At 55.2% G+C, this 57671-nt stretch carries 51 protein-coding genes (1 of these 51 running past the window's edge); 30 read left to right on the top strand and 21 right to left on the bottom strand.

From position 1 onward, the window contains the following. Positions 1-68: the 3' end of a DUF952 domain-containing protein gene (locus TH25_RS19280; protein WP_114089927.1), read on the top strand. The gene continues 271 nt to the left of window position 1, outside the view; the window shows 68 of its 339 coding nt (coding positions 272-339); its start codon lies beyond the left edge, outside the window; it ends in the stop codon at positions 66-68. Between the two features lie 20 nt (positions 69-88). On the opposite strand, the gene TH25_RS19275 is transcribed toward TH25_RS19280, so the two are convergent. Together TH25_RS19275 and TH25_RS19270 are read right to left on the bottom strand one after the other, a co-directional pair. Then, complete coding sequence (locus TH25_RS19275; RefSeq protein ID WP_114089926.1) at positions 89-322, bottom strand: DUF1413 domain-containing protein; 234 nt, start codon at positions 320-322, stop codon at positions 89-91. 130 nt (positions 323-452) lie between these two features. After that, positions 453-1565, bottom strand: coding sequence for an NADH:flavin oxidoreductase (locus TH25_RS19270; RefSeq protein ID WP_114089925.1), 1113 nt, complete (start codon positions 1563-1565; stop codon positions 453-455). 258 nt (positions 1566-1823) lie between these two features. Here TH25_RS19270 and TH25_RS19265 point away from each other — a divergent pair, with 258 nt between their 5' ends. Further along, complete coding sequence (locus TH25_RS19265) at positions 1824-3017, top strand: quinone-dependent dihydroorotate dehydrogenase (protein ID WP_114089924.1); 1194 nt, start codon at positions 1824-1826, stop codon at positions 3015-3017. A gap of 42 nt (positions 3018-3059) precedes the next feature. After that, positions 3060-3941, top strand: a complete 882-nt coding sequence (locus TH25_RS19260) for a TIGR01459 family HAD-type hydrolase (protein WP_114089923.1) — start codon at positions 3060-3062, stop codon at positions 3939-3941. An 82-nt stretch (positions 3942-4023) separates the two neighbouring features. Here the strand turns inward: TH25_RS19260 and TH25_RS19255 are convergent, their stop codons facing one another. From TH25_RS19255 to TH25_RS19210, 10 genes are all read right to left on the bottom strand, one after another. Then, complete coding sequence (locus TH25_RS19255) at positions 4024-4881, bottom strand: D-amino-acid transaminase (RefSeq protein ID WP_220151460.1); 858 nt, start codon at positions 4879-4881, stop codon at positions 4024-4026. A 275-nt stretch (positions 4882-5156) separates the two neighbouring features. Continuing rightward, a complete protein-coding gene (locus TH25_RS19250) occupies positions 5157-5924 on the bottom strand; it encodes a substrate-binding periplasmic protein (RefSeq protein ID WP_114089921.1) in 768 nt (255 codons plus the stop codon). Between the two features lie 201 nt (positions 5925-6125). Continuing rightward, a complete protein-coding gene (locus TH25_RS19245) occupies positions 6126-7238 on the bottom strand; it encodes an ABC transporter ATP-binding protein (protein WP_114089920.1) in 1113 nt (370 codons plus the stop codon). An 11-nt stretch (positions 7239-7249) separates the two neighbouring features. Next, complete coding sequence (locus TH25_RS19240) at positions 7250-8101, bottom strand: carbohydrate ABC transporter permease (RefSeq protein WP_114089919.1); 852 nt, start codon at positions 8099-8101, stop codon at positions 7250-7252. Positions 8102-8119: 18 nt separating this feature from the next. Next, entirely contained in the window at positions 8120-9052 is a 933-nt protein-coding gene (locus TH25_RS19235) for a carbohydrate ABC transporter permease (protein ID WP_114089951.1), read from the bottom strand. A gap of 5 nt (positions 9053-9057) precedes the next feature. Beyond that, positions 9058-10326: an ABC transporter substrate-binding protein gene (locus tag TH25_RS19230; protein WP_114089918.1), complete on the bottom strand. Its 1269-nt coding sequence runs from the start codon at positions 10324-10326 to the stop codon at positions 9058-9060. A gap of 32 nt (positions 10327-10358) precedes the next feature. Further along, positions 10359-11531 (bottom strand): PLP-dependent transferase, encoded by a 1173-nt coding sequence (locus TH25_RS19225; RefSeq protein ID WP_114089917.1) that lies wholly within the window; start codon positions 11529-11531, stop codon positions 10359-10361. After that, on the bottom strand, positions 11518-12237 hold the full coding sequence (locus tag TH25_RS19220; RefSeq protein ID WP_114089916.1) for a FadR/GntR family transcriptional regulator: 720 nt from the start codon (positions 12235-12237) through the stop codon (positions 11518-11520). Before TH25_RS19220 ends, TH25_RS19225 begins: the two co-directional genes overlap by 14 nt. A gap of 454 nt (positions 12238-12691) precedes the next feature. Then, positions 12692-13897: a hypothetical protein gene (locus tag TH25_RS19215; RefSeq protein ID WP_114089915.1), complete on the bottom strand. Its 1206-nt coding sequence runs from the start codon at positions 13895-13897 to the stop codon at positions 12692-12694. Positions 13898-14382: 485 nt separating this feature from the next. Then, the gene (locus tag TH25_RS19210; RefSeq protein ID WP_114089914.1) at positions 14383-15027 is read right to left on the bottom strand and encodes a TetR/AcrR family transcriptional regulator; all 645 of its coding nucleotides are present in this window, start codon (positions 15025-15027) and stop codon (positions 14383-14385) included. Between the two features lie 134 nt (positions 15028-15161). Between TH25_RS19210 and TH25_RS19205 the strand changes: the two genes are divergently transcribed. The 7 genes from TH25_RS19205 (at position 15162) to TH25_RS19175 (ending at position 27517) form a co-directional block, all read left to right on the top strand. Beyond that, the gene (locus TH25_RS19205) at positions 15162-16349 is read left to right on the top strand and encodes an efflux RND transporter periplasmic adaptor subunit (RefSeq protein ID WP_258549229.1); all 1188 of its coding nucleotides are present in this window, start codon (positions 15162-15164) and stop codon (positions 16347-16349) included. Positions 16350-16361: 12 nt separating this feature from the next. After that, positions 16362-19508, top strand: coding sequence for an efflux RND transporter permease subunit (locus TH25_RS19200; RefSeq protein WP_114089912.1), 3147 nt, complete (start codon positions 16362-16364; stop codon positions 19506-19508). A gap of 514 nt (positions 19509-20022) precedes the next feature. Further along, entirely contained in the window at positions 20023-21753 is a 1731-nt protein-coding gene (locus tag TH25_RS19195) for a thiamine pyrophosphate-dependent enzyme (RefSeq protein ID WP_114089950.1), read from the top strand. A 129-nt stretch (positions 21754-21882) separates the two neighbouring features. Beyond that, positions 21883-23562: an FMN-binding glutamate synthase family protein gene (locus TH25_RS19190; RefSeq protein WP_114089911.1), complete on the top strand. Its 1680-nt coding sequence runs from the start codon at positions 21883-21885 to the stop codon at positions 23560-23562. Positions 23563-23784: 222 nt separating this feature from the next. After that, positions 23785-24714, top strand: a complete 930-nt coding sequence (locus TH25_RS19185; RefSeq protein WP_114089910.1) for an SH3 domain-containing protein — start codon at positions 23785-23787, stop codon at positions 24712-24714. After that, a complete protein-coding gene (locus TH25_RS19180) occupies positions 24714-26492 on the top strand; it encodes a hypothetical protein (RefSeq protein WP_114089909.1) in 1779 nt (592 codons plus the stop codon). Before TH25_RS19185 ends, TH25_RS19180 begins: the two co-directional genes overlap by 1 nt. Then, positions 26489-27517, top strand: coding sequence for a hypothetical protein (locus TH25_RS19175; protein WP_114089908.1), 1029 nt, complete (start codon positions 26489-26491; stop codon positions 27515-27517). The genes TH25_RS19180 and TH25_RS19175 overlap by 4 nt, the downstream gene beginning before the upstream one ends. A gap of 46 nt (positions 27518-27563) precedes the next feature. Here TH25_RS19175 and argE read toward each other — a convergent pair whose 3' ends face one another. After that, positions 27564-28730 (bottom strand): acetylornithine deacetylase, encoded by a 1167-nt coding sequence (gene argE / locus TH25_RS19170; protein WP_114089907.1) that lies wholly within the window; start codon positions 28728-28730, stop codon positions 27564-27566. Then, a complete protein-coding gene (locus tag TH25_RS19165) occupies positions 28727-29494 on the bottom strand; it encodes an NAD kinase (RefSeq protein ID WP_114089906.1) in 768 nt (255 codons plus the stop codon). Before TH25_RS19165 ends, argE begins: the two co-directional genes overlap by 4 nt. Before the next feature lie 250 nt (positions 29495-29744). Between TH25_RS19165 and TH25_RS19160 the strand changes: the two genes are divergently transcribed. From TH25_RS19160 to TH25_RS19150, 3 genes are all read left to right on the top strand, one after another. Further along, positions 29745-30452, top strand: a complete 708-nt coding sequence (locus TH25_RS19160) for a TetR/AcrR family transcriptional regulator (RefSeq protein ID WP_114089905.1) — start codon at positions 29745-29747, stop codon at positions 30450-30452. Positions 30453-30658: 206 nt separating this feature from the next. Continuing rightward, the gene (locus TH25_RS19155) at positions 30659-31582 is read left to right on the top strand and encodes a sulfurtransferase (RefSeq protein WP_114089904.1); all 924 of its coding nucleotides are present in this window, start codon (positions 30659-30661) and stop codon (positions 31580-31582) included. A 109-nt stretch (positions 31583-31691) separates the two neighbouring features. After that, positions 31692-32984, top strand: a complete 1293-nt coding sequence (locus TH25_RS19150; RefSeq protein ID WP_258549228.1) for a YeeE/YedE family protein — start codon at positions 31692-31694, stop codon at positions 32982-32984. A gap of 64 nt (positions 32985-33048) precedes the next feature. On the opposite strand, the gene TH25_RS25110 is transcribed toward TH25_RS19150, so the two are convergent. Next, positions 33049-33213 carry a hypothetical protein gene (locus tag TH25_RS25110; RefSeq protein WP_181847718.1) on the bottom strand — a complete coding sequence of 55 codons (165 nt, stop codon included), beginning with the start codon at positions 33211-33213 and terminating at the stop codon, positions 33049-33051. Positions 33214-33548: 335 nt separating this feature from the next. Between TH25_RS25110 and TH25_RS19140 the strand changes: the two genes are divergently transcribed. The 3 genes from TH25_RS19140 to TH25_RS19130 all read left to right on the top strand — a co-directional run bounded on the left by TH25_RS19140 (position 33549) and on the right by TH25_RS19130 (position 36730). After that, positions 33549-34355: an HNH endonuclease gene (locus tag TH25_RS19140; protein ID WP_114089903.1), complete on the top strand. Its 807-nt coding sequence runs from the start codon at positions 33549-33551 to the stop codon at positions 34353-34355. A 305-nt stretch (positions 34356-34660) separates the two neighbouring features. Next, the gene (locus TH25_RS19135; protein WP_258549227.1) at positions 34661-36436 is read left to right on the top strand and encodes a DEAD/DEAH box helicase; all 1776 of its coding nucleotides are present in this window, start codon (positions 34661-34663) and stop codon (positions 36434-36436) included. 84 nt (positions 36437-36520) lie between these two features. Further along, the gene (locus TH25_RS19130) at positions 36521-36730 is read left to right on the top strand and encodes a cold-shock protein (protein ID WP_114089902.1); all 210 of its coding nucleotides are present in this window, start codon (positions 36521-36523) and stop codon (positions 36728-36730) included. 143 nt (positions 36731-36873) lie between these two features. Here the strand turns inward: TH25_RS19130 and TH25_RS19125 are convergent, their stop codons facing one another. Further along, a complete protein-coding gene (locus TH25_RS19125) occupies positions 36874-37551 on the bottom strand; it encodes a FadR/GntR family transcriptional regulator (protein WP_114089901.1) in 678 nt (225 codons plus the stop codon). Positions 37552-37748: 197 nt separating this feature from the next. Between TH25_RS19125 and TH25_RS19120 the strand changes: the two genes are divergently transcribed. The 6 genes from TH25_RS19120 to TH25_RS19095 all read left to right on the top strand — a co-directional run bounded on the left by TH25_RS19120 (position 37749) and on the right by TH25_RS19095 (position 42499). Beyond that, positions 37749-38534 carry a transporter substrate-binding domain-containing protein gene (locus TH25_RS19120; RefSeq protein ID WP_114089900.1) on the top strand — a complete coding sequence of 262 codons (786 nt, stop codon included), beginning with the start codon at positions 37749-37751 and terminating at the stop codon, positions 38532-38534. Between the two features lie 37 nt (positions 38535-38571). Further along, positions 38572-39243 carry an amino acid ABC transporter permease gene (locus TH25_RS19115; RefSeq protein ID WP_114089899.1) on the top strand — a complete coding sequence of 224 codons (672 nt, stop codon included), beginning with the start codon at positions 38572-38574 and terminating at the stop codon, positions 39241-39243. Then, on the top strand, positions 39236-39889 hold the full coding sequence (locus TH25_RS19110; RefSeq protein ID WP_114089898.1) for an amino acid ABC transporter permease: 654 nt from the start codon (positions 39236-39238) through the stop codon (positions 39887-39889). The genes TH25_RS19115 and TH25_RS19110 overlap by 8 nt, the downstream gene beginning before the upstream one ends. Then, positions 39876-40607 (top strand): amino acid ABC transporter ATP-binding protein, encoded by a 732-nt coding sequence (locus TH25_RS19105; RefSeq protein ID WP_114089897.1) that lies wholly within the window; start codon positions 39876-39878, stop codon positions 40605-40607. The genes TH25_RS19110 and TH25_RS19105 overlap by 14 nt, the downstream gene beginning before the upstream one ends. A gap of 128 nt (positions 40608-40735) precedes the next feature. Next, on the top strand, positions 40736-41983 hold the full coding sequence (locus tag TH25_RS19100; protein ID WP_114089896.1) for an MFS transporter: 1248 nt from the start codon (positions 40736-40738) through the stop codon (positions 41981-41983). Between the two features lie 30 nt (positions 41984-42013). After that, on the top strand, positions 42014-42499 hold the full coding sequence (locus TH25_RS19095; RefSeq protein ID WP_114089895.1) for a YaiI/YqxD family protein: 486 nt from the start codon (positions 42014-42016) through the stop codon (positions 42497-42499). An 84-nt stretch (positions 42500-42583) separates the two neighbouring features. Here TH25_RS19095 and TH25_RS19090 read toward each other — a convergent pair whose 3' ends face one another. Continuing rightward, entirely contained in the window at positions 42584-44038 is a 1455-nt protein-coding gene (locus tag TH25_RS19090; protein ID WP_114089948.1) for an aldehyde dehydrogenase, read from the bottom strand. Positions 44039-44227: 189 nt separating this feature from the next. On the opposite strand from TH25_RS19090, the gene TH25_RS19085 reads away from it, so the two are divergent. The 5 genes from TH25_RS19085 to TH25_RS19065 all read left to right on the top strand — a co-directional run bounded on the left by TH25_RS19085 (position 44228) and on the right by TH25_RS19065 (position 50966). Continuing rightward, positions 44228-45217, top strand: coding sequence for a helix-turn-helix domain-containing protein (locus TH25_RS19085; RefSeq protein WP_181847716.1), 990 nt, complete (start codon positions 44228-44230; stop codon positions 45215-45217). Positions 45218-45382: 165 nt separating this feature from the next. Next, entirely contained in the window at positions 45383-46165 is a 783-nt protein-coding gene (locus tag TH25_RS19080; RefSeq protein WP_114089893.1) for a DUF3750 domain-containing protein, read from the top strand. A gap of 436 nt (positions 46166-46601) precedes the next feature. Then, positions 46602-48449 carry an ABC transporter ATP-binding protein gene (locus TH25_RS19075; protein ID WP_114089892.1) on the top strand — a complete coding sequence of 616 codons (1848 nt, stop codon included), beginning with the start codon at positions 46602-46604 and terminating at the stop codon, positions 48447-48449. Positions 48450-48451: 2 nt separating this feature from the next. Further along, positions 48452-50305 (top strand): ABC transporter ATP-binding protein, encoded by a 1854-nt coding sequence (locus TH25_RS19070; protein ID WP_220151459.1) that lies wholly within the window; start codon positions 48452-48454, stop codon positions 50303-50305. After that, entirely contained in the window at positions 50289-50966 is a 678-nt protein-coding gene (locus tag TH25_RS19065; protein WP_181847714.1) for a TetR/AcrR family transcriptional regulator, read from the top strand. The genes TH25_RS19070 and TH25_RS19065 overlap by 17 nt, the downstream gene beginning before the upstream one ends. Positions 50967-51202: 236 nt before the next feature. Here the strand turns inward: TH25_RS19065 and TH25_RS19060 are convergent, their stop codons facing one another. From TH25_RS19060 to zigA, 4 genes are all read right to left on the bottom strand, one after another. Next, positions 51203-52243, bottom strand: coding sequence for an NADP-dependent oxidoreductase (locus TH25_RS19060; protein WP_114089890.1), 1041 nt, complete (start codon positions 52241-52243; stop codon positions 51203-51205). Between the two features lie 129 nt (positions 52244-52372). Next, positions 52373-52882 (bottom strand): TspO/MBR family protein, encoded by a 510-nt coding sequence (locus TH25_RS19055; RefSeq protein WP_114089889.1) that lies wholly within the window; start codon positions 52880-52882, stop codon positions 52373-52375. 168 nt (positions 52883-53050) lie between these two features. Next, the gene (locus TH25_RS19050) at positions 53051-53479 is read right to left on the bottom strand and encodes a nuclear transport factor 2 family protein (RefSeq protein WP_114089888.1); all 429 of its coding nucleotides are present in this window, start codon (positions 53477-53479) and stop codon (positions 53051-53053) included. Positions 53480-53628: 149 nt separating this feature from the next. Then, positions 53629-54879, bottom strand: coding sequence for a zinc metallochaperone GTPase ZigA (zigA, locus tag TH25_RS19045; RefSeq protein WP_114089887.1), 1251 nt, complete (start codon positions 54877-54879; stop codon positions 53629-53631). 505 nt (positions 54880-55384) lie between these two features. Here zigA and TH25_RS19040 point away from each other — a divergent pair. The 3 genes from TH25_RS19040 to TH25_RS24800 form a co-directional block, all read left to right on the top strand. Continuing rightward, entirely contained in the window at positions 55385-56701 is a 1317-nt protein-coding gene (locus tag TH25_RS19040; protein WP_147253051.1) for a DUF4123 domain-containing protein, read from the top strand. Then, positions 56691-57395 carry a hypothetical protein gene (locus TH25_RS19035; protein ID WP_147253050.1) on the top strand — a complete coding sequence of 235 codons (705 nt, stop codon included), beginning with the start codon at positions 56691-56693 and terminating at the stop codon, positions 57393-57395. The genes TH25_RS19040 and TH25_RS19035 overlap by 11 nt, the downstream gene beginning before the upstream one ends. A 4-nt stretch (positions 57396-57399) precedes the next feature. Then, the coding region (locus TH25_RS24800; RefSeq protein WP_147253049.1) for a hypothetical protein at positions 57400-57671 on the top strand (272 nt) is incomplete at its 3' end.

The following is a 57671-nucleotide window of genomic DNA, read 5'->3' as shown; positions in this document are numbered from 1 at the left end:
TTTTTCGCGTCGATGATGTGCGCCTGGGCGAGGACGGCGTGCATATTTTGCCCGATGATGTTGGCTAGGCAGGGTGTGACCCTGCCTGTCATAGGCTGTCGGTTTTTTGATAGACCCGTCCGCCGTCTTTTTTGGTGCCGGTATCGGCCACACCGGGGAAATTTCCGGCCCTGACGGCATCAAGAAACTGATGCCCCATTTGAACCTTGTCGCCGATATAAAGGTCATCCCATCCGTTGCCGTAAATTTCAGGGAAATGAAATGTCCTGGCCGGGTGGCGGGCGATATTTTGCTGCAGGCGGCGAATGTCGTCTTCTGTCATTGCGGGCTCCTGTGCGCTTTGGGGCAGGCAGCCTGAACCTACCGTGACAATGTGACAGGAAAATAGCCGGTAACGGAATTTGTATCCGTTACCGGCTGTATTTTGCAGGGTTTTGAAGGATTTCTCAGGATCAGACCAGTTCGGCCAGTGCGGCAGGGGTGAAGGTGTTCACCGTGTCGCCATGACCCTGTTTAACCTTTTGGACCCATTCGGGATCGCTTAGCAGGGCGCGCCCCACGGCAACCAGGTCAAATTCATTGCGCTCCATGCGGGTCAGCAGTTTTTCGATCCCGGCATTGCTGACTTCCTGACCCGAGAACGAGCCGATGAAATCGCCCGAAAGGCCGACCGAGCCGACGCTGATGGTGGCTTTGCCGGTAATTTTCTTGGCCCAGCCGGCAAAGTTAAGGCCATCTTCGCCGTCAATTTCGGGAAATTCCGGTTCCCAGAAACGCCGCTGGGAGCAATGGAAAACATCCACCCCGGCATCGGCCAGCGGGCCAAGCCAGCTTTCCATCTCTGCCGGGCTGGTGGCAAGGCGGGCGGTGTAATCCTGCTGTTTCCATTGTGAAAGGCGCATCAGGACCGGGAAGTCGGGCCCGACGGCCTTGCGCACCGCCGCCACAATTTCAACGGCAAAACGCGACCGCTCGGCAATGGTTTTACCGCCATATTGATCATCACGGTGGTTGGTGCCGTCCCAGAAGAACTGGTCAATCAGATAGCCATGTGCGCCGTGAATTTCGGCCACGTCAAAGCCCAGACGTTTGGCCTCGGCTGCGGCACGGGCAAAGGCGGCAATGGTATCGGCGATGTCTTCGGCGCTCATGGTTTTGCCGCGCGGTTTGTCCGGCGCGACAAGGCCCGATGGGCTTTCAACCTGCGCATCGGGTTCCCAGCCGGACATCCCGGCCACCGACCCGGTATGCCAGATTTGCGGGCCCATTTTACCGCCGGCTGCGTGAACGGCATCAATCACCTTTTTCCAGCCTGCCAGGGCGGCATCGCCATGAAAGAACGGAATGCCGGCTTCATTGCGTGATGCCGGACGGTCAATCACCGTGCCTTCCGACAGGATCAGGCCAACCTGGCCTTCGGCACGGCGTTTGTAATAGGCGGCATTGGCATCGCCAGGAATGCCCGACGGTGCCTTGGAACGGGTCATGGGAGCCATGACGATGCGATTGGCAAGCTCGAGCGACTTGAGCTTGAACGGGGTGAAAAGAATATCGGTTGATGACATGTGATTTCCTTTGGGAAAGAGCTTTTCAGCTTAGATATAAAGATTGTCCCCAAAGTCAATCTGGCAGTGATGACTTTTAAAGCATGGTTTTTTTAAATGTAAGGATGCGCAACTGTCACGGAGGCCGGTGGTAGCGGTTGTGGGGCGGATGCGTTTAAAATAACCCAACAGGGTGGTTTCGATCAGACATGACTTGCCCCCGCCGGTTCACCCGCGTAAGAACAGGGGCAGGAACAGATAAAGAGACGGAGCCAGGCGGTGGGGTGGTATCAATCTTTTGTTTTGCCGATAATACGCTGGACGGACCCGGAATGGGCGCATGGTCTGGCGCTTTGGGCGTTAAAGCATAATCTGGTGCCCAAGCCTGACGGGGCAAATGATGCCAGCCCGGTTCTGGAATGCGAGGTGTTTGGCCGTACATTTGCCAATCCGGTCGGCCTTGCCGCCGGGTTTGATAAAAATGCCGAGGTACCCAACCGGATGCTTGATCAGGGCTTTGGCTTTGTTGAAATCGGATCCGTCACGCCCGAACCCCAACCAGGCAACCGCAAACCCCGCCTGTTTCGCCTTTATTCCGACCGGGCGGTGATTAACCGCATGGGATTTAACAATGAGGGGGCCGCCCTTGTTGCCACCCGCCTGCGCAAACGGGCGCGGCGTGGCATTTTGGGGGCCAATCTGGGCAAAAACAAATATGCCGCCGATGCGACCGAAGATTACGTCAAAGGTGTTCGGGCCCTTGGGCCGTATTGCGATTATCTGGTGGTTAATGTGTCCTCGCCCAACACGCCGGGCTTGCGGGCGTTGCAGGGGCGCGATCCGCTGTTTGACCTGTTGCGCGCCGTGTTGGCAGAACGCGACAAGGCCGCGCCGGGCATTCCGGTTTTATTGAAGGTCGCCCCGGACCTGACCGACGAGGACAAGGCCGATATTGCCGGAGTTGTGCTGGATTTGAAAATTGATGGCATGATTGTCTCGAATACGACCATTGATCGTCCGGTGGGGCTGAACAGCTATGATCAGGCGGAAACCGGCGGGCTTTCCGGCCCGCCGCTGATGGCGCCATCGACCAAGGTTCTGGCCGATTTTTACCAGTTAACCAAGGGGCAGGTGCCGCTAATTGGTGTCGGCGGGATTGCATCGGGCAAGGATGCCTATGAAAAAATCCTCAATGGGGCATCGCTGGTGCAGCTTTATACGGCAATGATTTACAAAGGCCCGGGCCTGGCAGCGGAAATATGTGACGATCTGGAAAAACGCCTGCGTCAGGATGGTTTTGCTTCGGTCGCCGATGCGGTGGGGGCGGCTTTCCCGGAAATCAGTGGCAAACATGCCGCGATTGATGAAGTGCAGGCGGCCAAAAACACGGCCCCGCAACCCGATAAAACACAGGCTGCCACGCCGGATGCTGCAAAACAGGCGGCAAAGCCGGAAACGGCCACACAGGATTGATCTGCCCTTCGTCTCATCCGTAATTCCCAGGAGAAAACCGAGATGCCGCAAACGCCCTATCAGATGATTAATGGCCTGTCCGAGGTGATCGGCAATTATGATGCGGTGATTCTGGATTTATGGGGTGTCGTGCATGACGGGGTTACGCCCTATCCCAATTCGGTTCCGGCGATGAAGGCCCTGAAAGAGGCCGGTATTCCCGTGGCCCTGTTGTCCAATGCGCCGCGCCGCTCCAGCGTTGTGGTCGCCCGGATGGAAGAAATGGGGATTGACCGGGGCCTGTATGGCCCGGCGGTGGCATCGGGCGAGATTGCCTATCATCAACTGCGCGACCGGGTGGATGCCTGGTATGGCAAACTGGGGCGCAAGGTGTTTCGGGTGGGGCCGGTGCGCGATCATTCGATGTTTGAAGACCAGGATGTCGAGGTGGTGGACACGCTCGACGAGGCCGACTGGATGCTTGTCACCGGCCCGGATGACGACCATGACCCGGTGTCAAAATATGAAGACATGCTGCATTTGGCCCTGTCGCGGGATTTGCCAATGCTGTGCCCGAACCCGGACCGCGAGGTAATTCGCGGGGGCGAGCGTATTATTTGCGCCGGTGCCATTGCGGGCCGGTACGAGGAACTGGGCGGGGATGTGCGCTGGGAAGGCAAGCCGCTGGCGAGTGCCTATGATTTTTGCCTGCAGGCCTTTGATATGGGGCCGGATGCCCGCCTGCTGGTGGTGGGAGATTCGCTTTCAACCGATGTGGCCGGGGCCAATGCCGCCGGGCTGGATATTGCCTTTGTCACCGGCGGTATCCATGCCGAGGAACTGGATGCCCCGCGTGGTACCCTGCCGGACAAGGCCCGGCTCGATCAGCTTCTGGAAGTGACAGGCCGCCATGTCACCTATGCAATGGGTGATTTTTGCTGGTAAGGTTTGCCAGAATGCTGAAATGACAAAATAAAACGCCGCCTGATCGATCGTCAGGCGGCGTTTTTGTTGCGCGTATCGGGTCTTAGATGGCGGCGGCGCGATTGGCTTCGATATAGATTTCGCGCAGGCGTTTGGCGATCGGGCCGGGCACGCCGTCGCCGATTTTTGCCCCGTCAATTTCAATGACCGGATAGACAAAGGACGAGGCCGAGGTGATGAAGGCTTCTTTTGCCTTTTGGGCTTCGGCAATGCTAAAGGCGCGTTCTTCAACCTTCAGGTCCAGTTCGGCCGCACATTGCAAAATCGCCTTGCGGGTAATGCCGTGCAGAATGTCGTTGGACAGTTCGCGGGTGATGATGGTGTTGTTTTCATCGACGATATAGGCGTTGTTCGATGACCCTTCGGTCACTTTGCCATCGAGCACCAGCCAGGCATCGTCCGCGCCCTTTTTTGCCGCTTCGTTTTTGACCAGCGACGAATAAAGCAACTGAACGGTTTTGATGTCGCAGCGGCGCCAGCGTTGATCGGGGAAGCTGGCAACCTTCAGGCCGCGTTCGGCAGCAGGACTTTTGACCAGTGATTTGGACTGGGTGAACAAAACGATCGTCGGTTTGACATCGGCGGACGGGAACATGAAATCGCGGTCGGCAGCGGCCCCGCGCGACACCTGAAGGTAAATCATGCCTTCTACAAGGTCGTTTTTGCGGATCAGTTCGCGGTGGATTTCCAGCAGGGCATCCTTATCGACCGGATAATTGATGCCGAGTTCCTTAAGCGAACGTTCCAGCCGGGCAATATGCCCGTGAAAGTCGATCAGTTTGCCATCCAGCACAGAGGTGACTTCATAGACACCGTCCGCAAACAGAAAGGCGCGGTCAAAAATTGAAACGGATGCTTCGTTTTCCGGCACATAGTTGCCGTTGACATAAACAGTACGCATTATTCATTCCCTGTCGGTTCAGATCGGCGGTGGATCCCGAAAATCAATGGGGTGTTTCCCGCGATGTGTGCCTGCCAATTCTGTTTTGATGCAGGCAGTGCAATATTGATTATCAGATAGCACACCGCCGCCATGATTGTCGCGAGGCGCATGAATTGTTGCGTGAAAAAGGTGGATTGTTGCTGTTTTTGGCCGCCAATTACCGTCGCGATGGTGGAGGGTGGCGTTTTTCGTTTGAAATATCGCAGAATATTCTAATTTTCTGCCGCTGGACCTTAATTGGTCATCACCAGACCATGCTTGTGAACCAGTTTGGCGAAGGTGCCATCGGTTTTGATCTCTTGCAGGCCGCGATTGAATTTTTCAAGCAGCACGCGGGTTTGCGGATAATCCTTTGACGTCATCAGAAACAACCCTTCGCCTGCGACCAGCGGTTTTTCCAGGGTATAGAATTTGGCGACTTCTTCGGGCGGAAAGAGGCTTTCAATCATGTACCAGCCCATTGTGGTGGCCGTTGAAAACAGATCGATGCGACCATGTTGCAAAAGCTGGAAATTCTGTTCTTCGGAAAGGGCATAAGTCACATCCAGCCCGGCCTGTGTGAACCAGGGTTCATAATAATAGCCCTGAATGCCACCAAGGCGATAAGGCTGCAAATCTGTCAGGGTGTCGAATTTGATCGGGGGTTTGCTGCCATCGGCGCTATAGGCAAAGAAATGCGAGTCCGCCAGATAAAGGGGGTCGGAAAATAAAAAGCTTTCCTGGCGGGTTGCCGTCTTGCGATAGGGAATGGTCCCCCACGCAATTTCTTCGGCGACCATCTGTTCACAGCGTTTCCAGGGATAAAAGTGAAATTCGAAATTGATATTAATGCGATTTCCGATTTCGTCGAACAGGTCGCGCAGAAAAGAACTGTTATTGTCCTCGGTGACATAGGGCGGGTAGTGGTTGGTCGCAATAACAAGAGTCTGACGCGCGTGCGATGTCGCGGTCATCAAAAAAAGGCTGACGGCAAAAAGCAGGATTTTGCCAAGCGTTCCCATGATATTGCTTCCGGTGCTGTGTATTTCCGAGATATAGAAACTTTCTGGTCGGCACTCCTGAATTTTATGTGGGGACGTAAACGCAACGTGTGAAGAGGCTGACTTCCCCGAAGCCAGAAAAGACAGCCTATCACATTTTCTGGCGTTTTTTTACATTTGAGGCTTTATAATTCCGCCCCTGCCAGCAAAAATCTCTCGATCTCAGGTCTGTTGAGTATGGCGCGGTTCATTTAGGGGCAACAGGCGCTGTTCGCTTTGGCGGTCAAAGATATGTGTTTTGTCCATGTTAAAGGCAATCTGGACCTGGCTGCCAATGGCAAGGTCCGGCCTTGCCAGGGTAAAGATTTTAACCGGTTTTCCCGCCAGCGTAACATGCACCAGCGTTGAAAGCCCCATTGGTTCAATCAGTTCGACGTTCGAGCTGACCGCCGGTCTGGAGCCATCTTGGACAATGTCGATATGTTCGGGCCGCGCGCCGAGGGTAATATGCTGGCCATTTTCGGCCTGCGGGGAGGGCAAAACAGGAATAACAGTGCCATCCTCAAGCGTAATAGCCGCCTTGTCCCCCTCGGCCTGATAGATACCCTCAAGGAAATTCATCGCCGGTGAGCCAATGAAGGACGCGACAAAAATGTTGGCGGGCCGGTCATAAATCTCAAGCGGGGTGCCAACCTGCTGCACAATGCCGTTATACATGGCGACAATGCGGTCCGCCATTGTCATGGCTTCGATCTGGTCATGGGTGACATAAACCGATGTTGCGCCAAGGCGGCGGTGCAGTTTGCGGATTTCGGTGCGCATCTGTTCGCGCAGGCGGGCATCCAGGTTTGATAGTGGTTCGTCAAACAAAAATGCCTGGGGCTGGCGGACAATGGCGCGGCCCATCGCCACACGCTGGCGCTGCCCACCCGACAGGGCCTTGGGGCGGCGCTCAAGCAGGGCATTCAGGCCCAGCACACCCGCCACATTTTCAATGGCGCTGGCGACTTTTTCCTTTGCCGTTTTACGCAGGGTCAGCGCGTAGCTCATATTTTCGGCAACCGACATGTGCGGGTAGAGCGCATAGGACTGAAACACCATCGCAATGTCGCGGTCCTTGGGTTGCAGGTCGTTGATAACGGTGCCACCGATGCTGATGTCGCCCGAGGTGATGTCCTCCAGCCCCGCGATCATGCGCAAAAGGGTGGATTTGCCACAGCCCGACGGACCGACAAGAACGATGAATTCACCGTCCTGAATATCAAGATTGATGCCGTGCAGCACATCGACAGCACCATAGCTTTTGCGGGCATTGGTAATTTCAATAGAAGCCATTTTGTCCTCGTTTATCCTTTGACCGCGCCCGCCGTCAGCCCCTGGACCAGATAACGCTGGATCAGCAGGAAGAAGGCGCAGGCCGGGATCAGGGCCAGCACACCGGCGGCCATCATTTGTCCGAAATCGACACCGAATTTGGAAACGAAACTGAGCAATCCGACCGGGAAGGTAGAGGCCGATTCACTGCTGACCAGCATCAGCGCAAATAACAGTTCCGACCAGGCAGCGGTAAAGACAAAGCCCAGGGTGGCGGCAATGCCCGGCAGGGTCAGCGGCAGGATGATGCGGCGGAATGCCTCAAACCGGGTGTTGCCATCAATCATGGCGGCTTCTTCCAGGTCCTTGGGGATCCCGTCAAAGAAGGACTGCATCAGAAAGGTGGCAAAGGGCACGTTAAAGGCGGTGTACACAATGATCAGGCCGGTCAGGCTGTCGGTCAGGCCCAGTGGGGCGAGAATGCGGAAAATGGGCGCAATCAGCATCACCAGCGGGAACATCTGCGTGATCAGCATCAGCGCGACAATGATGATTTTGCCGCGAAAGCGAAACCGCGAAAAGGCATAGCCGGTGACAGCGGCAATGATGCAGGTGAAAAACGCGGTGCTGCCCGACACGATCACCGAATTCATGAAGTAATGCGGGAAATTGCTTTGCGTCATCACGAAGGTGTAATTGTCCCATGTCGTGCGTGACGGCCACATTCGCACCCCTTCAGTATACAGGATGTCGTTGGGTGTTACCGATACCTTCAAAAGCCAGTAAAGTGGAAAAAGCGCAAAAACGACAAAGGCGGCAATCATCAGGTAATGGGTGCCCCAGTAAACCGTTTTGCGAAGCGCGGAGTTTCCCGGCGTTGACATGTCCGAATTCCTTTGGGGTTAACTATCAGCGTGGGTCATCGCACGGCGCAGCGCAATCACGCCCAGCGCATAGGCCAGCAACAGCACAAGCAATACGGCCGCAATGGCCGAGGCATAACCAAAGTCCAGACGGCGAAACGCCTGGGTGAAAATGTAGCTGGCAACGATTTGCGTTGAATCCGCCGGGCCGCCCTTGGTCATCACCACAATCAGATCGGCGAAATTGGCAATCCAGATGGTGCGCAGCATCAGCGTGATCGCGATGGTGGGGGCGAGGAAGGGAATGGTGATGCTGAAAAACTGCTGGCGGGTATTGGCCCCGTCAATGGATGCGGCCTCATAAAGCTCGCCCGGGATGGATTGCAGGGCGGCCAGCAGGGTGATGGCAAAAAACGGAATGCCAAACCAGATATTGGCGACAATCGGCCCCCACATCGCAAGGTCCGGGTCGGACAGGATGTTAAAGGGGGTTTCCATAATCCCCAGGCTGACCATCCAGTGGGGCAGCGGACCCACCACCGGGTTAAACATCCAGGCCCAGTTCAGACCTGAAAGGAAGGTTGGCACCGCCCAGGGCAGAAATACCAGCGCCTGCACCAGGCGACGGCCAACAAAATGGCGGTTCAGCAGCAAGGCCAGTACCAGCCCCAGCGTGAACTGGAAAAACAGCGAGCCAAAGGTCCACCAGGCCGTGTTGACCAGCGCGCCCAAAAAGGCGCTGTCGTGCATCAGGGTCTGGAAATGGGCCAGGCCGACAAACCCGCCACTAAACGGGTTGAGAATGCGAATATCGCGAAACGCATAGCTAAGGCCGAGGATAAGCGGCATCAGCATCACGGCAACAATCAGCACCAGGGCCGGCGAAACGTAATAATAGGGTTCGAGAATGCCGGAAACCCTGCGGGAAAAGACGCCCCGCCTTGCGGCGGGACGATTTCCGACATCAGTCATGGTATTCACGGCTTGCTCGCCATCCATTTCTGCTGGGCCGGGGTCAGGTAATCGGCCCACTGTTTGCCCAGTTCTTCGGGGGTGATGCGGCCCAAAAGGGCTTCCTGGCTGGTACGAATGACCAGGGAGTCCTTGAAATAGGCAAATTCTTCAAGATGGGTTGGCATGACGGTCGGGTGAACATCGGGGTCGGACAGTTCGTCAAACCAGCCTTTGAACTGCTCCGAGGCAAAGAACGGGTCTGATTCAGCACCTTTGTAAATCGGAAGTGCGCCGATACGCTTGTTCCAGGTCAGGTTGGAATCCTTGCTTTCGAGATGCGCAATCAGTTTCCAGGCTTCATCTTTATGTTCGCTGGAGCTGAACATGGACCACCCGGCATAGCCAATGGTGGGAAATGCCTTGCCAGACGGGCCTTTGGGCATGGTGGTAACGCCAAAATCATCGGCCTTCATGCGGCTGGCAATCGCGATCAGGGCATCGGGGTCCTGATCAAGCATGGCACAGGTGCCCGAATAGAAACCGGCGACAATTTCGTTAAAGCCCCAGTTCAGGCTGTCTTTGGGCGCCAGCCCGTCCTTGTAAAGATCGACAACAAATTTCAGGCCCTTGACCCAGCCATCGGAATCAAAGGTGCTTTGACCGTCTTTGGTGAAAAATTCGTTGGAACCGGCGGCAGTTGCGCCAAACATCACCCAGCCATTCAGCCCGCCGGGGCCACCACGCAGGCAATAGCCATATTTGCCAGGCAGTGCCGAAACCTTTTTGGCAGCTTCGTGGAAATCATCCAGCGTTTTGGGAACTTCGGTAACGCCGGCTTCCTTGAACAGCTTTTTGTTATAAAACAGGGCGCGCAGATAAAAACCATAAGGCAGCATATAGGCGGTATCGCCCGCAGCACGGCCAAATTCCAGGGTGCGTGAATTCAGGTTTTGGGTCGCGTCCCAGTCCTTGAGGTAGGGTTCCAGGCTTTCAAGCGCCCCGTTATTGGCATAAAGGGTCAGCCAGGTATCGGGCATTTCAACCACATCGGGTGTTTGGCCTGCCGAAACCATTGTGGCGAATTTTTCAAATGCCTGCCCCCAGGGCAGCGATGTGATTTCCACAGTCACACCGGGATTGGCATCCTCGTATTCCTTGACCAGGTTTTTAAGGGTTTCGGTTCGTTCCGGGCTGGTGATGACCTCAACCAGTTTAAGGGTGGTATCGGCATAGGCATGGCTGGCGAGTGCAAGCGATGCTGCCCCTGCCAGGATTGTTGCTTTCCAGTTCATGATAGTTTCCCTGATATGTAACGTTTTGTTATTTAAAGGGCGGCATCAATGGCGGCAGACAGGTCCGACCACAGATCGTCTGCATCCTCGAGGCCGACATGAAGGCGGACAAGATTTTCGGGCACATTGAAACGCAGTGCCGAATTCGGACCGCCGATTTGGGCCCGCGTGATCAGGGCGGGCACCATCAGGCTTTCATGCCCGCCCCAACTGACCCCGATTTTGAAAAGGCCCAGGGCATCGCAAAAAAGCGGGATGTTGACGCGGGGTGAAAATTCAAACGAAAACAGGCCCGAAGCCCCGGTCAAACCATCGGGCATGTTGCGGCCCAGGGTCGGGTGATGCACGGCGGTGACTTCGGGATGCGCGGCAAGTTTTTGCGCAATCGCCAGCCCGGAACGCTGATGTTCGCGCATGCGGGCGGGCAGGGTGCGCAAACCACGCAGCAAAAGCCAGGCGTCAAAGGCCGAAAGCTTGCCGCCCAGATAGGGTAAAATCTGCCCGCGCAGGCGACCGATAAAATCGCGGCTGCCTGCCACCACACCAGCCACCACATCGCTGTGCCCGCCCAGATATTTGGACGCGGAATGAATGACAACATCGCAGCCCAGTGTGGCGGGTTGCTGAAAAACCGGCGAGGCCCAGCTATTGTCGATCATCGAAACCGCGCCATGTTCCCGCGCGATGGCGCACAGTTTGGCAATGTCATGGACATGAAAGGTCCAGGAGGTCGGGCTTTCAAGATAAAGCAGCTTGGCACCCGGCATGGCCTTTGCCACGGCATCACTGTCGCGGCCATCAACATACTCAACGCTGACATTCAGATCCTTGAGCATCATTTCAAAGAAACGATAGGCATCGGGGTAAACATGTTCGACCGAAACAATCCGGTCGCCCGGTTTGACCACCGAAAGAACCGAGGACGAGATCGCCGCCATGCCGCTGGCAAAGCCAAGGGCATCCTCGGTTTTTTCCAGTTTGGCGATTTTTTCCTCGAAGGCGCGCACGGTGGGGTTCAGGCCCCGGCTGTAAACCGGGCGCACCTTTTTGCCTGAATAGGTTTCTTCCATATCGGCAAAGGAATTAAAGGTGAACAGCGAGTTTTGAAAAATCGGCGGCACCACGGCATTGGCGAAATGGTGTTCGTCATGGGCCACGGTGGTGGCGGGGGATGATGCGCTCATGTGGGGCTTACTGGTGTTCATTGGACATTCTCACGATGTCGTTCTCGACGACTTCAAGGATGGCGAGGGTATGCTTGCGCGCGCTTTCAGGGTCGCGCCGTTCGATGGCTTCAAACAGCATGCGGTGAAATTCAAAGGAATCCCGGGCAAAATCGGGCCGGTTAAACGGGGTGTTAAAAAAGGAAGCAAAGGCTTCGCGCATCTGACCCAGCAACTGTTCAAATAGCGGGTTGCCCGATGCCTTGTAGATCGACAGGTGAAACACCAGGTCGGCTTCCCCGGCGGTTCCCTCGCGCAGATGTACTGCTTCCATATGGTCAAGGGCGGTGCGCATTTCCTCGATGTCTTCCGGGGTGGCGCGCTTGGCGGCGAGAACGCTGGCTTCGCATTCCAGCCCGCGGCGGACTTCCAGGGTTTGCAGCAGCCCGTCGCGCTGGCTGGCAATGGCAAGGGGCATGTAAACGGTTTTTTCCGTGACGGCCCGTTTAAGGTAGGTGCCCGATCCACGGCGGATTTCGACAATCCCCAGGGCCTGCATGTGGCCAATTGCCTCGCGGATGCTGGAGCGGCCGACCTGAAGCCCTGTCATCAATTCGCGTTCCGGCGGCAGTCGGTCGCCCGGTTTAAGCCCGGCTTCGACGATAAAGCTGGTCAATGCTTCGAGAATGGCGTCCCGGCGCCCGGAAGACGCAATCGGTGTAAAGCCGGTATCCGTTGTGTTTGCCACACTGCGATCCCTGAATTGTGGTTTTGTGTCTGTGGCGGTTTCTGTTTGGTATGTTGTCCGACATCAGACGTCAGACCAATTTTGGGAAAGGACGATCCCATGTCAAGTTTTATGAAATGGAAAGGCAGTTTTTATCGGCTTTGCGACATAAAATTACAAACCGTGATGGTTTTGGCCTGTTTCGTTAATCAGGGCCGGTCTTTTGCAATCTGCGGCCCGCGGGGGCGGTTTTGATTAAAAAACAGAATAACCGGGGTCGTGATTTCGTTTTTGGTTTTGATGCAGGTTCATCCCCATCCGGGGGACCACATGCGACTCCTGTTACCTGTTTCGTCCGGGCATCGTTGCCCGGCAATGAAGGCGGACAGAGGTGCCCGTTGCAAAAAACCGCAAACCGGCGGATGCCAGCTTGCGGTTTGCGGGGGTATGTCACATTCGGGGCGGTTGATCGCTGTCAGCTTCCCGGGCCGGTCATGATTGTGCGGCCATTGACCAAAATGCGGCCATCGGCCTGCAATTGCAGTTTGTATGCGTCGGTTCCCTGCTTGCCCGGTGTGCCGGCGGCAAGGCCATCGACAGCCGGGGGAAACAGCGCGCCCAAAATGGTCGGTTTTTGCGGGGTGCCCAATAATGTTTCAAGCTGGTCACGGCCAACCAGATTTAAATCCAGCGTGCCACGAAAACCATATGCGGCATTTTTCTGCGGCACAAATTCGCCGGTTCCAGCGGCTTCAAGATTGCGACTTTCGACATACAGGTCTTCAATATCAATCGGTTTGCCGGTTTTAAGGGCCTCGTGCCAAAAGGCATTGGCAATTGTGTTGCGCACCTGTTCGGGGTTTTCACCTGCCAGCAGGCGGGTCAGGCCGTTTTGCAGCATGGGCCGGGTTTGGGACCATTTCACCCCGGTCGCATGGCCCTTAAGGCGGACGGTGCGGGGCTGGAACAGGCCGGGCACCCACAGGCCGTCATGGGAATAATTCAGCCGGGTGGTCCCGTCGCGGTCGGGATAGAGCGACAGGCTGGCCGCCTTCATCGCCCCCTGTTTTTCCCGGTTGGGACCGGTCCATTCCGCATTGTGCCATGCCAGATCGATTTTCTGTTTTAACCATGTCACGGCCAACCCGTTTAAAAACCAGTGCTGGCGCGATACCGGCTCGTCCGCCCCGACAAAGGCGGCAAGGCCGCTAAAGCCTTCCGGGCTGGCGGTTTTGGTGTTCCAATACAGGGTGCCGTGGGCGTCATGCAGGGTCAGGTTGCGCTGATCGATGGTTTCTTTGGCGTCAATCCGGCCTTTTTCCGGCAGGGTGATGTTGATGATTGCCTGTTGTGGGGTATCCGGGGCGTCTTTGACGTCGATTTGCACATTGTTCATCACCAGATCGCGATTGCCGTCATAGGTGCCAAGCGGCACATGCACATCGTTAAACCCGAAACGGGCCACGCCGTTTTGGGCGGTGGCGGTTTTTTCCGTTGCAGTGATGTCATGCTGTGCCATGATTTTTTGCACAATGGCGCGGGCCTGCGCCACCTCCATTGCCAAGGCGGCACGGGGCAGGGCCAGCAGGGCCACGAGCGACAGCCCGATGCCCAGCCCGGCAATCGGGGACAGGCGCGCGGCAACGGGGCGGTATGGGGGGAAAAGGGTGGCCAGAGTCATTTAAAATGGTCTCGCTGGTCATGAAACAATGATGGCATCGTGACAGATGATTTTGGTGAAGATGGGGCAGACACAGCCTTTCCGTCACCGGAGGGGGAGGGGAAGGGCTGTGGGCGATGGCGCGAAGCGAACGGTTGATATTTTTGCATTGTCACCGGTCCATATCCGATGGGGCGGGGCAAAAAACGTACGGATGCGCAATCGTACCAGGTAAACCGACCGGATTTGCCCGACCGGACGCCATGCCTGTGGTTGCCCGATATGTCGTGGTCGTGGTCGTCATTGACCGTGCCTGGGATGCCAGGGCGGGAAATGGCGGCGAAAGACGATAGGTAGAGCTTAAAGATGGACGGCACGCGCGGATGAAAAGCGATCAAGGAGGCCAGAACCGGTTAAAAAGTTAATCAAGTTTTGCATTGCAAAACAAACGCGGGTGATAGACCCTTAATGCCACAGGTCATCCGCGTATGAGGGTGTGTCCGGGATCATGTACGGCGCGGCAGGGCACCGTTCAACACAAGATCGACCAGTTGCCTTGCCCGGTGTTCGATTTCCGCGTGCGTGGGGTGATAAGGTGGCATGGTTTCGATCAGGGTGTCGCGCCATTGCCCGTGAATCATGGTAAGAAGCATGCGGGCCGCGAAATCCGGGTCGGAGATATTGAGCGTTCCGTTATCTGTATGGTGTTTGAAAAAGTCACTGACGCGCCGGCTAATGACATCGGGGCCGTTTTGCAGGAAGGTTTCGCGAATTCCGGGAAACTGGTGCATTTCGACTTGAAGGAAATTCATGATCCGAAGGGAGTCCTCATTCATGCTTTTTTCGGTCATGATGATTGTGAAATCCAGCAGGGCTTCATGCGCGGGCCGGTCAGAGCGCAGCGAAGTTTGCAGTGTTTCACAAAACTCCTGACACTTTTCTGTCAGGACGGATGCAATAAGACCATCTTTGCCACCAAACGCCTCGTACAGGGTCGTGCGCGATCCGCCGGAAAGGGAGATCACATCATTGAGCGTTACCGCCGCAAAACCCTTTTCGGAGAGGATTTGCCATGTGGCATCAAGCATGGCACGCCGGCGGGCTTCGCCGCGCGCGTTGTGCTTGTGGACAGACTTTGAGGGCTCGTTCATGATTCTCCAAAAGCTTGTTTTTTTGGGGCTTGCTTCGGCGCTGCACAATATGTACTGTACAGTACAGTATTATTAAAAGCAATGGCAAGACCGCCAGAATGGTTTTGCTTTTCGGGACTGGAAGGAAGAAAATTTTGTCCGTTCGTTCGTGTCTGAAGGCTGCCAGTCTGGCGGCACTGGTGGTTTTTGTTGCCGGTTGCGATTCGCAGAAAGACGGCGACAATGCCGCTGCACAGCAACAGCAGGCACCTGCCACCCAGGTAAATTTTGTCGAGGTTCAACCGCAAACCATTGGGCTGGTGGCTGAACTGCCCGGTCGTACCGTTGCGTATCGCAAGGCCGATGTGCGCCCGCAGGTCGATGGTATCATTCAGGAGCGCAACTTCACCGAAGGGGCGACCGTCAAGGCCGGTCAACAGCTTTATCAGATCGACCAGAGCGTTTATCTTGCCAATGTGGATGCCGCCCAGGCGGACCTTGCCCGTGCACGTGCCACCCTGGACCAGGCGACCAAAACCCGTGCGCGTTATGACAAGCTGATCAAGACCCAGGCTGTGAGCGAGCAGACCCGTGATGATGCCATCGCTGCCGAAGCCCAGGCCAAGGCCAGTGTTGCGGCAGCCCGTGCCCAGGTGGATACCGCGCGCATCAATTTGCAATATACCACCGTGACGGCACCGATCCCCGGTAAAATCGGGGCGTCTAGCGTGACGGAAGGGGCGCTGGTAACGGCCAATCAGGAAATGGCCCTGGCGACCATCACCCAGCTTGATCCGATTTATGTCGATGTGACCCAGGCGGGTGGCCGCCTGATGCGTATCAAGCAGGGGATTGATTCGGGCAAGATCAAAAGTGCCCCGGATGGTGAAGGTGTTGATGTCCGCCTGATGATCGACAGCACCAGCGACCAGTATTCCCATATCGGCAAATTGCAGTTTTCCGACGTGACGGTAAATGAAACCACCGGGACCGTTCGGTTGCGTGCGGTGTTTGACAATCCCGACCAGGTGTTGCTGCCGGGCATGTTCGTGCGGGCCTTTGTGGAGCAGGGCGAGGTTGACAATGCCTATCTCGTGCCGCAGCGCGCCGTGATGCGCCGCCCGGATGGATCGGCCTATGTCTATACCATCTCATCCGATGACAAAGTTGAAGCCAGGGCGCTGACCATCGAGCAGTCCAAGGGAGAGGACTGGATTGTGACCAAGGGCCTGAATCCCGGAGACCGCATCATTGTCGATGGCCTGCAGCTTGTCGGCCCGGGCAAACCGGTAAAACCGGTTGCCGTCAAGGGTGACGACAGCGCAAAGCCGGCATCCCGATAAGGATAGTATCTGATGGCAAAGTTTTTCATTGATCGCCCGGTATTTGCCTGGGTGGTTGCCCTCGTCATCATGTTGGCCGGGGGGCTGTCGATCCTGCAATTGCCGATCGAACAGTATCCGTCAATTGCGCCGCCGTCGGTGCAGATCACGGCGAACTATCCGGGGGCGTCGGCCCAGACGGTTGAAAATACCGTCACCCAGGTCATCGAACAGCAGATGAACGGGCTTGATAACCTGCGTTACATGTCTTCGACCAGTGATTCCACCGGGCGGGCGGAAGTGACGTTGACCTTCAATTCCGGGACCAACCCGGATATTGCCCAGGTTCAGGTGCAGAACAAATTGCAGGCCGCGATGTCGATCCTGCCCAGCCAGGTGCAGCAGCAGGGCATTAATGTCACCAAATCCAGCGGGTCGTTCCTGATGGTGGTGGGGTTTGTGTCCTCGGATGGCAATATTAGCGCCCATGACCTGGCGGATTTTGTTTCCAATACCATCAAAGACCCGATTTCGCGGGTGAATGGTGTGGGCAGTGTGCAGGTGTTCGGGGCGCAGCACGCCATGCGCGTGTGGCTCGATCCGTTCAAGCTGGTCAGCTATGGTATTACGGTTTCCGATGTGCGCAGCGCCATCGAAGCCCAGAATACCGAAGTTTCCGCCGGGCAGATCGGCGGGGCACCGGCCGTTGACGGCCAGCAGATCAACGCGACCATTACCGCGCAAAGCCGCCTTGAGACACCCGAAGAATTTTCCAACATTCTGTTGCGGGTGAATACCGATGGCTCCCAGGTGCGCCTGGGCGATGTGGCACGTGTTGAAATCGGGGCGGAAAGCTACAATATTGTCGCGCGCTATAATGGCAGGGATTCCGTTGGTATCGGTATCAACCTTGCCACTGGTGCGAATGCGCTTGATACGGCCGAAGCGGTCAAGAACCGGGTTAACGAGCTGAAAAGCTATATGCCGTCCGGCGTTGAAATCGTTTATCCCTATGACACGACGCCGTTTGTGAAAATCTCGATCGAGGAAGTGGTTCATACGCTGATCGAGGCGATTGTTCTCGTGTTCCTCGTGATGTTCCTGTTTTTGCAAAACTGGCGCGCCACCCTGATCCCGACCATCGCCGTGCCGGTGGTGCTTTTGGGGACATTTGGCGTGCTTGCGGCATTCGGTTTTTCCATTAACACCCTGACCATGTTCGGCATGGTGCTGGCGATCGGCCTTTTGGTGGACGATGCCATCGTGGTGGTGGAAAACGTCGAACGCGTGATGTTTGAAGACGGTCTATCCCCGCGTGACGCCACACGCAAGTCAATGGAACAGATTACCGGGGCGCTGATCGGTATTGCCCTGGTGCTTTCGGCGGTGTTTATCCCGATGGCGTTTTTCTCGGGCTCCACCGGGGCGATTTACCGCCAGTTCTCGATCACCATTGTCTCGGCGATGATTTTGTCGGTGATTGTGGCGATCGTGCTGACACCGGCCCTTTGTGCAACGCTGCTTAAAAATTCCCATCAGGATCCGCACACCCGCAAGGGCTTTTTCGGGTTGTTTAACCGGGGTTTTGAAAAGACGAATACGTTTTACCAGGGCAGTGTCGGCCATGTGGTGCAGCGCAAATGGCGCTATCTGGCGATTTATGTTGTTCTGGTGGGCGGGCTTGCCTTTTTGTTCACCCGGCTTCCGTCTTCCTTCCTGCCCGACGAAGACCAGGGCATCCTGTTTTCGATGGTTCAGTTGCCCGCCGGGGCCTCGCAGGAACGCACGGTTGATGTTCTTAAAAAGATCGAAGGCCATTTCCTGAATGACGAAAAGGACAATGTGAACGGTATCTTTACCGTGGCGGGCTTCAGTTTTGCCGGTAGCGGCCAGAATGCCGGTATTGCCTTTGTCAGTCTCAAGGACTGGTCAAAACGCAGTCAGCCCCAGCAATCGGTTCAGGCCATTGTCGGGCGGGCCTATGGTTTCTTTGCCACAATCAAGGAAGCAATGGCCTTTGCCTTTACCCCGCCGGCCATTGTCGAACTGGGAACGGCGAACGGTTTTGACATGCAGTTGGTGGATCGCGGCGGTTTGGGGCACGATGCCCTGATTTCGGCCCGCAACCAGTTGCTGGGCATGGCAGCCCAGAACCCGTCCGTGCAGGGTGTACGCCCGAACGGCCTGAATGACATGCCGCAATTCGAGGTTAATATCGACCAGGAAAAGGCCAAGGCGCTGGGCGTTTCGATTGCCGATATTAACGACACGCTGTCTACCGCCTGGGGGTCGAGCTATGTTAACGACTTCATGGAAAACGGCCGGGTGAAAAAGGTCTATGTCCAGGCAGATGCCAAATTCCGCATGATGCCCAAGGATATGGAAAACTGGTATGTCCGCAATAATCAGGGGCAGATGGTGCCGATTTCGGCCTTTGCCACGATGGATTGGGGATATGGTTCGCCCCGTCTGGAACGCTTTAGCGGTTTGCCTTCTGTCAATATTCAGGGGCAGGCGGCACCGGGGGTCAGCTCTGGTGATGCCATGAATGCAATGGCGGCAATGGTTGCCAAACTGCCCCAGGGCATTGGTCTGGAATGGACGGGCCTGTCCTATGAAGAACGGGCAGCAGGCGACCAGGCACCCGCGCTTTATGCCCTGTCGGTGATTGTCGTGTTCCTGTGTCTGGCCGCCCTTTACGAAAGCTGGTCGATCCCGGTTTCCGTGATGCTGGTGGTGCCGCTGGGCGTTTTGGGTGCCGTGGGTGCCGCCCTGCTGCGTGGTCTGCCGGACGACGTTTACTTCCAGGTGGCCCTGCTGACCACGATTGGTCTGTCGGCGAAGAACGCCATTCTGATTGTGGAATTCGCCCGTGATCTCTACGAGGACGGGATGGGACTGCTGGAAGCAACGGTTGAAGCCGCCCGGCAGCGTTTGCGGCCGATCATCATGACCTCGATGGCCTTTACCCTGGGCGTTCTGCCGCTTGCCATCAGTACCGGGGCCGGTGCGGCGGCGCGTATCGCGGTGGGCACCGGGGTGATGGGCGGTATGATTGCCGCGACCTTCCTGGCGATTTTCTTTGTCCCGCTGTTCTTTATGGTGATTGTCGGTACCTTTAGCCGCAAGGATCGCCGGGAAAAGGAAAAGCCGGTCGCCGATGACAGCCCGGCGCTGTGATAACGCTATCGGGGCAGGCGGATGACCGCCTGTCCCCAAAACAAAAGCCGGTCCGTTGATACCGGACCGGCTTTGTTCCCGCGCCTTCGACGGTTTGCAGAATAATCTGCGAGTCCCCCGACCCCGCCGTCGGATGCGCGTGACAGAGAGCCGGTGCTTTGCGCACCGGCTCTTTTGTTTTGGCCAAATGTGAGTGAGGCGTCAAGTTCCGATATATCTGTATAGGATGATTTTCCTGTTTGATGACGGGACGGTGCCGGGCAAAAAACGCCCCTTTGCCGGATGATCGGCACCCCGGTGGAACCGGCAGAGTTTTGCGGCGTTATCATGGCATGTGGCCGGTTTCGCGCTGCACACGGTTTTGTGTGCGCTTGCAGGGCGTTTTCTTATCCTGTTGTCGTTTGCCAGCCTGGCCAGACGACGTTCTTCGACACATATCCTTTTGGGACGCGCCCGCCTGTTCTGCCGAAACCGCGCCCTGACCGTTGTTTTTCTGCCGCTCAAAGGAGACGTCATGTCGCGCACCATTGCAGAAACCATTGTCGATATGCTGGCCGATGCCGGGGTCAAACGCCTGTATGCCGTGACCGGCGACAGCCTTAATCTTCTCAATGATGCCATTCGCCGGGACGGGCGGATTGACTGGATCCATGTGCGCCACGAAGAAGCCGGGGCCTATGCCGCAATGGCCGAAGGCATTTTGGGCGGGATTGGCTGTTGCGCGGGAAGTTCCGGCCCCGGTCACGTTCATTTGATCAATGGTCTTTACGATGCGCATCGCTGGGGCGCACCGGTGATTGCTCTGCCATCCACCATTGACCGCGCCGATTATGGCATGGAATCGTTTCAGGAAACCGATCTTGGCATGTTTGATGGCTGTAGCTGGTATAACGAACTGGCACAAATTCCCGAACAGGCGCCAAGGATGCTTCAGCAGGCCCTGCAAAATGCCATCACCCGCAAGGGCGTTGGCGTGTTTGGCTATAGTGGCGACATTCTGCCGCTGGATTTGCCCGAAAATGCCATTGCCTCCCCGGTTTATCGCCCGCAAACCGTGCTGCGCCCCGATGATGGCGCGCTCGATGATCTGGCAAAAATGCTGTCCGGGGCCAAACGCCCGTTTATTTATGGCGGTATGGGGTGTGATGCGGCGCGCGACCAGGTGCGCGAACTTGCCCGTCGCCTGAATGCGCCGGTCGGCTGGACCCTCAAGGGTAAAATGGCACTGGAACATGACAACCCCAATGGTGTCGGCATGACCGGCTTTATCGGTGGTCGGGCCTGTGCCGATGCCATTGCCGGGGCCGACGTGGTGTTGCTGCTGGGCACCGACTTCCCGTGGAAGGATTTTCTGCAAACCGATGCCCGCATTGCCCAGGTGTTAACGCATGGCGAACGGCTGGGGCGGCGCACCCATGTGGAAATGGGGCTGGTGGGTGATGTGCGCGCAACACTTGATGCCCTGTTGCCGCGCCTTGAAACCCGCGCGGATGACAGCTTCCTTCAGGACCGTTTGAAGGCGGCCAAAGACGACCGCGACAATATGGCCTACCATGCGCAAAAACCGGGCAAAAAAGGCGAGATCAGCCCGGAATATCTGACCGCCGCGATCAGCCGTCTGGCCGATGACGATGCCATTTTCACCGCCGATACCGGCATGACCACGGTATGGGCGGCGCGGTACCTTGAAAGTACCGGCAAGCGTCGCTTTATGGGCTCTTTCTCGCACGGGTCGATGGCCAATGCCATGCCCCAGGCCATTGGCGCGGCTCTGGCCGGAGATGGCCGCCAGAGCATTGCGCTGTGTGGTGATGGTGGCATTTCCATGCTGCTGGGCGATCTGGCGACCATCGGGCAATATCAGTTGCCGGTGAAAATGGTGGTCTATAACAATTCCAGCCTCGGCATGGTGGAAATTGAAATGCAGCTTGCCGGTATCCCCAATTTCCAGACGGAAATGACCAACCCCGATTTCGCCGCCATTGCCGAGGCTTGCGGCATTCGCGGTGTGCAGGTTGATGACCCGGAAAAACTGGATGATGCCCTTGAAATGGCGATGAACCATGAAGGCCCGGTATTGCTCGATGTCAAAACCGACCGTTATGCCGTTGCCATGCCGCCCCATACCAGCCCCGAACAGCTTGGCAAATATGCGTTAAGCGAGGCCAAAATGGTGCTGAATGGCCGAGGAACCGAAGTGATCGAGCAGTTGAAAACCAACTTTAAATATCTGCGCGATCTTTGATCCTGCACGGTGCCGGGGCAAGCAGCCAAAGGGTGCCAAAGGCTGGCTTGCCCCGGTGCCAGTAGGGATGCTTTTGCCCTGTTTTCTTCCTCCCGCGACATATTGTGCTGACCAGAACTGGAACCTTTGATGGCTAAAAAACAAACATTCGTGTCCGCTTTTGCCGGTGGTAATGGTCTGGTTCGGGCGATTTTGCCTTTGCTGGCGGTTGCGGGGACGGTTTTTTGCCTGATTGCGGCGTTTTTTGCCGCGTCATGGCTGTGGGGGCTGGTGATTTGCCTGCCTGTTCTGGCCCTGGCCATCCATGATGTTTTCCAGCGCGATTATGCCATTTTGCGCAATTACCCGGTGCTGGGCTGGGCGCGTTACCTGTTTCAGGATCTGCGGCCCTATTTGCGGACCTATATTGTCGAGGGCGATCTCGAAGGCCGCCCCTTTAACCAGGATCAACGCCGCCTGGTCTATGAACGTGCACGGGACGAGGAAGACAATCATCCCTTCGGGACCGAGCTTGATGTTTACGCCCACGAATATCGCTGGATCAGCCATTCCATCGCCGCGACCGACGTGCCCGACACGGACCCGCGCATTACCATTGGCGGCCCGCAATGCAGCAAGCCCTATAATGCCTCGATCCTCAATATCTCCGCCATGAGCTTTGGCTCCCTGTCCGCCCGCGCGATCGAGGCACTGAATACCGGTGCGAAAATGGGCAATTTCGCCCATGATACCGGCGAAGGCTCGATTAGCCCCTATCACCGCAAGGGTGGCGGCGATCTGATATGGGAAATCGGTTCGGGCTATTTTGGCTGCCGGACGGAGGATGGCAATTTTGACGAAGACCTGTTTGTCAAAGCCGCCTGCACCGATCAGGTCAAAATGATCGAAATAAAACTCAGCCAGGGGGCAAAGCCCGGTCATGGCGGGGTGCTGCCAGCGGCCAAGGTATCGCCGGAAATTGCCGAAACCCGCAAGGTGCCCCAGGGGCAGGATTGCGTCTCCCCCGCTGCGCACAAGGCCTTTTCCACCCCGCGCCAAATGCTGGAATTCGCCGCCCGCCTGCGTGATCTTTCCGGCGGCAAGCCGGTGGGTATCAAGCTGTGCGTGGGCCACCCGCACGAACCCTTTGCCATTGCCAAGGCGATGCTGGAAACCGGGATATATCTGGATTTTATCGTCGTGGACGGGGCCGAGGGTGGCACCGGCGCTGCCCCGATTGAACTTTCAAACCATGTCGGCCAGCCGCTTTATGACGGGCTGGTGATCATGCGCAATGCGCTGGTGGGAACCGGTCTTAAAAAACATGTCCGCCTGGGGGCGAGTGGCAAGGTCCATTCCGGCAGCGGCATTGCGCACGCCATCGCGCTCGGCGCGGACTGGGTTAATGCTGCCCGCGCCTTCATGTTTTCGATTGGCTGTATTCAGTCCATGAATTGCCACAAGGGCAACTGCCCGGTCGGTGTTGCCACCCAGGACCCGCACCGCCAGCGCGGCCTTGTGGTTGCCGATAAAGCCGAACAGGTCGAACGCTTCCACCGCAAAACCGTGCGCGCCGCCCTGCAAATCTCCTGCGCAGCGGGCCTTGAAAGCATCCACGACCTCGAACCCCACCACCTCTTCCACCGCATCAGCCCCACCGAAGCCCGCACGGCGGATCAGATTTACCCGTTTGTGGCGGAAAACCAGCTTATCAACGCCCCGGAAGAGACGCCGTACAACATCTGGTGGCAGGCGGCGTCGGCTGATAGCTTTAATGTTACCAAACGGGTGGGGGAGGAGCATAAGGCAGAATCAATGGCAACAAAATAAGTTGCGGCATAATTCAAAAAGAAAAACAGAACGTGTTGGCATTGTACTACGACCTGATAGTTCATGGGTATAAAAAGGATAGGTTTGTATAAAGTTTTCTCAAAATGTGTATAGGTTTTGAGTTTTGTTTCGTTTTGTTTGAGTTGATTAATTGACAGAAAAATCCCTCGCTAGGTAAACCTGATTAAGGGAGACTTGGGTTATCTTTTGATTGGGGGTTAAATGACTAAAATGTTGATGCGGAGCACGACCGCATTGGTGCTGTCTGGTGCACTGGCTTTGGGGGCCTGTGACAAAACGACAGGACAGACTGTTGGTTCTTTGGTTGGTGCGGTTGGTGGCGCAGTGCTAGGTGCGCAGTTTGGCAAAGGAACGGGGCAGCTTCTGGCAACGGGGATCGGTGTTGCCGCAGGCTATATGATTGGTGACTGGTTGGGCGGGATGCTTGACCCACAGGATGCCAAATCAGTGCAGAAAACGACATCCGTTGCACTTGAAAATCAACCAGATGGCCGTGTTGTAAGCTGGAGTAATCCTGATACCGGAGCAAAGGCTGAAATCACTCCGCGCAACACCCGTAAAGTCGCCAAGGAAGTGGCCGTTCAGCGTCCAAAGGTGGTTGCCAGCCCAGTCGGTATGACCATTGTCGGTGCAGATCGAATTGTTGCAAAAGGGGCCAATGTTCGTGCAGCACCTTCGACGTCGTCTGACGTCTTGACGTCTTTGAAAGCAGGAACTTTGGTGACTGCAGTCGGTAGTGTTAGTAATGGTGAATGGTATCTTGTCGGTCGGGGAAATAAGGCTGTCGGCTATGTTTATCATACTTTGTTGTCGATGCCTGTGCCGACTGTCGAGCCAACCCAGGTCGAAGTCGCCAAATCTGAAGTAAACGACACCTCTGAAGTTATAGAAAAAACTGTCTCGACTTCCTCCGTAAAGTCAGAAGTTACCTACAATAAACAGGAACCCGTCGTCGAGACCGCTGAAGTCAGTTCTGATGTCATTGATCTGGACACTGAGTTCGAGACGGAAACATTGCTGGTACAAACGGAATGTCGAGACGTTTCGATGAAGATCAGTAACGGGACGGATGTGAAACAGCAAAATTATTCAGCTTGCAAAGCGCCGGACGGTGTTTGGGAGATTGAATAATGCGATATAAGTTTTGCTGTGCTGTATTGCTTGCTGGCGTAATTATCAACGGCGTTAGTAGCTTTGCGATTGCTTCTGAAAATAAACTTATTGCCCGTTCAGAAAAACTGGGTATCGAGCTGTTTGGGGTTGGGGGCGAGAATTGGTGTGCAGAAAACTCTATTTTGCACCTGGAACGTAAGAAGGATAGCCCTTTAAAGGGAACGGAAGAAAAGCTGTTTCCGAAAATTTCAGGCTTGTTTTCTTCGTCTTGTCCACAAATGAAAACTGCCGAAATTGACGTGTTTGAACCCTCTGCACCGGATGTGGCGATCCGTAAGTTTATCATTTCGCAGGCCGAAGGTTGGTCCGTTGTTGTGAGTGGAGATGCGCAAACGTCGAAAGACCAAGCAAAGGGCGAGACGGCAGTAGAAAAACCTCAACAGGTTGACCAAGTTTTTCCTGATACTCAGCTAAAGAGAGATCAAAAGACGGCTGGAGAAGAAAAGGTCGTTGCTGATGCTTCGCAAACGTCTAAGCCTGAAAAAACTGAACCTGACAAAGTTGTTGCCGAAAAGAAAGATCCGAAGCCAAATCGATTGGATTTTTTGTCACTTGCCTACTTGGCGATGAAAGTAGATCCAGAGGCTAGAAAAGACAGTAGAACGTTTCAACATGTTGCTTCTGTACAAAATTGTAAAGCATATCTCAGCGTATACAAAAATGAATTTGACCTGCGTGACTGGCTTTTGCAACAGAAAGGTATCGTTGAAAAAAAGATTGAAAATTCAGGCGATATATTTGAGTTAACCAAGACTTATAATGTGCGCCGGAGTTATGATTTTTCTACCAATATGCTTGATATTGGAGGATTTACGCCCAATGGCTTTAGGCTTGGGGATACTTGCCGTTATACTGAGAATTATGATGATAGCTATTTGCATGGGGTGCTGTCTGTAGTTTTTGAGACGCTGCCAAAACAATTTACAACGAAATTATATCTACCAGGTGAACTTGGACGTAAATCAGTTGATGAACTGCAAAACAGCGGTAATCACGTGACTGTCAAGTATTTGCTTAAATTATCATCCGAAGGCGTTGTCGGGGAAAGCTGGAATCGTTCTTTCCGCTTCACGGCAAAATTTTTGGATGTGAAGATTTACACCGGACGAAATGCGAATTTCCTGCTAGCTCACCACACTTCTGAAGACTTTGAGACAGCAAGAAAAGCCGAGCAGGCAGAGCGTCTTTTGGCAGAACAAAAGAGCAGGGCTCGTGAACAAGAACTTGTTGCAGCTCAAAAAGCGCATGAGTTGGAAGTGGCGCGTGCCAAGCAAGCTCAGATAGATCGCGAGGCACTTAAACTGTACCAGTCTCTCTCAGGTTCGGATACGGTTCCGTCCAAGCTCGCAGCTCTTCATTTTGACGGTAATCCAAGTTTTGATAATCCCTATGATTTGGCTGCCTCTGCGTATCAGCGAAAAGCGCCTTTGCCAGTTCGCGTATTTGTAAAAGTCGGTAATAAGACGAATTTTGGCTATGCGGCAAAATGGCCAAATCGAGTGTATTTGCAAGGTGATGATTTGCAAGAGGGGAAATGGATATTTGTAAGCGGCTGGGTGAATTCTCAAAAAATTAACGGGGAAATTCGTCCGTTGATCTCTGTTGAGAAAGCGAGAGTGTGCGAAGACAGAATGTGCATGAATGACGGTGAAATTTCTAATTATGTGAAGTCCCAATTTCCCGGTTGGTCTGTGGTATCTCCTGTTGACCATAATGAGGAGGAAATCGGCAAATGACCGACCGGAAAATGGATGATAGCGATATTGTTGCAGTAAAAAAAACGGGCAAGAAAAAAGGCTTGTTTGTAGGCGGCGCTATATGTGTTTTGTTAGGTGCGGGCTATTTTACTGTTTCCAGTGTTGCAAGTTCTCGCGCAGAGGATCGTATTCGCACATTTTTGCATGAAAACCGGCTTGATCGACGCGTTCAGTATAAAGATATAAGTGCATCTGTATTTGGGACTGTAACCCTGAGCAAAGTTCGTGTGGATATGGGGGGAGGATACACGACAATAAATAATGTGGAACTTTCGAATATCGATATCGATGATCAAACCAATATTATCGAGAGTATCAATATTAAATTGTATGATATTAATACCCCGATTGATTCTATCAGTGGAAGAAATGCCATTGCGCTTGGGGTGACCAATCTTCAGGGACATATAATGATTGACTATGAGTATGATCCAAGTCGTGATCATATGTCCACAATGGTCAATGTTTCTCTTCCGAAAATCGGCGAATTTGAAAGTGAAGTTCGATTAAATCGTTTTCAGGTTCCGATGATGATCCGTCCGGAAAATTTCGACAGTTTGCGCGGGATCGATAATCTGTTGAAGTTGTTCTCTCAAGGCCAGTTGGAATATGCTTCAGTTAGTCTTGAAGATAAGGGACTTGGAGACCGCATAATTGACTATAAAAGCGCCGAACTTGGTTTGGCGATGCCTCTAAGTGAATATCGCCAGAAATTGAGCGACAAGTTCGCTCAAAGTTCTCAGTATTTTCCTTCGCAAACCGAATTTCAAAAAGAATCTTTCAGCATTTTAGGCCGGGTTTTGTCAGAAGGAGGTGGGAAGCTGTCCATTCAATTTGAGCCGGAATATCCGGTGTCTCTGTCTGAAGTCGGTCAGAGTGCAATGATGTTGATGTGGGGCGGCTTTTCGTTTAATCGCGATTTTCAGAGAAAGATTTCAGATAATGCTGATGTTTTGTCAGATATGATGAGGCAGGGTGTTCTGAAAATTTCATATGATGACTGAGTAGATGCGTAAAATGGCGGTGAAGGTTATTCACCGCCATTTGTGTTTAACAGAGCACCCTCACCAACTTATCCAAAAACACTTCACACCGAACCAACTGATCAAGTGCAATAAACTCATCCGGCTTATGTGCCTGTTCGATGCTGCCGGGGCCGCAGACGACGGTGGGGATGTCGCCCAGTTCGGCGAAGATGCCGGCTTCGGTGCCGAAGCTGACTTTGCCGGTGGTGTTGGCGCCGGTCAGTTCCATGACAAGGCGGGTGACGTCATCATCATCGCCGGTGGCAAGGCCGGCCACATCCGACATGGTTTCGATTTCGATACCAACATCATCGTAGGTTTCGCGCATTTCCGGGTGCAGAACAGTGTCGATGTATTCCTGAATGGTTTGGCGAATTTCGGCGCGGTCATGCAGGGGCAGGTTGCGATATTCAAAATCGAACCAGCAGTTCTGCGGAATAATATTAAGCTGCGTGCCGCCCTGGATCAGCCCGGTATGGACCGTGGTGTGGCTGGGGACAAAGCCGTCATCATGCGGGCCTTCGTCGCGGAATTTTTTGCCAAGCTGTTTTAAAAATACAATCAGTTCGGCGGCATATTCAACCGCATTGACCCCTTCGCCGGGCAGCGATGAATGGCCCGAACGGCCCGTGACATGAGCACGGCCGGAAAATTTGCCTTTATGCTGGGTAATCACCTGCATGCTGGTCGGCTCGCCGACAATGCACATGGCCGGTTTGCAGTTCAGGTCATTGATCATTTCCACCAGGCGCGGCGCCCCGATGCAGCCCACTTCCTCGTCATAGGTAAAGGCGATATGGATGGGGACGCGCAGGTCGGCCTTGGCGAAATCCTCCGCCCGGCCCATCAGGCAGGCGAGAAACCCCTTCATGTCGCACGATCCGCGGCCATAAAGTTTGTCGCCGCGAATTTCGGTGGTGAAAGGGTCGCTTTGCCAGACCTGGCCTTCGACGGGCACCACATCGCTATGCCCGGAAAGGATGATGCCGCCGGGCACATCGGGGCCGATGGAGGCATAAAGGTTGGCTTTGCCGTGGTCGTCGTCAAACACGGTATGGCACCGATAGCCCAGACCTTTGAGGAAGTCCTGTGCCTGGTTGATCAGGGCAAGGTTGGAATCAAGGCTGGTGGTTTTGTGCGCAATCAGTTTCGCCAGCCAGTCCAGGGTCTTTTCGCTTGGTTGGGTGCTCATTCGACAAACTGTTCCTTCAGGATGCGTTCTTCAAGATTGTGTTCCGGGTCAAACAGCAGGCGGATATCCATGCTGGTATCCTCGCGGATGATGACGCGCGACACATCGCGAACCTCGGTATAATCGGCCACGGCGGAAACCGGGCGTTTTTCGGGTTCCAGAATTTCAAATATCACCTGTGCCTTTTCGGGCAGCAATGCCCCGCGCCAGCGACGCGGGCGAAACGGGCTGATCGGCGTTAAGGCCAAAAGGCCGCTTCCCATCGGCAGGATCGGCCCGTGGGCGGACAGGTTATAGGCGGTGCTGCCTGCCGGGGTGCAGACCAGTGCGCCATCGCACACCAGTTCGGGCAGGCGCTCCACCCCGTCAATTTTAATGCGCAGTTTGGCGGCCTGGCGGGTTTCGCGCAGCAGCGACACTTCGTTAATCGCCAGCGCACACATGGAGCCACCATCCTTGGTATGGGCCTCCATCTGCAGGGGATGGAGCTTGACGGTCTGGGCGTCCTGGATGCGCTCTGGCAGGTCGATTTCGCGAAATTCATTCATCAAAAAGCCGACCGTGCCGCGATTCATGCCATAAATCGGCACCTTGCGGCCCATATAGCGATGCAGGGTTTCAAGCATGAAGCCATCCCCGCCAAGGGCGACAATGACTTCGGCCTTGTCGGGCGAAACATGGCCATAGCGGTGCTTGAGCCGATACATGGCATCCTGGGCGATTTTTGTTTCGGCGGCGACAAAGGCAATTGAATGAATGTACATTTTTTATCCGTCGGGGCGAGGATGGCCGCATGGCCCGCAGGGATACGATTTATATCGCAGGCAGGCCCGTGCAATGCGCCTGCAAATAGAGCCCGATTATTTCGCAATTGCAAGGGGCAGGGACAAAAACTGCATTCGCACAGGCAGGGGATGCGATTTGTCGCGGGATTCGTCACAGGTTGTATTGACGCGCGATAGAAAAGAGGTAACGCTTTGTCATCTTTTGGGATGATATGGCGCATCAAAAAATATGAGCGATTACAAACACCTTGCCCCGCTGGTTCTGGGCGATGATGACGAAAGCGGCGAGGGCTGGCGGCGCGACATCAAAAATGGCGCAGGACGGCAGATCCGTACGCGCCTGCCGCGTGACCCCAACGGGACCCGGCAAAAGCTGCTGGATGCCGGTTTTGCCGAAATCCGCCGCGCCGGGATTGCGGCGGCCTCGATTGCCAATATCATTGATCTGGCCGGGGTGACAAAAGGGGCCCTTTATCATCATTTCCGCAGCAAGGCACAGCTTGCCAATGCCGTGATCGAGGAATGCCTGCCTGCCTATGTCGACGAGATATGGCTCGACGCGCTGGCCTTTGAAGAGGATGTTTTGCCCGCCCTGATGACCCAGGTGGATCGCCTGGGTACCGATGACGCGCCGGAAATCCTGACACATGGCTGCCCGCTGGCGCGCCTGGCATCAAGTGCCGATGACATGGATGATGTGACCCGCAAACGCATTGACGGGGTGTATCGCTATTGGCGGCGCGGCCTGGCCGGGCATATCAGCCGGGCGCAATTTGCCAAATATGTGCGCACCGATGTGCAGGCATCGGCCGTGGCGGAATTTATCATTGCCAGCCTGCATGGCTATCTCAGCCGCCCGCCGGTCTTGCGCGGGGCGGATGTCCATGCCGCCTTCGCCGGAGAATATGCCCGCTATCTGAGCGGTTTGCGTCCCTGACGTTTATTGCGTTTAACAAGATTCCCGTTGTTTGGAATAGGCGCCGCGTGCCGGGGCAGGGCCGGTTGCGCGGTGTGATGTGCCGTCCCTGATTTTTGCCATCAAAAATCACATTAATTGTGTGTTAATATAAATAATTTGACGAATTGATGATGGGAAATATATAAGAACTACAAATTCGCAGATTCTTTTGGAGGGTGCAAACAATGCGTTCCCGTATTTTGGCAGGAATTGCTGCCGTCGTGATGATGATGGGGGCCAGTGCGGCCCAGGCCGAACGCCTGACGGAAAAGCCGCTGGTGGATGCCGGCTGGCTGGCCGACAATCTTGGCAATGACTCTTTGGTGGTTGTGGATATTCGCTCGCCCGGCAAATCGGGCAATCCCTATGATGCCGGGCATATCCCCGGTGCGGTTGATGCGTCTTATGGCAAATTTGGCTGGCGCGCCAAGGTTGGCGATGTTGTCGGCATGTTGCCGCCGGTGGATGTGATTTCACAGCGCATCGGCAGCCTGGGCATTGATAATGACAAACAGGTCGTTATCGTGCCCGCAGGCGTTAACTCCAGCGATTTTGCCGCCGCCACCCGCGTTTACTGGACCTTCAAGGTGCTGGGCCATGATGCCGTGACCATTCTGGATGGCGGGCAGCGGGCCTGGGTCGCATCAAATGGCGATCTTTCCACCGATGCTGTCAAACCGCAGCAGGTGGCCTTTGCGGCCCATTTTCGCCCCGAACTGGTGGCGACAAAAGACGAGGTTGCCGCCGCAAAATCCAAGGGTGTCGCCCTGATTGACGCCCGCCCCGAGGCCCAGTTTACCGGTCAGAGCAAAAGCCCGGTTGTCGCCCGTTTTGGCGCCATTCCCGGTGCGGTCAATATTTCGCAATCGCAATTCTATGACGCCAAAGACGGCAAATTTGTTGCTGCCGACGTGATTGAACAGCTTGCCGGTAAGGCAGGTGTGTCGGACAACAGCGAGGAAATCACCTATTGCAATACCGGCCATTGGGCCTCGGTTGCGTGGTTCGGTCTGTCCGAAGTGATGGGCAACAAAAACACCAAAATGTATGACGGTTCCATGACCGAATGGGCCGCTGATCCGTCGCGCGACGTGGTGAAAAGCCAGTAATCTGCTCGTTGCAGATTTTGGCAGGTTTTGTAAGGGGCCGGTCAGCGCGAATGTCGGGCTGACCGGGCCGATTTTTGCCCGTTTTGGCGATGTGCCGCGGATTTTCACCATGAAATCCGTGAAATCCGTCGCGGCACGTCTGGCTGTTGGCGATACTAAAATTTCAGGATCCATTATGGCAGATACAAGCGGGGCAAATGCGCGCATGCAGGCCGCCCCTTTGCCTTCTTTTTCGTTTGATCGTGGACCGGCTGTCATTTGCGCTGTCATTTTTGCCGCGGTGGCGCTGGTCATTGCCCAGGCCGTCAGCCTGCATCAGATGGTGGTTTATCTGATTGGCGGGGTGTTGGGCCTGGCGCTGTATCACGCATCGTTCGGGTTTACCGGCGGCTGGCGTCGCATGGTGGTCGAACGGCGCGGGCGGGCGATGCGGGCCCAGCTTTTGATGGTGGGCGTTGCCGCCATTGCCTTTATGCCGCTGCTGGCTTTTGGCTCGCCCTTTGGCACATCGCTGGTCGGCGCGCTGGCACCCGTCGGGGTGTCGGTTCTGGTTGGCGCGCTGCTGTTTGGCTTTGGCATGCAGCTTGGCGGCGGGTGTGGCTCCGGCACATTATTTACCGCCGGTGGTGGTTCGGCCCGGATGTTGGTGACGCTGGCATTTTTCGTGGTCGGCGCGTTGCTGGGCACAGCGCATTTGCCGATGTGGCTAACTCTGCCATCGATTCCGCCCGTTGGGCTGGGCAGTGTTTTGGGTCCGGTTGGCGGTATCATTGTCACACTGGTCGCCCTTGCAGGTGTGGCTTTGCTCACGGTGATTGTTGAACGCCGCGCACATGGCGCGCTTGAGCTGGTTTCACCGCCCTCCCGCCGGGGCATCGCGCGGTTTTTGCATGGGCCGTGGCCGCTGGTCGGCACGGGCCTGTTGCTGGCGCTGATGAATGTTGTGACCCTGCTGGTCACGGGGCATCCGTGGTCAATTACCTTCGGTTTTGGCGTGTGGGGCGCAAAAATTGCCCAGGCCGTGGGCGTGGGTGTGGAAAACTGGGCGTTCTGGACCTGGCCCGGCCCGGCGCGTGCGCTTCAAAATTCGGTATTGGCCGATGATACCTCGGTCATGAATTTCGGCATTATCATCGGCGCGGCCCTGGCATCGGCCCTGGCGGGCAAATTTGCGCCCAAGGTGCGTGTGCCGCTGGCATCGCTGATTGCGGCGGCGATTGGCGGGGTTTTGATGGGCTATGGGGCGCGGCTGGCCTTTGGCTGCAATATCGGCGCCCTGTTTAGCGGCATTGCCTCGGGCAGTTTGCATGGCTGGCTGTGGTTTGTCGCCGCCTTTGTGGGCAGTGCGCTCGGCATTGCCGTTCGTCCGATTTTTGGTCTCGATGGATTTAAAAAGAAATGACCGATCGTAATTATCTGCTTTATGGCGCGGTTTTTCTGGCCGCCACCGGTGCCATCGCCGCTGATCACTTTAGCCATGCAGGCGGGGCCAACCCGCCTGCTATGGCACAACCCGCCCCGGCCAATCGCCCGGCATCGGGTGGCGGAAACCCTTGCGCGGCAGCAAACCCCTGTGCTGCGGCGACTCCCTGTGCAGCCGCAAATCCTTGTGCCGCAGCCAGCCCGTGCATGGCAAATCCGTGCGCTGCGGCGGGGAATCCTTGCGCGGCGTATAATCCTTGCGCTGCCGGGAATCCGTGTGCGGCGATGAATCCCTGTGCGGCAGCCAACCCTTGTGCTGCAGCTGCGGGTAATCCGTGCGCTCCAGCGGCGGCCAATCCTTGTGCGGCCAGCAACCCGTGTGCGGCGATGAATCCCTGCGCTGCGGGTACGAACCCCTGTGCGGTGTATAATCCTTGTGGTGCTTTGGCGCAGTGACCTACTTAAGCTAATGTAAATAAATACCTTTCAAAGTTTTTCGGTTTTGGCTCTAATATCAAGATCGATGGAGAAGGGTTGGTGTTAAATGGCTGGGCGACGCTGGAGCGAATCAGAACTTTTGGTTGCTCTAAATATCTATTTTGAGTTGGAGTTCGGCCAATTTCATCAACATCAACCCCGAATCATAGAGATTGCCAAGCTCTTAGATCGAACGCCGAGTTCGCTTGCTATGAAGCTGTGCAATTTTGCGAGTCTTGATCCAGCGATGAATGGTAAGGGATTATCGGGTGCCAGCAAGGCAGATCGCCAAATTATGGAATCATTTATCGCCGATACTGAAAATACAGTTGTGCGAGCGCAACTCTCTCTAGAGAGTTTGCTCGCCCATCGCGACAATGAAGCGATAATCAGTCAAGATGTTGCTGGGCGAGATGAGTTTAGCGAAGGCGCGGTGCCATTTTCGGGCCAAATGCCTAAAATGACTGAATCGGTTGCGAAGCGCAAAACGCGTATTGGGCAGCCATTTTTTCGGACTGCTGTTTTGGCGGGTTATCGGCATCGCTGCGGCGTTTGTGCGCTTAACATTCCAGAGTTGCTTGTTGCTTCGCACATTATTCCGTGGAGTCAGATGCCTCATTTACGTTTGCGGCCTGATAACGGCATTTCATTGTGTTCTATTCACGATAAAGCATTTGATCTTGGCTTTTGGTCGCTTGATCATCAGTTGTGTATCGTGCTCAGCCGTCGTTTGGTGCAATTAGGTGGTGAAGCTGCGAAGTTGTATTTCAGCAAATTTGACGGGGCAGAGTTGATTTTGCCCGATCGTTTTGTGCCCAAAACGGAATTTATCGAGTGGCACAGGAGCAATGTCTTTTTAGACGCAAAACACTAAGTTTGGCAGCTTTATGACGAAGGCTTTGAGGGAAAACGAAAATATCCCGTTTGACATTCGGGGAAAACTCTGCGCATCTTACGGGCGTCATTTGATTGCTCCAGTAGCGTAGAGGGAACGTTAGCCTGTTCCGGCCTGTCGAGCGGTTACGGAAGAACAGCATGGATTTGCCCTGCTACGCGGGTAATTCGGAAGAGATGCAAGGCGCAGACCTGTCTTAAGAAACATATCAAGGGCCGATTCCCTTTGTCTGCTGCCGCAAACCCAAGAGAACTATTTATTTGACCCAGTTTTCGGATCTCGGCTTGGCCGAGCCCGTACTTCGCGCTTTAACGCACGAAGGTTACGCTACGCCGACGCCCATTCAGGCCCAGGCGATTCCTTCCCTGCTGGAAGGTAAAGATCTTCTGGGTATTGCCCAGACCGGTACCGGCAAGACTGCTGCTTTTGCATTGCCTACCCTTGACCGTCTTTCCAAATCCGATAAACGGACCGCACCGCGCCATTGTCGTGTTCTGGTGCTGGCCCCGACGCGCGAACTTGCCGCCCAGATCGGCGAGAGCTTCCGCGCCTATGGCCGTTTTACCAAAACCAGTGTTGCCGTAGTTGTTGGGGGTGTGGCCCACGGGCCGCAGATCAAGGCGTTGACGCCGGGTGTCGATGTGCTGGTGGCCACGCCGGGCCGTTTGCTTGATCATGTTGATGCGGGCAAGGTCAATCTTTCCCAGGTGGAAGTTGTCGTGCTTGACGAGGCGGATCATATGCTGGATCTCGGCTTTTTGCCGCCGATCCGTCGCATCGTTAAAATGCTGCCGAAAAAGCGCCAGAACCTGTTTTTTTCGGCCACCATGCCATCCCAGATCGGTCAGTTGGCCGGGGACATGCTGCATGATCCGGTCAAGGTTTCCGTCACCCCGGTTGCCACCACGGCAGAGCGGGTGGATCAGTCGGTTTATCTGATCGAGGCCTCGCGCAAGCGCGCACTTCTGGCGGAACTGCTGGATAACCCGGCCTTTGTGCGCACCCTGGTTTTCACCCGTACCAAACGCGGGGCGGACCGGGTGGCAAAACACCTTGAAGCCAATAAAATCAGTGCATCGGCCATTCATGGCAATAAAAGCCAGAACCAGCGCGAACGTGCCCTGGCCGCTTTCAAGGACGGGCAGGTACAGGTGCTGGTCGCAACCGATATTGCCGCACGCGGCATTGACGTTGATGGCGTGACCCATGTGGTTAATTTTGAGCTGCCTAACGTGCCGGAAAGCTATGTGCATCGCATTGGCCGGACGGCGCGCGGTGGGGCGGCAGGCCAGGCCATTGCCTTTTGCGCCGATGATGAACGCGGGCTTTTGCGCGATATTGAGCGCACCACCCGCCAGTCCATCCCCGTGATTGACCGTCGCGATGCCGAGGCTGCCGCCAAAAGCGAAGCCGAAGCCGCCGCCAATCGCCCGGCGCAAGGGGCGCGGCGCGGGTCGCGCGGTGGCAATGCGGCAAATGGTGGCAAGTCCGGTCGTTCTGCGCCAGGAAAGGGGCGGGGCGATACAGGCAACCGTCGTGCGGCGGGCCATCACAATGACCGTTCGGGCAATCAGCCCGCCGAGGCGGCAAAGCCGGGGCAGGGCCGTTACAAAGGGGGCCGCAAAGCGGCTGCCGATGGACAAACCCGCAGCAATGGCGCCGCGCAGAACGGTGATGATCGTGCCAGTCAGCCAGTAAAGGCAGGGTTTGTGGCGCGCGACAGCCGTGATGGCGCACCGGCGCGCACCACCCGTCGTGATGGCAATCATGGTGGCAATGGCGGGGCCGTGCGCGGCAATGCGCAGCGGGGCAATCGCAATAGTGGCAATAACCGTTCGGTTGGCGAGAGTGCCGATCAGAACCGCATTGCCTCCAGCGTTGCGTTTTTGGGCAAATCAACATCTGAAAAATCTGGCGCGACGGGTAAAAGCGGCGCGACGGCAGATGCAGGTCGCCCCAATCGCAATTCAAGAAATTCCGGTCCGGCAAAGGGGGCGCGTAGCACCTCTGATCAAGGCCGGTCAAAAACAGGAAATCGCCCGCGGCGCTCGGTCGCCTAGGTTGATTTCCGGGAAGATGGATGGAACCCACGCGGGGTTTTGTCTGACAGTTTGTGCCAACATATACTCATAGGAGAGACTAAAATGGCAACTGGTACCGTTAAATGGTTCAACGCAACCAAAGGCTTTGGCTTCATTCAGCCGGACGAAGGCGGAAACGACGTATTCCTGCACATCAGTGCTGTTGAACGCGCTGGCCTGCGTCACCCGCAGGAAGGCGACAAGATCAACTACGAACTGCGCACCGACTCCCGTTCGGGTCGCGTTTCGGCTGACGATCTGTCCGCTGCCTAATTCGGTTTGCCCTCGTTTGCGAGGGTGCTGAAATGACAATCCCCGCATGGGCAACTGTGCGGGGATTGTTGTATTTGGGCTTGTGCCATTCTGTGCCGTCTTCCTGGCTGTTTGTGGCGCAAATGGCTTAAAGGCAAAGCGCTTTAGGGGCGCAGAAAGGCGATATTGGCCCGGGTCGCCGCGCTAAGCACATGAAAGTGCATGGCATCGCGGGCGCGCGACGGGTTGCGTTCGCGCACAAAACGCAAAACCTGCTGGTGTTCCTGCAAGGGGGCCTCAATCGCGGCGGCATTGGCAAAGGGCAGCATCTGGTTTTCATGGATGCTTTGGGCCGTCGGGTGCATGGCCCTGGCAAAAAGCGGGTTGTCAGCCGCCTGTAGCAGAATATTGTGAAACGCCGTGTCGGCGTTTGCCGCATGAAGCAGGTCATCTTCCAGCAGGGCCTGGCGCATTTCTTCAATGCTTTCCTGCATTGCGTTCAAATGCACGTTGCTTCGGGCCTGTGCGGCCAGCCCGGCAACATAAGGTTCGATTGCCAGGCGAAATTGATAAACCTGTGCGGCATGGCGTGTTGATTGCGCATCCCGTGGCGCGTCCTTTTGCGGGTCCGAAACATACACCCCTTTTCCGGCCTCGATTTTGACCAGCCCGATGGCCTGAAGTGTTGCCAGGGCCTCGCGCAGGCTGGCCCGGCTGATGGCGAGGTCTTCGGCAAGGATGCGTTGTGACGGTAACGAGTCTCCGTGTTGCAATTGTCTGGTTTTGATCAGTTTTCTGATGTCCCGTACGGCACGTTCGGGGGCGCGCTGGTGTTTGCTCATTCTTTTTCCCGCATCTGGTCTGACCAGTTTGTGACTTCAATGAAGTAAATTTTCCCTTGTTTTTCAAATGATTTTACAAAATTCCCAGGAAAACTGGGGATGGTTCAAAATTTTGCGTAGACATTAGCATAAAAAATATGCACCTATTAAGTATGGTTAAAAAATAAACATTCACCAGTTAAAAATCGGAGAGGCAGATGAAAAAGTTCCTGAAAGTTGCCATTGCCACGATGGCAATGATGGCAGCCCCGCTGGCGGGGGCATCGGCAAAGGGTGCGCTTGAGGCGATCAAGGATGCGGGTGTCATTAAAATTGCCGTGCCGCAGGATTTTCCGCCGTTTGGCACGGTTGGGACGGATATGCAGCCGCAGGGCTATGATATTGATATGGCAAAGCTGATTGCCCATGATCTGGGCGTGAAGCTGGAAATGGTGCCGGTCACGACCAATAACCGCATTCCCTACCTGACCACGGGCAAGGTTGACCTGGTGATTTCCACCCTGGGCAAAAACCCCGACCGCGAAAAGGTGATTGATTTTACCGACCCGTATGCCCCGTTTTACAATGGCGTTTTTGGCCCGGCTGACATTACCATCAAAGGTCCGGCGGATTTGAGCGGCCATACCCTGGGGGTGACGCGCGCCACCATTGAAGATATGGAACTGCAAAAAATTGCCCCCAAAGATGTCGATATCAAACGCTATGAAGACAATAACGCCACCATTTCCGCGTTTTTGTCGGGCCAGGTGGAAGTCATTGCCACGGGCAACGTCACCGCAGCAGCCATCATCAAACGCAACCCGCCGCGTAAACCCGAACCGAAATTCCTGATCAAAAATTCGCCCTGTTATGTCGGCCTGAACAAGGACGAGCCGGAACTGAAAGCCAAGGTCAATGAAATCATTGCCGCTTCGCTCAAGGATGGCCGTTTGAATGCCATTTCCGAACAGTGGCTGGGTAATCCGTTGCCCGAGAAGTTTTGATCCGAGCGGTGAATGACAACCAGGTGACGGCGTTTCAATGGCTTATCAATTTGATTTTGGCGCAATTCTTCCGCACTGGAAATTGCTGCTGGACGGGGTGGTCCTGACCACCGAACTGGCAGCCATTGGCGCCGTGGCCGGGGTTGGGCTGGGCATTTTGGGGGCGTGGGCGCGCACGGCCCGCACCCCGGTGATCAGCCAGCTTGTCGGGGTCTATGTTGAGCTGATCCGCAATACCCCCTTTCTGGTGCAATTGTTTTTCATCTTTTTCGGTTTGCCCGCACTGGGCATAAAATTAAGCGAATTTCAGGCCGCTGCCCTGGCGATGGTGGTTAATCTGGGGGCTTATTCAACCGAAATTGTCCGCGCCGGTATTCAGGCAATCCCGGCGGGGCAGATCGAGGCCGCCCAAAGCCTGGCGATGAACCGGGTGCAGATTTTTCGCTATATTATCATTCGCCCGGCCCTGAAAAAAATCTGGCCCGCCCTGTCCAGCCAGGTGGTGATTGTGATGCTGGGTTCGTCGGTCTGTTCGCAAATCGCGGCCGAGGAACTGACCTTTGCCGCCAATTACATCCAGGGCATGAATTTCCGCGCCTTCGAGGTCTATTTCGTGACCACGGGCCTTTATCTCGTGATGTCGATCCTGCTGCGCCAGATCCTCAAAGTCTTTGGCAACTTCCTGTTTGAACGGCGGAACCATGCCTGAATTTACCCTATGGGACATTGTCCATAACCTGCTTTTGGCCGCACGCTGGACGGTTCTTCTCTCCATCCTGGCTTTTGTGCTGGGCAGTATTGTCGGTCTGGCGCTGCTTTTGGTGCGGACAGCGGGCAATCGCTGGGCGGTGCGTTTTGTGCGCGGCTATGTCGAGCTGTTTCAGGGAACCCCGCTTCTGATGCAGTTATTCATCGTTTTCTTTGGCTTGCCATTGCTGGGGCTGGATGTGTCGCCCTGGATTGCGGCGACATTCGGGTTAACGCTGTTTACCAGCGCGTTTTTAACCGAAATCTGGCGCGGCTGTGTTGAATCGGTCGCAAAGGGGCAGTGGGAGGCCTCGACCGCGCTGGGGATGAATTTCACCCAGCAGATGCTCTATGTCATTTTGCCCCAGGCACTGCGTATTGCCGTGCCGCCCACGGTGGGGTTTTCCGTGCAGGTGGTCAAGGGCACGGCTGTGACCTCGATCATCGGTTTTGTCGAACTGACCAAGGCCGGCACCATGATCACCAATGCCACCTACGCGCCCTTCACCGTATATGGCTGTGTCGCCGTTTTATATTTTCTGATCTGTTATCCCCTGTCGCTTTATGCCCGCCACCTTGAAGGAAAGTTCCGCCATGTCACTCGTTGAGCTTCATGCCATTCACAAAAGCTTTGGCGCGTTACAGGTCCTGAAAGGCATTGATCTGAAAATCGATGAAGGGCAGGTGATCGCCCTGATTGGCAAAAGCGGGTCGGGCAAAAGCACGCTGTTGCGCACGATTAACGGCCTTGAAACCATTGATGACGGCACCATCATGGTGGCGGGCAAAAAGGTGGGCGACCATGACACCGACCTTTTGCAACTGCGCCTGAATGTCGGCATGGTGTTTCAGCAGTTCAACCTGTTTCCGCACTATACCGCGCTGGAAAATGTCATGCTTTCGCCCCAGGTGGTGAAAAAACAGTCCAAGGGCGAAGCGCGTAAAATCGCCGAGGAAATGCTGGCAAAGGTCGGCCTTTCGGACAAGATGATGCATTATCCCGACCAGCTTTCGGGCGGGCAGCAGCAGCGTGTTGCCATTGCCCGGGCGCTGGCGATGAAACCGCGGGTGTTGCTGTGTGACGAGGTGACGTCTGCCCTTGACCCCGAACTGGTCAACGAGGTTTTGGCTGTTGTGCGCCAACTGGCCGAAGAAGGCATGACGCTGGTGATGGTGACTCACGAAATGCGCTTTGCCCGCGAAGTGTGCGATAGTCTGGTTTTCATGCACCAGGGCCGCATTCATGAAAGCGGCAATCCCGAACATGTTTTTGCCAGCCCCAAAACCCCGGAACTGGCGAGTTTTGTTGGTGGGCTGGCGGGGTAACTTTCCGTAGGCAGCCTTATTTCCGAAATGTGACAATTCCCGTTTGGGGTGTTTTACCGGTATTCCAAAGAACCCTTTGTTTCTAAAACTGATTGTAACGTTTGATCGGGCAGAAACAGGGGCGGGATATGGTGGCGACACAAACAGATGCAACAAAACCGGTCCTGTCAGGGGCGATGGCCTTTCTGGACCGGTATCCGTTTCTCGTACTTGGTGTTGTGTTGCTCGGCGCCTTTTCATCCTCGACCTCGGCCCCGTTGGGCGGGTTGTTTGTTGTTGATGGTTTGGGCGAAGCCCCCTGGAAAATCAGCGTGGCGGCGATTATCAAGGTGGTGGTAACACTGCTGACCAACCGTTATTACGGCCACGCGATTGATCGGGGGGTACCGGTACGCTGGCTATTATTGTCCAGCATTTTCTGTTTTGTCGCCGGGATGGTGGTGATCGGCACGTTTCAGGTTTACTGGGTTTATGCGCTTATTGGCTCGATCCTGATCGGGGTGGGGTCCGGGGCGTTATCGGTTGTGTATTCCTTCGGTCGCCTGTTTGCCGAACAGACGGGCCGGAATGTCAAAAAATTCAATTCGCTGTTACGGATGCAAACCTCGCTGGGCTGGATGGTGGGCCCGGCTGTCTCGCTATCGGTTTATGACGCGTTTGGTTTTACCTTCATTTATTTTGCCATCGCCATTTTGGGGGTGGTCTGGCTGGTATTTTGCCTGTTGGTGGTGCCTGCGCATTTCAAAACCCATCATGCAGGTACGCATACGGGCGAGATGATCCCGAAAATGAACCGGGCGTTGCTGGTGGCCTGTATTCCGGTTTTTCTGATCTCCACCGGGCATGTGGTGTTTTTAACCGTGATGCCACTTTATTTTACCGCATCGCTCGGCCTGGCCCCGTCTGCCGCGGGGTTCGAGCTAACGATGAAATGCTTTGTCGAGGTCGGGGCGATTTATGCCTCGGTCGCGATCATTCAGCGGATCGGCGAACGCCGGGGGCTGATGGTTGCGGCCTTTTGTGGGGTTATGTTTTATGGCCTGATTTATCAGGCGCAGTATTTATGGCATGTGCTGGTTTTGGGGGCGCTGGACGGGCTTTATTATGGGGTGTTTGCCGCCATTGGCATGACCTTTGTGCAAAATTTTGCCCGCAACCGCCCCGGTATGGCGACCAGCTATTATGTCAGTACGCTTTTTGTCGGCGGATTATGCGGCAATTTGCTGATGGGCCTGGTGGCGAGTTACTCTTCCTATCATACCACGGTGGCGGTTTCGGCGCTGTTTGTTGCTTTGGGTGGTTTGGCGCTGCTTCTGATTAGTGATGCACCGCCGGAAGAAGAAAGCATGGTTGCCAAGCCTGTATCCTCTGCTTGACTTTGGCGCATCGCACGCGATGATCACGCCATGACAGAAGAACAGTTAAACCCGCAAAAACAACCGCCCCGCCTGTTTGTCGATGCCGATGCCTGCCCGGTAAAGGCCGAATGCGAACGGGTGGCCGAACGCCACCAGATGCAAATGTTTCTGGTCTCGAACGGGGGTATTCGCCCATCGCGCAACCCGTTGATCAAATCGGTTTTTGTGCCGCCAGAGCCTGATGCGGCCGATAACTGGATTGCCGAAAACGCGCAGGCCAATGATATTATCATCACGGCCGATATTCCGCTGGCGTCACGCGGGCTGGAAATTGGCGCACATGTGTTGGGCCCCACCGGCAAGGCCTTTACCGAGGCCAATATTGCCAATGCCCTGGCCGGGCGTGAAATTGCCGCCCATATGCGCGAAGTCACCGGCGAGCAGGGCCGCAATGCCGGTTTTACGCAAAAGGACCGCTCGCGTTTTTCCAGTGCGCTGGAGGTGGTGGTGCAAACCGCGCGGCGGGCACAATAGTGAAACTGTTGGCAAAACAGCACTGGCCCGCCGGGAGAATGCGGCGGGCCGGTGGCTTATATTGCTATATTTGAAATCTTATTTCTAAAATGGGTAATGGCGCTTGCCGTGCTGGATCGTGATCCAGCGGGTTTCGGTGAATTCGTCAATTGCGGCCTTGCTGCCAAACCGGCCATAGCCACTGGCTTTGACACCGCCAAACGGCATTTGTGCTTCGTCATGCACGGTCGGGCCATTGATGTGGCAAATGCCACTTTCGATCTGGCGGGCGACATCCATTGCCCGGGTGATGTTTTGCGAAAAGACGGCGGAGGACAAGCCATATTCGCTGTCATTGGCGATGCGGATGGCTTCATCGTCACCTTGCGCCCGGATGATGCACACCACCGGACCAAAACTTTCCTCGCGGTAAATCCGCATCGATGATGTGACATGATCCAGCAGGGTGGCATCCATCAATGCTCCATTGGCCTTGCCGGAACCCGCAATCAGCTTTGCCCCCTTGGCGACGGCATCCTCAACCAGTTCCTCGATACGGCGGGTTGCCTCGGCCGTCACAACACCGCCTAAGATATGTTTGCCTTCTGCCGGGTCGCCTGCGGTCAGGGTTTTGGCCTTGGCGGCCAGTTTGGCGGCAAAATCATCGCCAATGGCATTATCAACAATCAGGCGTTCTGTTGACATGCAAATTTGCCCCTGATTCATATAGGCGCCAAAGGCGGCGGCATTGACGGCTTCGTCCAGATCGGCGTCATCAAGCACCAAAAACGGGGCTTTGCCGCCCAGTTCCAGCAAAACCGGTTTGAGGTGGCGGGCCGCCAGTTCGGCAATGATGCGACCAACACGGGTGGAGCCGGTGAAATTGATGCGGCGAATGGCGGGATGCGCAATCAGCGTTTCAACAATTTCAGGCGCATCTTCGGGCGCGTTGGTAATGACATTAACCACACCTTCGGGGGCACCGGCCTCGCGCAGGCAGTCGCCAATCAAATGATGGATGGCGGGGCAAAGCTCGGACGCTTTCAGGATTACCGTGTTTCCACAAGCAAGCGGCATGGCGATGGCGCGTGTGCCCAAAATCACCGGTGCGTTCCACGGCGCAATGCCCAACACCACCCCGGCTGGCTGGCGAATGCCCATTGCAAAGCTGCCCGGCACGTCAGACGGGATCACATCACCGGTGATTTGCGTGGTCATGGCGGCGGCTTCGCGCAGCATATTGGCCGCCAGATGGGCGTTAAAGCCGCCCCACATGGCGGTGCTGCCGGTTTCGACCAGCACGCGGCGGCCAAATTCCTCGCCCTTGCTTTCCATAATGTCGGCAGCCTTTTGCAAAATCGCCCGGCGCGCGCCCGGCCCGGTTTTGGACCATGCCGGAAAGGCGCTGGCGGCGGCATCGGCGGCGCGAATGGCGTCTTCCTTGCTGGCGGCGGCGGCCTTGGTCGCAATCTCGCCCGTGATCGGGTTTTTACGCGTAAAGGTGCGGTTCTGGCTGGCGGGGTTGTCGGTATTGTTGATCAACAGGTTGATGTCATACATGGAAACGTGATCCTCGCTGGTGCAGGCCGGGGCCTGGTGGTTATGGGTATCGCAATCTGCTGTTGCGTTTTCTATTGCCAGTAGGCCGTCGATTACCTGCAATGTAAAGACATGCAAATTGACCTTTTTAAACAAAAAATTGCATAATTTAACCAGTTTCAAATGGTTATGTTTAAGGGCGAAAAAGGCATGTCTGGTGCGGGATACGGCGGAAAAACCGGCCACAACAGCACACACAAAATCACCCTGCACAGGGACGGTGCGATGGATAAAATCCGTGCCCGGATGGACCGTTTTGAACCGGCCCTGTCATCGCGCAAATGGGGGCTGGACGGAGCGGGGCAACATGCGTGCTGCCATGCCGTGTTGCTGGAAAATGGCATGGCGCAAATCAGCCTGCGGCATGGTGCCATCCGGCTTGCCGGGCCCGCCCTGATCTGGCTGCCAGCAGGCGAGGGGCGTGTGTGCGAGATTGAGGCCGGGGCACGGGGATATGTGATGTCCATGCCCGATGATGTGGTGGCCAAAAGCCTGGGCGGGCATTTTTTACCCGATCACGCCGGGCAGGGTACCGGGCATCATCGGGGGCTGCGCTTTGTTGCCGATACGGTGCATGGCCTTCATCTGGCGGATCATCAGCAGGATTTTGAACAGGCCCGTCTGATTTGTGGTGTGATGGCAGCCGAGATCCGGGCCAACCGGCATATGGGCGAAACGGTTTTGGCGGCCCAGCTGATCGCCCTGCTGGCGATTTTGGCCCGCCTTGCCGAGGGCTGGATGACACGGGGCCAGCATGACGGCGCACGTCCTGACGGGGGTTCCGTCACGCTGCACCGGTTTTTGCAGGTGCTGGAAATTCATTTTCGCGATCACTGGAATGTGGGTGACTACGCCCGCGCACTGGGGACGAGCGAAAGGCGGCTGGCGCTGGCAACTGTGCGGGCAACGGGCAAGCCGCCCCTGCAATTGATCCATGACCGGGTGTTGCACGAGGCCTGCCTGCGCCTGGAACAATCCCCCCAGGCGGTGGCACAGGTGGCGTATGGCCTGGGGTTTCGCGATCCGGCCTATTTTAACCGGTTTTTTAAACGCTATTTGGGGCTGGCGCCCGGCGCATGGCGGCGGCAAAAACGTGCCGGGCAGATCCGCGATGATACCAGCTTTGCCGCCTGGCCGTGATTTCGCATGGTCTGTTTCGCCTATATTCGCCGTATAAAGGAAATGGTGTGAAGTTGATTATTGCCGGAACCGGGCAATCATCGTTCTTTGACCCACTTGCGCGGGGCGCGTGCGGCATGGTGGACCATGCTGTGTGTTGACCTGCTTTGAACAGGGACGAGTTATTTGAAACGCAGAACAACGGTGGTGCTGGGCCTGATCCTGGTGTTGATATTGCCTTTCGGGATTAGCCTGGCGGAAAATCCGCCGGGGCAGAAAGCCAATGAAACCTGGCGCACCGCACCACGCCATTCCGCCGGAATCGCGCCCGACCCGGTTGCCAATGCCGATACCGCAATTGTCCAGGTTTATGCCGCCTCCACCTATAGCTGGCGGGGCTATTTTGCCGTGCATACCTGGATTATCGTCAAACATAGCGGGGAGACGACCTTTACCCGCTATGACGTGGTGGGCTGGGGCGGTGGCAATGTGGTGCGCACCAATTATGCCGTGCCCGATGGTTTGTGGTTCGGGGCGGAACCGGAAATTCTGCTCGATTTGCGCGGCGAAGGCGTGGATTCCATTATTGATGATGTGCAAAAGGCAGTCAAAACCTACCCTTACCCGCAGGAATATCGCAGCTATCCCGGCCCCAACAGCAATACCTTTATCGCCCATATCGGTCGCGAGGTGCCCGCGCTGGACCTTGATATGCCCGCCAATGCGATTGGCAAGGATTACCGGCCCATTACCAATCCGGTAGGTTTGTCACCGTCCGGTACGGGGGTGCAGGCCAACCTTTATGGGATGCTGGGCTTTACTGCCGGGCTGGAAGAGGGGCTGGAGCTCAATCTTCTTGGCCTGAATTTTGGCATCGACTTTAACCGCCCCGCCATTCGTGTGCCCTCAATTGGCCGGTTGGGCCTGCCCAATACCGGTTCGCTGGCGGCAGAGGATGATGCGCCCTGATGGGATGCAAAGGGTGCTTTGAAGGCCTTTGCCTTTAAATCAGGTGCATTCTGTTTCATTTTGGCGGGTCTTCTGGCAAGCGACGTCGTTGTGACTGAATGTACAACGTTGCCACCATGACATGGCATCTCGGGGAGATGTCGGTATCCATTGCCTCTGGCGTTCCTTGCGTGAAAACCATCTGTTCCGCACCGGATGGTTTCTTGATTCCGTAACGTCATCTGCGATCTATCGGGCATCTTTTCAGCCTTCCTGTCTGGCTCGATACCAGGGGATCACAGTACACACAACCTGAGAATTCGGGGTCCGATCAATATTGTCATGTCCTAATTTGAAACATTATGTTGCAAATTATTTGAAAGTGACTCTCAATTGCGATAAAGCAGAAGTGTTGCGCATTTCGGGCATCTTACTTCACAGAACGGGAGGTCATGGCATGACAGCGGCGGATTGCACGCTTGAGGATAATTCCGCAACGGGGAAAACCAGGGAAAGCAGTGGCGAAAAACCCGACTATCTGGCAAGTCTGCGCCTGATCTGGCCGTATCTTGCCGGGCAAAGGCTGAAATTGCTGCTGGCGGTTGTGTTGGCCACGATCGCGGTTATTCTTGAGCTGGTACCCGTTTACATCATTACCGTCTTTATTGGCGGGGTGATTGACAACAGCCTGACCGCAACCGGCCTTTTAATGCAGGCCGGGCTTGCCCTTGCTGCGGTCGTGCTGGGATATATTGTCATGGGAACGGCAACCATGATGGCGCATCTTGTTGCATTTGGCGCGATCTATCAGTTGAGGCTGTCGGTTTCCCGGCATCTTGCGCGGTTGCCGCTGGGTTATTTTGCCGACCGCAGCAGCGGGGATGCCAAAAAACTGGTGATTGACGACCCCGAAAAACTGGAGCTGGTCGTCGCCCACGGCACCCCGGAAGGCATCAGTGCCGTTTCAACCTGGCTTGCGGTATCGATCTGGCTGTTCGCCGTTGACTGGCGCATGGCCCTGGCAGCCACCGTCATCACCCCGCTTTCTTTTGCCCTTCTTGTGTTTGCCATGAAAAAAGGCGGACGCTTTGCCCACGAATACCAGACCACCAGCCAGCGGATGAATGCCGCGATTGTCGAATATATTGCAGGTATGCCGGTGGTGAAGATCTTCAATCGCGCCGGCGAGCGTTTTCGCGAGGCCAGCGATGCCGTTGCCGCCTATACCGCTGTCGAAAAGAAAATGTCGGCGGCTTATTTGCCATTTGCCGGCGCGTTTTTCAGTCTGGTGCTTTCAAACATCGTGTTCATTGTCCCCGTCGGGGCGTTTCTTATCACGGCGGGGTCTCTGAATATGGCGACGCTCGTCTTTTTTATCATCCTTGGCGCCAATTACAGCCGCCCGCTGTTAAAACTTTTCAATCTGTTTCATGAATTGGCCCATATCAGCATGGGCTCCTCGCTTGTTGCCGGGGTTCTCGCCGCCCCGACGCAAACCGATAGCGGCAAGACCCGCCATCTGGACCGGTATGACGTCACTTTTGACACTGTTCATTTCGGTTATGATCACCATGATGTGCTGCATGGCATATCCTTCACGGCACAGGAAGGCACAGTCACCGCCCTGGTCGGCCCTTCAGGGTCGGGCAAAAGCACGATTGCAAGCCTGATCCCCCGTTTCTTTGATGTCGGTTCGGGCCGTATTGCCATTGGGGGCCAGGATATACGCGAGATCGCCATCAGCCAGCTTATGGATACTGTGGCGTTTGTGTTTCAGGATACCATTCTGTTTACCGACACAATCGCCAACAATATACGCTTTGGCAAACCAGATGCGACAGACGCCGACGTGCAGAAGGCCGCAAAGGCGGCATGCGCCCATGAATTTATTATGGCCCTTCCGGACGGATATGAAACACGGCTTGGTGATCTGGGCCGCAAATTATCCGGCGGTGAACGCCAGCGTATTGCGATTGCCCGCGCAATCCTGAAGGACGCGCCGGTCATTGTCCTTGACGAGGCGACCGCCTTTGCCGATCCGGACAATGAAGCCGCCATTCAGGCCGCCATCGAATCCCTCGCGGCCGGACGAACCCTGATTCTGGTCGCCCATCGCCTGAATACAATCCGCGAGGCCGACCTGATCGTCACCGTTGAAAATGGGCGGATTGTGGAAACAGGCCAGCATGACGACCTGGTCAAAAACGGCGGCCTGTATGCACGACTTTGGAATGATTTTCTGAGCGCGCGCAAAACCGGCCTGCGCACCATAGAGGACTTGCAACAACCGGAAACAGGGGCCTGACCATGACAAATAGTGAAAGCACGATGACCGGTATGGACGCCGATGGTCATGAAATCCGTTCCGATATTCAAAGCCTGAAACGGTTATGGGCCCTTGCAGGCCCCTTGCGAAGCCAGATCGTCAAAGGCATTGCCTTTCGATTTGCCCAGTCATTTTGCCTGGGGCTGGGGTTCGGGACGTCGATCAAACTTGTCACAGACCTTATGTGGGACGATTTTACCCCGGACACAGGCTGGGCCCTTCAGATCACGGCACTGGCGGCATTATCCCTTGTTGGGCAGATCGCATTTAGCTATCTGGCGGCAAAAACAACCTGGATGGCGGCCTTTGACCTTGGCGGGCAATTGCGCCTGTCCATGCTGGACCGGTTAAGACAGTTGCCGCTGGGGTTTCATTTGTCACGCAATCGTGGTGATACGGTAACGATGCTGACCTCGGACATGCAGAGCGTGGAAAACTTCATGTCGGACGGCTTGCCACGTATTGCCGAGGCCCTCGGTATGCCCGTCGCCATTCTGGTATTTCTGGCTTTTCAGGACGGTATCGTGGCATTGGCCGCGCTTGCCTCGATTGTCATTGCGATTCCGGTGTATCTCAAGGCCAGCCGGCATCTGGCGAAACTTGGAATCCGGCGCCAGGACATGCAGGCGGCAGCCGCTGCACGCATGATTGAATTTGTGCAGGGCATTGCCGTGATCCGTGCCTTTAACCGGGTTGGCAAGGGCGCGGAAGATTTTAAGGCCGCACTCGAAACGTTCCGCAATCTCTCGGTTCGCATGGTGATGCAATTGACGTTGCCGCTTGTCTGTTTTGGCATGATCCTGATGCTGGGTGTCCCGCTTGTTCTTTTTGCCGCTGGCTGGCGGTGGCTGGGGGGCGAGATTGATGCCGCAACTGCCATTACGGCCTGTATGCTGATCTATGCCACCTATAGCCCGCTTCTTGGTTTGCTTGCCGTGATGGAAAATACGCGGATGGCGGATGCGTCCCTGACGCGGATAGATCGCATTCTAAGCGCGCCGCGTCTGCCCGAAGCCTCAAGACCCCGGGAACCCGGGGGATTTGATATTGCGTTTGATAATGTTCGTTTCGGATATCGTGACAGGGCAGTGGTGGACTCCCTGTCCTTTAGGGTTCCCGAACGGACTATGACGGCAATTGTCGGGCCATCGGGGGCAGGCAAAAGCACGATCCTGAACCTTATCCCGCGTTTTTGGGACATTGATGGCGGTGCCATCCTGATTGGCGGTGTCGATATCAGGCAAATGTCGCCCGAACGGCTCGCCAGCCTTATTACCGTGGTTTTTCAGGATGTTTATCTGTTTTCGGGCACGATTTTCGACAATATCGCCTTTGGTTGCCAGGATGCCACGCGCGAGGAGGTTGAAGATGCGGCCCGTGCTGCCCAGGCACACGCATTTATCACGGATCTGCCAAACGGCTATCAGACCCGTGTGGGCGAGGGAGGGGCATCCCTCTCGGGCGGGCAGCGCCAGCGCATTTCTATTGCACGTGCCATCCTCAAAGATGCCCCGATCGTCCTGCTTGACGAGGCAACCGCCGCAATTGATCCAACCAACGAAAAAGCCCTGCAGGCCGCACTTGCCGCCCTTGTCGCGCACAAGACACTGATCGTTGTGGCACACAAGCTCTCGACTGTTCAGGCTGCCGACGAAATTCTGGTTCTTGATGAGGGTAGAATCGTTGAACGCGGTGTCCATGACGATCTGGTTGGCAAGGATGGCATCTATGCAAAATTATGGCGACACTGGCGCGAGGCTGCAAACTGGCATATCAGTCGTAAGGCGGATCCAGCAGGCAACCTGAATGATACAGCGCATGGCAATGAAATCTGATCGTCCGAACCCGGTAGGCAGGCCCGCACGCATTTCGCGCGAGGATATTGCCGATGCCGCACTTGAAATCGGTTTGCAGGCGGCAACGGTCAAAACCATTGCGCAGCGCCTGGGCGTTGATCATTCATCGCTTTATCGTCATGTCACGGGGCGCGATGACATTGTTTTTGCCGCGGCTGACCGGGCAATCGCAACGCTTGACTGGGAACGTGAAACACGGGACTGGCGCGATTACATTCATGCTGCCGCCGAAGCGGTATGGGATTTGTACAGCCGCAATCCCGGCCTGGCCGAAGCCATACGCACGATGGAAAAAACGCCACCCGCAGGCATCCGTGCCTTCGCCCGGTCATGCCGTCACCTCGAGGCACAGGGATTCCGCATCGAGGATGCGGCATTGATCATGGATAGCGTGATGGATATGACAGGGGACAGTGCGTCGATGCGCGAACGCCTGAGTCTTGATCAGGCCGACGGTACACTGGGCGAACGTCTTCGTACGTCATGGCAACCGGGCTCGGATGATCGAACCGCTGCCTATGTTTCTGTGATAAGTGCCGTGACCGACGCCAGCCCAAAGGACTGGTGGCGTAAAAAACTCATGTTGCTGATCCGCGGGGCCGCGGCTCTTCTTGAGGACCATAAGGGCGGGAAAGTCTGATGAACAGGTTCCGACCCGAAAGGTCTTGCTTGATTTAGTCAGAAGAACAGCGGTGTCTTTCGTGTCGCATGACATATCGTTGCGGCTGCGGCTGCGGCTGTCATTTCCGAAGGTAAAACCGGTCAAAAATGTCTGGCAGTTCATGTGCAACACGGGGCGCCCGAAACGGCTGGTTAAATGCCCGATACGGACGCCCTGGCTGTTTTGCGGCTTAAGCTGCCTGTTATGATGTGTGGTCAGCCCGTCAGTTTGACCAGCATTTTGCCGGTATTTTTACCGTCAAACAGGCCAATAAAGGCATCGGGGGCTTTATCCAGGCCCTCAAACACGGTTTCCTGCCAGGTCAGCGATCCGGCGCGGACCAGATCAATGCCTTCGCGGACAAAATCGGGATAGGATGTCCAGTGGTCGGAAACAATGAACCCTTCCATCCGGGCGCGCTGGGTGGTCAGGCGAAACAGGTTGGACGGACCCGGCGTTTTGCTGCGGTCATTATACATTGAAATCATGCCGCAAACGGCAATGCGGCCATTGACATTGATGTGGTCCAGCGCGGCCTCAAGATGGGCGCCACCCACATTTTCGTAATACACATCAATGCCGTCCGGTGCCGCCTGGCCCAAAGCGGCGGACAGATCGTCGGTGTCGCGGTAATTGATGACCGCATCCACACCCAGTTTGTCCTTGAGCCAGCGTGCCTTGTCCGGGCTGCCGGTACTGCCGATAACGTAGCAGTTTTTGGCCTTTGCCAGTTGGCACACCACCGAGCCGACGGCCCCGGCCGCAGCCGAAACAAACACCGTTTCGCCGGGCTGGTATTGGGCGATTTTGTTAAGGCCAATCCAGGCCGTCATGCCGGGCATGCCAAGTGGCCCCAAAAAGGCCTGTTCGGGAATATCGGGCGCATCGGGCAGCGGGTGGACATAATCGCGTTCCAGCAAAGCATGGCTGCGCCAACCTGTCATGGAGGTGACAAGGTCGCCCTCGACAAAGCGGCTGTCGCGCGAGGCAATGACCCGGCCTACGGCATGGCCTTCCAGCGGCGCATTAAGGGCAAAGGGCGGAATATAGCTTTTGCGCTGTGTCATGCGGCCGCGCATATAGGGATCAACCGACATCCATGTATTTTCGATCAGTACTTCACCGTCAAGCGGCTTGAGAACAGGGACATCGACAATGGCGAAATCGTCGCGCTTGGGCATCCCGTCGGGATAGCGCAGCAGGTGAACTTCTTTGGCGGTCTCGGGGATGTTGTGGAAATGGCTGGAGTCGGTCATGGGGCCTCGGCAATTTTGCACGTTTGGACGGGGGCCGAATGTGAACCGTCATTCGACCTTGTCCGGACCTAGGAAATTTGCCCTTGATGCGCAACCGTTTTTCCGCCGTTTTCCGCCGGAAAACCGGTTTTATCCGTTCATCCACCAGATTGCGGCATTCAGCAGGGTGGCATACCCAACCCACAGGGCATAAGGCACCATCATCCATGACGCAATGCGATCCACCCGGGCAAAAACCACGATATTGGCAATGATCAGGGCCAGAAGCGGCACAATGTCGATCAGCCCGGCCAGCGGCGATTCCGCCCCAAAAAACAGGAAAGACCAGAACAGATTAAGGGTCAGTTGTGCGCCATAAATGATGAATATGCGCCGGCCACCGGTTTGGGCCAGCAACCCGGTTTTGCACCAGACCCGCCAGCCGGAAATGGCAATCAGGGCGTAAATGAGGCTCCAGGCCGGGCCAAATAGCCAGTTGGGCGGGGTGAAAAACGGTTTTGCCAGGGTGGGATACCAGTCCTTGACACTGGTTGAGGTGACGGCGGCCGAGGCCGTGGAAATGATCAGGCACAGCACCAGAAAGGCAATCAGGGCAAAAAAGCGGGTGCGGTGATTGGGCGAAAAGGAACCGTTATTCATGGGATGTTGCCTTGCCGTTTTGGGGCGCGGGACCCTTTGGTGCTGTTGGGCCAATATGCAAACAGCGACCCGGAAAAGCCGGATCGCTGTTGATTATAGGGCATAATTTGCCCGACAGATCAAAAATTTATCATCTTCCCGGCAAGGCGTTTTCCTTGTCAGCAGGCCTTATTCCGCCGCGATGGCCGGGCCGTGATCCATCAGGTCAAAGGCAACGATGGCGGCCAGCACATCTTCATACATGTGCAAATGACGAATGGCCCCGTTTTCAATGATCAGATGAAAGGCAACGTCGTGGATTTTGCGTTTCGATGTTCCACTTGATTTTTCGCTGATCTGACCAAACAGGGCCACCTGGCGGTCGCTGATCATAAGGCGGGTACCCAATGCCCGGCTTTCGGCAGGGGCACCATTTGGCCACAAATGGCGAAACAGCGCGGACAGGGCGCTGTTTGTATCGACCGGTTCGTTGTGGTCATAGCTGTTATCGCCGGGCAGGTTCCATTGGATGTCCGGTGCAAACAGATCTGCGACCGCATTGTCATGGCTGGCAACCCGGTCGAAAAATGTTTCGGCAATTTGCTTCGCGTTCAACATGGCAGCCTCTTGGCGCATTTAAAATTGTATCATTGATTAGTTGCACTATAATCATGGAGAAATAATGGTGATAGCAGGCAATATCATGACAAAGCGTTCTGGCTGCGGAACGCTGAAAACGCCTTATGGTTCCCTGTTGAGCGTAATTGTCAGGCAGCGGTGCCCCATCTTGGAAAAGGATCGGACAGGCTGGCAAAGGGCCGGGCATTGAAGCGGTCGCCATACGCATTGACGGCATCATTGGCCGCCCGGACAGCGTGACGGAGATCGGCATCATCGATCAGGCAGGCATCCAGGCGGGCGCGCAGGGCGGCCTCGTTCATGCCGGTGCCAATAAAAACGATTTCCTGGCGGCGGTCGCCAAAGACGGGATGCCAGATTTTCCGTAACATGCTTTCCCATTCCGGGCCGGATGGCCAGCGATCCTGCGGGACTGATACCCACCAGTTGCCCAGGGCCTCGTGCTGAACGGCGGCACCGGCCTGGCTAAGCTCGCCCACCCAGTTGGGACGGGTGGCAATCCAGAAATGGCCTTTGGCACGAATGACGCCGGGCCATTCGGAATGGAGAAAGTCATAAAAACGTTGCGGATGAAAGGGCATCGCACAGCGATAGGTAAAGCTGGAAATGCCATATTCCTCGGTTTCGGGGATATGGTTGGCAAAGCCGTACAGTTCCTTGGCCCAAAGCGGGTGTTCATGGGCACGGTCAAAGTTGAACAGGCCGGTTGCCAGAATTTTGTCCGGCGAGACTTGCCCGCGCGTGGTTTCAATGATTTCCGCATCCAGATTCAGGGCGCGGATGATGTGACGGATGGTTTCCAGTTCTGATATACTGACAAGATCGGTTTTATTAAGGATGATGACATCGGCAAACTCGATCTGATCAACCAGCAGATTGACGATGGTGCGTTCATCTTCCTCCCCTAGGGATTCCCCGCGATCCCGCAAAAAATCGTGCGAACTGTAATCGCTGATCAGGCGGGCGGCATCGACCACGGTTGCCATCGTATCAAGGCGGGCCACATCGCTGAGTGATTCCCCATAGGCATCGCGGAAATCAAAGGTCGCGGCAACGGGCAGGGGTTCGGAAATGCCGGTGGATTCGATTAACAGGTAATCAAACCGGTTTTCTTCGGCCAGCTTGCGCACCTCGGCCAGCAGGTCATCACGCAGCGTGCAGCAAATGCAGCCATTGCTCATTTCCACCAGTTTTTCATCCAGCCGCGAAAGGTCGGCCCCGCCATTGCGCACCAGGTCAGCATCGATATTGACCTCGCTCATGTCATTGACAATCACGGCCACCCGCAGGCCGTCGCGGTTGTTCAGGACATGGTTCAAAACCGTGGTTTTGCCAGCTCCAAGGAAGCCGGACAGGACGGTAACAGGAAGTTTGTTCATGGTGGGAAGCTCTCTCGGTATTGAAATGTTATAACATAACAATATCGAGAGATGCGCATCTTTGCAAGGGGCGACCCGAGACATCTAAAATATAAATTTGTATCAAAATCTTGTTCTATGATTGCGATTGGCCCGCCAGCCTGTGGGCACGTTGAATAATCATTCAATGTGCTCAACCCGAGACGACCTGGATCGTCAGATATGGAAAGATCATCGCGATGAAGGGCAACGAAACGATTACAGGCGCATGAAGGCCTGCATAGAGGATGTGGAACACATAAATCTAACTGGCTGCTTGAAAAAGCCTTTGATCAATTGGGTGGGGGACGACCTTTGTTGTTATTGCGACAACATCATTATTTGAACAGGAATGGTGTATCCGTGATGCTGCGGGTTCTTTTATGCCTAGGTTTTCTATTTTAGATTGATGATTATCTTTATTTATGCAATCTTTTATTGTGTCTGATTTTACATAGTCTCATCCTTTAGTTGGGAATTTAGGCGATTGCGTGACAGGGAAAAGGTATTTGTGGGAGAATTTGAAGCATGGATAGCGGATTGTTATCTCCAAAATGGGGATAAAGGACAGCGTTATTGTCAGGCCGTCGTATGGGCTGACAGCTATGAAACTTTTAATGCCTGTATTGCCGAATATGCTGAAAATGCCGGGCTAAAAATCCTCTGGTTGGAGGAGTGTCTTCCTGTTCGCCAATATCTGACACGTCACGGCAATCTTCATAAAATAGGTCCTCTCGCCCGTGCGGTTCATCCCGGTCATGTTGTTGAACTTGGTTCTATGTTGGCAATTGATGCCGATCACACGCCTGAACCATCCAAAAGTTGGCTAACGATTAAGGAAATTAAAGATATTGAGCCCTTGGGCGGGCAAATTGGCGTATGGCCGGAAAAAAATATACCGGATTTGTTATTTGAACCACTATTTGGGCCCGTGGAGCCAACCAGAGATGAGGTCGCTCTTTACGGTAGTGTCGGGGCAGTCCCGCCTATGCGTACTTATGTTGTATTGGATACGAGCAAACTTCAATGGGGTTACGATGAAATCGAAGGTTGCGAGATGCGCTTCCAGTGTTTGTTCAAAGGCAATGCCGCCAATGAATTGAAGAATGCTGCTCCTTATCTTATCGAACTGGATCCTGAAAACCGGTTTACCCGTCGCTTGTTTACATATGTGCCGGAGATGCCTGACGAGATGACGTCTTTGCATTTGTGGCATAAAGAGCCAGGTATTTACATTCGCAGCCGTGACGAGTTCGACACGGTGTGGAAGCATTTGCGAAAATTCCCTCGCATGCAGGATGACAAGGGGCAGTGGTATTTCTTTCGGTTCTGGGAGCCGTGTGTACTGAGAGATTATCTGTGTGATTTGCGTTACGAGGCGGGAAAGATTGTGAACTGGTTTGGCAGGCGTGCAGCAGAACTTATGATCATTACAATTAGCGGTGGTGTTCTGCACTCTTTTGCTCTGGCCGAAACTATTCCGGTTGGTCAAAAGAGTGAGTCGATCCTTCTGGAACGCGAAGCTTATGCTCGCCAGCATGCCCGCCGGGTAATGGGTGAGTTTGCAGAAGAACAGGGAATTCCGTTTAAGTGGGAAACGTATGACGCTTACGACTATCCCTGGAAGGACTTTGAGCTTGAGGACTTGAAAATCATTACCTTGCTGCATGGGTATTTTGGTGTGATGGAGAAATATCCAACCGATGGAATGTATCCGGAAGGAATGCAGCATGAAGCGAGAAGGCGGGATTTATTAGGAAGGTTTTTGTTTTTCAAAGCGCAAGGGGTTCCTTATGGGCTGTGAAACAGGAAACTGTCCAAGTTGCAGGATTGATGTTGGCGCGATGCCAACTCCATACAATGTCGGAAAATTTGCGGGGTCGGATTACATCCAGACCTACCATTTGTTTATTGTCTACCATGATCTCAACAAGACTATTCTCTATCGTGGAGGACCCGCTAGAGGCGGGATGTATGCGGACCTCGTTCTTAGAGGTTTGGCGCAGCAATATGAATCTCCGACAAAGGAATATGGCGACATAGACTGGCCGTTCGATAATCTTGTGACCAACAGGATGGAAGGTGTCACGGAAAACTATGATTATGAGGAATGGAAAACAAATGGTTCACAACCGCGTCATATGGTGACGATTGCCCAAGGGCCTGATTATTGCGGCCTGGATGAAGAATTTACAAGTCAAGCGCGTAGGATAGGTTTGCTGGGGCGGACTTATAATGCGATCGACATTGACCGAACTGATAACAGCAATGCAACGGTTTATACGATCTTGCAAGAAATGGGCCTGCCCTTGACGAAGCCCGATGTCCATGCTCCGGGATGGGGGACTAACCTGCACTTGGAGACAACTCTGCCCGAGGAAGTTCTTAACGGTATCAATGACAGGATTGAACCGGTTCGGCGCGAAATTGACTGGTTTAATGGATTATCGCCACTCGATCAGGTTCGGGTGTTGCAGCGGGCCTTCGGAGGGCCGTAGGTAAATGAAAAAAATATTGCTGCGTGTCTTGCGATGGACCTTCTATATCACAGGCGCCATTTTAGGTGCTGCAATTATAATGCTGTATTCTCTGTCTGTATGGAGAAATTCAATGACGCCTGATGATCTGCGGCTTTTTCCAGAACCCCGCTTGTCTTCATTTATTACGGGGGGGTATGCATTTGACGCGCAGGCAACGGTTGATCATTACAATCATTTGTTTGCCGGGAAAAGTGCGACAGAAATTGTGCATTTTCTTGAAGAAAATAATTATCA

It is taken from the genome of Thalassospira profundimaris (assembly GCF_003326755.1).
Classification (GTDB): domain Bacteria; phylum Pseudomonadota; class Alphaproteobacteria; order Rhodospirillales; family Thalassospiraceae; genus Thalassospira; species Thalassospira profundimaris_B.
This window is presented reverse-complemented; position numbering and strand designations above follow the sequence as displayed.

Coding starts and splice junctions, on each gene's coding strand:
- TH25_RS19245 (WP_114089920.1), bottom strand. CDS start 7,238: ATGGCTTCTATTGAAATTACCAATGCCCGCAAAAGCTATGGTGCTGTC.
- TH25_RS19175 (WP_114089908.1), top strand. CDS start 26,489: ATGACCGACCGGAAAATGGATGATAGCGATATTGTTGCAGTAAAAAAA.
- TH25_RS19160 (WP_114089905.1), top strand. CDS start 29,745: ATGAGCGATTACAAACACCTTGCCCCGCTGGTTCTGGGCGATGATGAC.
- TH25_RS19155 (WP_114089904.1), top strand. CDS start 30,659: ATGCGTTCCCGTATTTTGGCAGGAATTGCTGCCGTCGTGATGATGATG.
- TH25_RS19110 (WP_114089898.1), top strand. CDS start 39,236: ATGCCTGAATTTACCCTATGGGACATTGTCCATAACCTGCTTTTGGCC.
- TH25_RS19230 (WP_114089918.1), bottom strand. CDS start 10,326: ATGAACTGGAAAGCAACAATCCTGGCAGGGGCAGCATCGCTTGCACTC.
- TH25_RS19195 (WP_114089950.1), top strand. CDS start 20,023: ATGTCGCGCACCATTGCAGAAACCATTGTCGATATGCTGGCCGATGCC.
- TH25_RS19250 (WP_114089921.1), bottom strand. CDS start 5,924: ATGGGAACGCTTGGCAAAATCCTGCTTTTTGCCGTCAGCCTTTTTTTG.
- TH25_RS19095 (WP_114089895.1), top strand. CDS start 42,014: ATGACAGAAGAACAGTTAAACCCGCAAAAACAACCGCCCCGCCTGTTT.
- TH25_RS25110 (WP_181847718.1), bottom strand. CDS start 33,213: ATGCACGGGCTGGCTGCGGCACAAGGATTTGCGGCTGCACAGGGAGTC.
- argE (WP_114089907.1), bottom strand. CDS start 28,730: ATGAGCACCCAACCAAGCGAAAAGACCCTGGACTGGCTGGCGAAACTG.
- TH25_RS19070 (WP_220151459.1), top strand. CDS start 48,452: ATGACAAATAGTGAAAGCACGATGACCGGTATGGACGCCGATGGTCAT.
- TH25_RS19180 (WP_114089909.1), top strand. CDS start 24,714: ATGCGATATAAGTTTTGCTGTGCTGTATTGCTTGCTGGCGTAATTATC.
- TH25_RS19185 (WP_114089910.1), top strand. CDS start 23,785: ATGACTAAAATGTTGATGCGGAGCACGACCGCATTGGTGCTGTCTGGT.
- TH25_RS19130 (WP_114089902.1), top strand. CDS start 36,521: ATGGCAACTGGTACCGTTAAATGGTTCAACGCAACCAAAGGCTTTGGC.
- TH25_RS19075 (WP_114089892.1), top strand. CDS start 46,602: ATGACAGCGGCGGATTGCACGCTTGAGGATAATTCCGCAACGGGGAAA.
- TH25_RS19165 (WP_114089906.1), bottom strand. CDS start 29,494: ATGTACATTCATTCAATTGCCTTTGTCGCCGCCGAAACAAAAATCGCC.
- TH25_RS19215 (WP_114089915.1), bottom strand. CDS start 13,897: ATGACTCTGGCCACCCTTTTCCCCCCATACCGCCCCGTTGCCGCGCGC.
- TH25_RS19090 (WP_114089948.1), bottom strand. CDS start 44,038: ATGTATGACATCAACCTGTTGATCAACAATACCGACAACCCCGCCAGC.
- TH25_RS19055 (WP_114089889.1), bottom strand. CDS start 52,882: ATGAATAACGGTTCCTTTTCGCCCAATCACCGCACCCGCTTTTTTGCC.
- TH25_RS19270 (WP_114089925.1), bottom strand. CDS start 1,565: ATGTCATCAACCGATATTCTTTTCACCCCGTTCAAGCTCAAGTCGCTC.
- TH25_RS19275 (WP_114089926.1), bottom strand. CDS start 322: ATGACAGAAGACGACATTCGCCGCCTGCAGCAAAATATCGCCCGCCAC.
- TH25_RS19240 (WP_114089919.1), bottom strand. CDS start 8,101: ATGTCAACGCCGGGAAACTCCGCGCTTCGCAAAACGGTTTACTGGGGC.
- TH25_RS19125 (WP_114089901.1), bottom strand. CDS start 37,551: ATGAGCAAACACCAGCGCGCCCCCGAACGTGCCGTACGGGACATCAGA.
- TH25_RS19210 (WP_114089914.1), bottom strand. CDS start 15,027: ATGAACGAGCCCTCAAAGTCTGTCCACAAGCACAACGCGCGCGGCGAA.
- TH25_RS19060 (WP_114089890.1), bottom strand. CDS start 52,243: ATGACCGACTCCAGCCATTTCCACAACATCCCCGAGACCGCCAAAGAA.
- TH25_RS19225 (WP_114089917.1), bottom strand. CDS start 11,531: ATGAACACCAGTAAGCCCCACATGAGCGCATCATCCCCCGCCACCACC.
- TH25_RS19065 (WP_181847714.1), top strand. CDS start 50,289: ATGGCAATGAAATCTGATCGTCCGAACCCGGTAGGCAGGCCCGCACGC.
- TH25_RS19150 (WP_258549228.1), top strand. CDS start 31,692: ATGAAATCCGTGAAATCCGTCGCGGCACGTCTGGCTGTTGGCGATACT.
- TH25_RS19085 (WP_181847716.1), top strand. CDS start 44,228: ATGTCTGGTGCGGGATACGGCGGAAAAACCGGCCACAACAGCACACAC.
- TH25_RS19050 (WP_114089888.1), bottom strand. CDS start 53,479: ATGTTGAACGCGAAGCAAATTGCCGAAACATTTTTCGACCGGGTTGCC.
- TH25_RS19255 (WP_220151460.1), bottom strand. CDS start 4,881: ATGCGTACTGTTTATGTCAACGGCAACTATGTGCCGGAAAACGAAGCA.
- TH25_RS19120 (WP_114089900.1), top strand. CDS start 37,749: ATGAAAAAGTTCCTGAAAGTTGCCATTGCCACGATGGCAATGATGGCA.
- TH25_RS19105 (WP_114089897.1), top strand. CDS start 39,876: ATGTCACTCGTTGAGCTTCATGCCATTCACAAAAGCTTTGGCGCGTTA.
- TH25_RS19100 (WP_114089896.1), top strand. CDS start 40,736: ATGGTGGCGACACAAACAGATGCAACAAAACCGGTCCTGTCAGGGGCG.
- TH25_RS19235 (WP_114089951.1), bottom strand. CDS start 9,052: ATGACTGATGTCGGAAATCGTCCCGCCGCAAGGCGGGGCGTCTTTTCC.
- TH25_RS19200 (WP_114089912.1), top strand. CDS start 16,362: ATGGCAAAGTTTTTCATTGATCGCCCGGTATTTGCCTGGGTGGTTGCC.
- TH25_RS19115 (WP_114089899.1), top strand. CDS start 38,572: ATGGCTTATCAATTTGATTTTGGCGCAATTCTTCCGCACTGGAAATTG.
- TH25_RS19190 (WP_114089911.1), top strand. CDS start 21,883: ATGGCTAAAAAACAAACATTCGTGTCCGCTTTTGCCGGTGGTAATGGT.
- TH25_RS19260 (WP_114089923.1), top strand. CDS start 3,060: ATGCCGCAAACGCCCTATCAGATGATTAATGGCCTGTCCGAGGTGATC.
- zigA (WP_114089887.1), bottom strand. CDS start 54,879: ATGAACAAACTTCCTGTTACCGTCCTGTCCGGCTTCCTTGGAGCTGGC.
- TH25_RS19035 (WP_147253050.1), top strand. CDS start 56,691: ATGGGCTGTGAAACAGGAAACTGTCCAAGTTGCAGGATTGATGTTGGC.
- TH25_RS19140 (WP_114089903.1), top strand. CDS start 33,549: ATGGCTGGGCGACGCTGGAGCGAATCAGAACTTTTGGTTGCTCTAAAT.